56 protein-coding genes and 3 pseudogenes (1 of these 59 running past the window's edge) are annotated in these 57497 nt (G+C 54.0%); 30 read left to right on the top strand and 29 right to left on the bottom strand.

Features of this window, described 5'->3' with window-relative positions:
• Positions 1–78: 78 nt before the first annotated feature.
• Positions 79–612: pseudogene (locus FU672_RS08635) on the bottom strand (oxidoreductase); the annotation flags it as partial.
• Between the two features lie 99 nt (positions 613–711).
• On the opposite strand from FU672_RS08635, the gene FU672_RS08640 reads away from it, so the two are divergent.
• The 3 genes from FU672_RS08640 (at position 712) to FU672_RS08650 (ending at position 2697) form a co-directional block, all read left to right on the top strand.
• Entirely contained in the window at positions 712–1623 is a 912-nt protein-coding gene (locus FU672_RS08640) for a LysR family transcriptional regulator (protein ID WP_148242934.1), read from the top strand.
• A 57-nt stretch (positions 1624–1680) separates the two neighbouring features.
• Positions 1681–2280, top strand: a complete 600-nt coding sequence (locus tag FU672_RS08645) for an HAD-IB family phosphatase (RefSeq protein WP_148242935.1) — start codon at positions 1681–1683, stop codon at positions 2278–2280.
• A 102-nt stretch (positions 2281–2382) separates the two neighbouring features.
• Positions 2383–2697, top strand: coding sequence for a PTS sugar transporter subunit IIB (locus FU672_RS08650; protein WP_148242936.1), 315 nt, complete (start codon positions 2383–2385; stop codon positions 2695–2697).
• Between the two features lie 44 nt (positions 2698–2741).
• On the opposite strand, the gene FU672_RS08655 is transcribed toward FU672_RS08650, so the two are convergent.
• Positions 2742–3110 carry a MerR family transcriptional regulator gene (locus FU672_RS08655; RefSeq protein WP_148242937.1) on the bottom strand — a complete coding sequence of 123 codons (369 nt, stop codon included), beginning with the start codon at positions 3108–3110 and terminating at the stop codon, positions 2742–2744.
• Positions 3111–3206: 96 nt separating this feature from the next.
• Here FU672_RS08655 and FU672_RS08660 point away from each other — a divergent pair, with 96 nt between their 5' ends.
• From FU672_RS08660 to FU672_RS08690, 7 genes are all read left to right on the top strand, one after another.
• Positions 3207–4001, top strand: a complete 795-nt coding sequence (locus FU672_RS08660) for an SDR family NAD(P)-dependent oxidoreductase (RefSeq protein WP_148242938.1) — start codon at positions 3207–3209, stop codon at positions 3999–4001.
• Positions 4002–4208: 207 nt separating this feature from the next.
• Positions 4209–4823 (top strand): TetR/AcrR family transcriptional regulator, encoded by a 615-nt coding sequence (locus FU672_RS08665; RefSeq protein WP_148242939.1) that lies wholly within the window; start codon positions 4209–4211, stop codon positions 4821–4823.
• A 74-nt stretch (positions 4824–4897) separates the two neighbouring features.
• Positions 4898–6007 carry an efflux RND transporter periplasmic adaptor subunit gene (locus FU672_RS08670; RefSeq protein WP_148242940.1) on the top strand — a complete coding sequence of 370 codons (1110 nt, stop codon included), beginning with the start codon at positions 4898–4900 and terminating at the stop codon, positions 6005–6007.
• Positions 6004–9093 (top strand): efflux RND transporter permease subunit, encoded by a 3090-nt coding sequence (locus tag FU672_RS08675; protein ID WP_148242941.1) that lies wholly within the window; start codon positions 6004–6006, stop codon positions 9091–9093. The genes FU672_RS08670 and FU672_RS08675 overlap by 4 nt, the downstream gene beginning before the upstream one ends.
• Before the next feature lie 34 nt (positions 9094–9127).
• Positions 9128–9721: a TetR/AcrR family transcriptional regulator gene (locus FU672_RS08680; RefSeq protein WP_148242942.1), complete on the top strand. Its 594-nt coding sequence runs from the start codon at positions 9128–9130 to the stop codon at positions 9719–9721.
• Positions 9722–9794: 73 nt separating this feature from the next.
• The gene (locus FU672_RS08685; protein ID WP_148242943.1) at positions 9795–10394 is read left to right on the top strand and encodes an NAD(P)H-dependent oxidoreductase; all 600 of its coding nucleotides are present in this window, start codon (positions 9795–9797) and stop codon (positions 10392–10394) included.
• Positions 10395–10697: 303 nt separating this feature from the next.
• On the top strand, positions 10698–11240 hold the full coding sequence (locus tag FU672_RS08690) for a cysteine hydrolase family protein (protein ID WP_148242944.1): 543 nt from the start codon (positions 10698–10700) through the stop codon (positions 11238–11240).
• A gap of 65 nt (positions 11241–11305) precedes the next feature.
• Here the strand turns inward: FU672_RS08690 and FU672_RS08695 are convergent, their stop codons facing one another.
• Positions 11306–11782, bottom strand: coding sequence for a WbuC family cupin fold metalloprotein (locus tag FU672_RS08695; RefSeq protein ID WP_148242945.1), 477 nt, complete (start codon positions 11780–11782; stop codon positions 11306–11308).
• A gap of 267 nt (positions 11783–12049) precedes the next feature.
• On the opposite strand from FU672_RS08695, the gene FU672_RS08700 reads away from it, so the two are divergent.
• The gene (locus FU672_RS08700) at positions 12050–12520 is read left to right on the top strand and encodes a hypothetical protein (RefSeq protein ID WP_148242946.1); all 471 of its coding nucleotides are present in this window, start codon (positions 12050–12052) and stop codon (positions 12518–12520) included.
• Positions 12521–12572: 52 nt separating this feature from the next.
• Here FU672_RS08700 and FU672_RS08705 read toward each other — a convergent pair whose 3' ends face one another.
• Both FU672_RS08705 and FU672_RS08710 read right to left on the bottom strand, forming a co-directional pair.
• On the bottom strand, positions 12573–13496 hold the full coding sequence (locus FU672_RS08705; protein ID WP_148242947.1) for a LysR substrate-binding domain-containing protein: 924 nt from the start codon (positions 13494–13496) through the stop codon (positions 12573–12575).
• Positions 13497–13520: 24 nt separating this feature from the next.
• Positions 13521–14057, bottom strand: coding sequence for a MarR family winged helix-turn-helix transcriptional regulator (locus tag FU672_RS08710; protein ID WP_148242948.1), 537 nt, complete (start codon positions 14055–14057; stop codon positions 13521–13523).
• A gap of 133 nt (positions 14058–14190) precedes the next feature.
• Here FU672_RS08710 and FU672_RS08715 point away from each other — a divergent pair, with 133 nt between their 5' ends.
• From FU672_RS08715 to FU672_RS08750, 8 genes are all read left to right on the top strand, one after another.
• Entirely contained in the window at positions 14191–15348 is a 1158-nt protein-coding gene (locus FU672_RS08715; RefSeq protein WP_148242949.1) for an MFS transporter, read from the top strand.
• Positions 15349–15430: 82 nt separating this feature from the next.
• Positions 15431–15868, top strand: a complete 438-nt coding sequence (locus FU672_RS08720; protein WP_148242950.1) for a VOC family protein — start codon at positions 15431–15433, stop codon at positions 15866–15868.
• 654 nt (positions 15869–16522) lie between these two features.
• On the top strand, positions 16523–17539 hold the full coding sequence (locus FU672_RS08725) for a 3-oxoacyl-[acyl-carrier-protein] synthase III C-terminal domain-containing protein (protein WP_148242951.1): 1017 nt from the start codon (positions 16523–16525) through the stop codon (positions 17537–17539).
• Between the two features lies 1 nt (position 17540).
• The gene (locus tag FU672_RS08730; protein WP_148242952.1) at positions 17541–19268 is read left to right on the top strand and encodes an HAD-IIIC family phosphatase; all 1728 of its coding nucleotides are present in this window, start codon (positions 17541–17543) and stop codon (positions 19266–19268) included.
• Between the two features lies 1 nt (position 19269).
• The gene (locus FU672_RS08735) at positions 19270–19506 is read left to right on the top strand and encodes an acyl carrier protein (RefSeq protein ID WP_148242953.1); all 237 of its coding nucleotides are present in this window, start codon (positions 19270–19272) and stop codon (positions 19504–19506) included.
• Positions 19487–20224, top strand: a complete 738-nt coding sequence (locus FU672_RS08740) for a hypothetical protein (RefSeq protein ID WP_148242954.1) — start codon at positions 19487–19489, stop codon at positions 20222–20224. The genes FU672_RS08735 and FU672_RS08740 overlap by 20 nt, the downstream gene beginning before the upstream one ends.
• Complete coding sequence (locus tag FU672_RS08745) at positions 20208–21353, top strand: alpha/beta hydrolase family protein (protein WP_148242955.1); 1146 nt, start codon at positions 20208–20210, stop codon at positions 21351–21353. Before FU672_RS08740 ends, FU672_RS08745 begins: the two co-directional genes overlap by 17 nt.
• Before the next feature lie 246 nt (positions 21354–21599).
• A complete protein-coding gene (locus tag FU672_RS08750; protein WP_148242956.1) occupies positions 21600–22832 on the top strand; it encodes a serine hydrolase domain-containing protein in 1233 nt (410 codons plus the stop codon).
• A 438-nt stretch (positions 22833–23270) separates the two neighbouring features.
• Here FU672_RS08750 and FU672_RS08760 read toward each other — a convergent pair whose 3' ends face one another.
• The gene (locus FU672_RS08760; protein ID WP_148242957.1) at positions 23271–23963 is read right to left on the bottom strand and encodes a DAPG hydrolase family protein; all 693 of its coding nucleotides are present in this window, start codon (positions 23961–23963) and stop codon (positions 23271–23273) included.
• 105 nt (positions 23964–24068) lie between these two features.
• Between FU672_RS08760 and FU672_RS08765 the strand changes: the two genes are divergently transcribed.
• The 3 genes and pseudogenes from FU672_RS08765 to FU672_RS25100 form a co-directional block, all read left to right on the top strand.
• On the top strand, positions 24069–24731 hold the full coding sequence (locus FU672_RS08765) for a TetR/AcrR family transcriptional regulator (RefSeq protein WP_148242958.1): 663 nt from the start codon (positions 24069–24071) through the stop codon (positions 24729–24731).
• A pseudogene (locus tag FU672_RS25095) lies at positions 24703–24786 on the top strand (hypothetical protein); the annotation flags it as partial. The gene FU672_RS08765 and the pseudogene FU672_RS25095, both read left to right, overlap by 29 nt.
• A 26-nt stretch (positions 24787–24812) precedes the next feature.
• Positions 24813–24905: pseudogene (locus FU672_RS25100) on the top strand (phosphotyrosine protein phosphatase); the annotation flags it as partial.
• 39 nt (positions 24906–24944) lie between these two features.
• On the opposite strand, the gene FU672_RS08775 reads toward FU672_RS25100, so the two are convergent.
• From FU672_RS08775 to paaA, 14 genes are all read right to left on the bottom strand, one after another.
• Positions 24945–25463, bottom strand: a complete 519-nt coding sequence (locus FU672_RS08775) for a glutathione peroxidase (protein WP_148242959.1) — start codon at positions 25461–25463, stop codon at positions 24945–24947.
• A 37-nt stretch (positions 25464–25500) separates the two neighbouring features.
• Positions 25501–26097 carry a phenylacetic acid degradation protein PaaY gene (paaY, locus tag FU672_RS08780; protein WP_148242960.1) on the bottom strand — a complete coding sequence of 199 codons (597 nt, stop codon included), beginning with the start codon at positions 26095–26097 and terminating at the stop codon, positions 25501–25503.
• 9 nt (positions 26098–26106) lie between these two features.
• Positions 26107–27042, bottom strand: coding sequence for a phenylacetic acid degradation operon negative regulatory protein PaaX (gene paaX, locus FU672_RS08785; protein ID WP_148242961.1), 936 nt, complete (start codon positions 27040–27042; stop codon positions 26107–26109).
• A gap of 133 nt (positions 27043–27175) precedes the next feature.
• A complete protein-coding gene (gene paaK / locus FU672_RS08790) occupies positions 27176–28492 on the bottom strand; it encodes a phenylacetate--CoA ligase PaaK (RefSeq protein WP_148242962.1) in 1317 nt (438 codons plus the stop codon).
• A gap of 26 nt (positions 28493–28518) precedes the next feature.
• Entirely contained in the window at positions 28519–29724 is a 1206-nt protein-coding gene (gene pcaF / locus FU672_RS08795; protein WP_148242963.1) for a 3-oxoadipyl-CoA thiolase, read from the bottom strand.
• Positions 29724–30146: a hydroxyphenylacetyl-CoA thioesterase PaaI gene (paaI, locus tag FU672_RS08800; RefSeq protein WP_148242964.1), complete on the bottom strand. Its 423-nt coding sequence runs from the start codon at positions 30144–30146 to the stop codon at positions 29724–29726. Before paaI ends, pcaF begins: the two co-directional genes overlap by 1 nt.
• Complete coding sequence (gene paaH, locus FU672_RS08805) at positions 30136–31560, bottom strand: 3-hydroxyacyl-CoA dehydrogenase PaaH (protein WP_148242965.1); 1425 nt, start codon at positions 31558–31560, stop codon at positions 30136–30138. The genes paaI and paaH overlap by 11 nt, the downstream gene beginning before the upstream one ends.
• A 1-nt stretch (position 31561) precedes the next feature.
• Complete coding sequence (paaG, locus tag FU672_RS08810) at positions 31562–32350, bottom strand: 2-(1,2-epoxy-1,2-dihydrophenyl)acetyl-CoA isomerase PaaG (RefSeq protein ID WP_148242966.1); 789 nt, start codon at positions 32348–32350, stop codon at positions 31562–31564.
• On the bottom strand, positions 32350–33117 hold the full coding sequence (gene paaF, locus FU672_RS08815) for a 2,3-dehydroadipyl-CoA hydratase PaaF (protein ID WP_148242967.1): 768 nt from the start codon (positions 33115–33117) through the stop codon (positions 32350–32352). Before paaF ends, paaG begins: the two co-directional genes overlap by 1 nt.
• Complete coding sequence (paaE, locus tag FU672_RS08820; RefSeq protein WP_148242968.1) at positions 33114–34184, bottom strand: 1,2-phenylacetyl-CoA epoxidase subunit PaaE; 1071 nt, start codon at positions 34182–34184, stop codon at positions 33114–33116. The genes paaF and paaE overlap by 4 nt, the downstream gene beginning before the upstream one ends.
• Before the next feature lie 7 nt (positions 34185–34191).
• Positions 34192–34689 (bottom strand): 1,2-phenylacetyl-CoA epoxidase subunit PaaD, encoded by a 498-nt coding sequence (gene paaD, locus FU672_RS08825; protein WP_116340157.1) that lies wholly within the window; start codon positions 34687–34689, stop codon positions 34192–34194.
• 11 nt (positions 34690–34700) lie between these two features.
• Positions 34701–35447, bottom strand: a complete 747-nt coding sequence (gene paaC, locus FU672_RS08830) for a 1,2-phenylacetyl-CoA epoxidase subunit PaaC (protein WP_148242969.1) — start codon at positions 35445–35447, stop codon at positions 34701–34703.
• A gap of 8 nt (positions 35448–35455) precedes the next feature.
• A complete protein-coding gene (paaB, locus tag FU672_RS08835; protein ID WP_008502380.1) occupies positions 35456–35743 on the bottom strand; it encodes a 1,2-phenylacetyl-CoA epoxidase subunit PaaB in 288 nt (95 codons plus the stop codon).
• An 11-nt stretch (positions 35744–35754) separates the two neighbouring features.
• Positions 35755–36684, bottom strand: coding sequence for a 1,2-phenylacetyl-CoA epoxidase subunit PaaA (gene paaA / locus FU672_RS08840; RefSeq protein WP_262349005.1), 930 nt, complete (start codon positions 36682–36684; stop codon positions 35755–35757).
• A 284-nt stretch (positions 36685–36968) separates the two neighbouring features.
• Here paaA and paaZ point away from each other — a divergent pair, with 284 nt between their 5' ends.
• The 4 genes from paaZ (at position 36969) to FU672_RS08860 (ending at position 44929) form a co-directional block, all read left to right on the top strand.
• Positions 36969–39011 carry a phenylacetic acid degradation bifunctional protein PaaZ gene (paaZ, locus tag FU672_RS08845; RefSeq protein WP_148242970.1) on the top strand — a complete coding sequence of 681 codons (2043 nt, stop codon included), beginning with the start codon at positions 36969–36971 and terminating at the stop codon, positions 39009–39011.
• A 318-nt stretch (positions 39012–39329) separates the two neighbouring features.
• Complete coding sequence (gene tynA / locus FU672_RS08850; protein ID WP_148242971.1) at positions 39330–41606, top strand: primary-amine oxidase; 2277 nt, start codon at positions 39330–39332, stop codon at positions 41604–41606.
• Between the two features lie 168 nt (positions 41607–41774).
• Positions 41775–43748 carry an alkyl/aryl-sulfatase gene (locus FU672_RS08855; RefSeq protein ID WP_148242972.1) on the top strand — a complete coding sequence of 658 codons (1974 nt, stop codon included), beginning with the start codon at positions 41775–41777 and terminating at the stop codon, positions 43746–43748.
• Positions 43749–43822: 74 nt separating this feature from the next.
• A complete protein-coding gene (locus FU672_RS08860) occupies positions 43823–44929 on the top strand; it encodes a GGDEF domain-containing protein (protein WP_148242973.1) in 1107 nt (368 codons plus the stop codon).
• A gap of 9 nt (positions 44930–44938) precedes the next feature.
• Here FU672_RS08860 and FU672_RS08865 read toward each other — a convergent pair whose 3' ends face one another.
• Positions 44939–45925 (bottom strand): GlxA family transcriptional regulator, encoded by a 987-nt coding sequence (locus FU672_RS08865; RefSeq protein WP_148242974.1) that lies wholly within the window; start codon positions 45923–45925, stop codon positions 44939–44941.
• Between the two features lie 121 nt (positions 45926–46046).
• Here FU672_RS08865 and FU672_RS08870 point away from each other — a divergent pair, with 121 nt between their 5' ends.
• The gene (locus FU672_RS08870) at positions 46047–46811 is read left to right on the top strand and encodes an alpha/beta fold hydrolase (RefSeq protein WP_148242975.1); all 765 of its coding nucleotides are present in this window, start codon (positions 46047–46049) and stop codon (positions 46809–46811) included.
• On the top strand, positions 46808–47422 hold the full coding sequence (locus FU672_RS08875) for an FMN-dependent NADH-azoreductase (RefSeq protein WP_148242976.1): 615 nt from the start codon (positions 46808–46810) through the stop codon (positions 47420–47422). Before FU672_RS08870 ends, FU672_RS08875 begins: the two co-directional genes overlap by 4 nt.
• 50 nt (positions 47423–47472) lie before the next feature.
• On the opposite strand, the gene FU672_RS08880 is transcribed toward FU672_RS08875, so the two are convergent.
• The gene (locus FU672_RS08880) at positions 47473–48972 is read right to left on the bottom strand and encodes an aldehyde dehydrogenase family protein (RefSeq protein WP_148242977.1); all 1500 of its coding nucleotides are present in this window, start codon (positions 48970–48972) and stop codon (positions 47473–47475) included.
• A 241-nt stretch (positions 48973–49213) separates the two neighbouring features.
• On the opposite strand from FU672_RS08880, the gene feaR reads away from it, so the two are divergent.
• Positions 49214–50122, top strand: coding sequence for a transcriptional regulator FeaR (feaR, locus tag FU672_RS08885; protein ID WP_148242978.1), 909 nt, complete (start codon positions 49214–49216; stop codon positions 50120–50122).
• Here the strand turns inward: feaR and FU672_RS08890 are convergent, their stop codons facing one another.
• The 5 genes from FU672_RS08890 to FU672_RS08910 all read right to left on the bottom strand — a co-directional run bounded on the left by FU672_RS08890 (position 50123) and on the right by FU672_RS08910 (position 54565).
• A complete protein-coding gene (locus FU672_RS08890) occupies positions 50123–50440 on the bottom strand; it encodes a YdbL family probable chaperone protein (RefSeq protein WP_148242979.1) in 318 nt (105 codons plus the stop codon).
• Between the two features lie 7 nt (positions 50441–50447).
• Positions 50448–50633 (bottom strand): YnbE family lipoprotein, encoded by a 186-nt coding sequence (locus tag FU672_RS08895; protein WP_148242980.1) that lies wholly within the window; start codon positions 50631–50633, stop codon positions 50448–50450.
• Positions 50630–53269, bottom strand: coding sequence for a YdbH family protein (locus FU672_RS08900; protein ID WP_148242981.1), 2640 nt, complete (start codon positions 53267–53269; stop codon positions 50630–50632). The genes FU672_RS08895 and FU672_RS08900 overlap by 4 nt, the downstream gene beginning before the upstream one ends.
• 214 nt (positions 53270–53483) lie before the next feature.
• Positions 53484–53807 (bottom strand): hypothetical protein, encoded by a 324-nt coding sequence (locus FU672_RS08905; protein WP_148242982.1) that lies wholly within the window; start codon positions 53805–53807, stop codon positions 53484–53486.
• Positions 53808–53809: 2 nt separating this feature from the next.
• A complete protein-coding gene (locus tag FU672_RS08910; RefSeq protein WP_032657465.1) occupies positions 53810–54565 on the bottom strand; it encodes a DUF4225 domain-containing protein in 756 nt (251 codons plus the stop codon).
• 362 nt (positions 54566–54927) lie between these two features.
• On the opposite strand from FU672_RS08910, the gene FU672_RS08915 reads away from it, so the two are divergent.
• Positions 54928–55917, top strand: coding sequence for a 2-hydroxyacid dehydrogenase (locus tag FU672_RS08915; RefSeq protein ID WP_148242983.1), 990 nt, complete (start codon positions 54928–54930; stop codon positions 55915–55917).
• Between the two features lie 19 nt (positions 55918–55936).
• Here the strand turns inward: FU672_RS08915 and FU672_RS08920 are convergent, their stop codons facing one another.
• Together FU672_RS08920 and FU672_RS08925 are read right to left on the bottom strand one after the other, a co-directional pair.
• A complete protein-coding gene (locus tag FU672_RS08920) occupies positions 55937–57145 on the bottom strand; it encodes an MFS transporter (protein WP_148242984.1) in 1209 nt (402 codons plus the stop codon).
• 84 nt (positions 57146–57229) lie between these two features.
• Positions 57230–57497: the 3' portion of a MarR family winged helix-turn-helix transcriptional regulator gene (locus FU672_RS08925; protein WP_262349006.1), read on the bottom strand. Its footprint extends 188 nt past the window's final position; 268 of the gene's 456 nt are visible here — the last part of the coding sequence; its start codon lies off the right edge, out of view — the gene reads right to left on this strand; the stop codon is at positions 57230–57232.

The following is a 57497-nucleotide window of genomic DNA, read 5'->3' on the forward strand; positions in this document are numbered from 1 at the left end:
CAGCAGTCAGCTAAGAAATAACTCAAAGGCGGCCAGAGTAGTTGACGCGTATCGGCCAAGGTAGTTGACGTCTAATACTACGCCATCAAAACCGGCCTGGACGGCATTCAGTGCCGCCTGACGATAGTCCGCGATGATGCTGTGAATGTCCTTGCGCGAGAGCGTTCTCGGCCGCGGGCAGTCAACCATTTGGCCTTCTCCCTGTTCATTCACCACCCACACCTTCGCATCCGGTGCCAGTGGTGACGGCGCAACGGGCTGACCATCCTGATGAAAGCGGGCGTGCGACATTCGCCCCACGTGCCAGAGCTGAGAAAAAATCACCCCGCCCGCCTGATGCACGGCGCCCGTCGTGAGTTGCCATCCTGAAACCTGCTCAGGCGAATGGATGCCAGGTGTCCATGAGTATCCCTGACCCTGAGGCGAGATCTGCGTGGCTTCCGTGATGATTAATCCGGCGCTGGCCCGCTGCCGGTAATACTCAGCCATCAGCGCGGAGGGAATATTTCCCGGCTGAAGGGAGCGTGCGCGGGTCATTGGCGCCATGACGATACGATTTTTCAGGTCTTGCTGACCCAGCCTGTAGCGTTCAAAAAGTGAGATACGTTGCATGTTTTCATCCCTTATGGTTTGGATGAAATCACTTTACAGGCGACATCTGATTTTGATAATCACACCAAAAGTAGATGCACTTTTCGGAAAATATGAATAATGGGTAAACTCGAAGACATGGCATTACTGGTGGAAGTTGCTGAGGCCGGAGGTCTTTCTACCGCCGGACGACGCCTGTCACTTTCCCCCGCCACCATGACGGCCAGGCTGAAAGCGATTGAGGAGCGTTACCAGACGCGCCTGTTTCACCGGTCAACGCGTTCCATCACGCTGACCCGCGCCGGGGAAGAGTTTTACCATGCCGCGCTGCGCGTGCTGGAAGAGATGCATCACGCCGAGTCGTTACTAACGCAAAAAGAAGGCGTGCTCAGCGGCAACATTCGCCTTTCTGCGCCCTCGGACTTTGGCAGACAGTATCTTAGCCCCGCCGTCGTGGAATTCTCCCGACGCCATCCTGACGTTAAATTTTTCATCTCGTTAAGAGAACACGTTGAGGACCTGGTCGCTAACCGGCTGGATATGAGCGTGCGTTTCGGCAACCTGCCGGACAGCAGCCTTGTCGTCAGAAACATCCGCCCGAACCATCGGGTGCTGGTCGCCTCCGGGGAGTATCTTAACGACCGTGGCATCCCCGAAACGTTTGCAGATTTAGCTCAGCACCGGTGCCTGGCGCTTGAGTCTCAGGGTGTGGTGATGAACGAATGGCGCTTTGAAACGAATGGCGAGGAAAGCGTTGTTCGCGTAGAGCCTGCCATGGTGTGCGACGACGGAGCATTGCTTCGACAGTGGGCTCTGAGCGGGGCTGGCATCGCGGGGAAATCGTGGTGGGATGTCAAAGACGATGTTGAAACCGGAAGGCTCACGGTGCTGTTTGCCGACAGCTTCACCGGCTTTAGCCGATTCGATCGCAAAGATGTCGGGCTGCAGTTTGTTTACCCACAGCGCAAACTGCAGCCGCTTCAGGTCACGGCTTTTAGCCAGTTTTTTCTCGACTGGCTAAAAAAACATTAACGCAATAAACAGTGATACACTCGCCCGATACAACTCATTATCCCGTCAGAACGGCTTATGACTACAAATATTGCTTTTTTCGATTTCGATGGAACGATAACGTTTTCCGACACTTTCACCCCGTTTATTTATCGTTCTGTTGATGAAAAAACGCTACGCCGTGGAAAGTTGCGCCTTCTTCCCTACATCCTCGCCTATAAAATGGGCGCGTTATCGGGATCGGTTTTACGAAAAAAAGTGGTAAGAATAGCGTTAGCAGGCAAATCTGAAACTGAATTAAAAAAGGCCGGGCTTTTCTACAGTAAAACAGAAATTCCTGCCCTGTTGCGAGAGGATGCCATGAAGAAAATCAGCTGGCATAAATCTCAAGGGGATACGGTGGTTGTGGTCTCAGCCTCGCTTGATTTATACCTTAAACCCTGGTGCGAGCAGAATGGGCTGGAACTCTTATGCAGTGAAGTGGCATTTTCAGGTGGAAAAGCTACCGGAAAATACAAAAAGGGTGACTGCAGCGCTCACTTAAAAAAAACGAAGATCATTGATAATTATGATTTATCTTCATACAACGTCATCTATGCCTATGGCGATACGAAGGAAGATTTAGACATGCTCTCTCTTGCTTCGAAAAAATTTTATCAATGGAAAGAAATAGCCTGATCCCGCCATGACATATCAGAAAAACATCTAAATAAGAGATAGCGCGCATTTCGCTGACAACCTCAGGACTACTCTGGGAGCGGTTTTCAGGAGGTACAAAACATGAAAAAGCTTCTGATATGTTGTTTGTTCGGTAATACCGCAAACTCTCTCGCCAAAAAGATGCAGTCTCTGGCAGAACGCGAAGGCTATCCACTGATGATTAGCGCTGTTGGGCTGGATAACTTCGCCAGTGTCGCTCCCGCTTTCGATGGTTTCCTCATTGCGCCGCACATTCAGTACAAGCTCGATGAGATAAAAGAAACGGTGGGTCATACGCGCTCAATCGCTATTATTGAGAGTCTACCCTATGCCTCTCTGGACGCGAGTAAAGTGTTGAATTTCGTGAAGGAAAAGATGCCTGAACTGGCTGCCTGATATACAAGGCCGCATCGGTTTTGCGGCCTCCTCTCACCCGCCGATCAAAACGTGTCTACACAAGGCTGGCCGACCTTATTAATGGCGTTTTTTAACCTGGTTCTGAGTTCAATTAACGCCGCTTCTTTCTCTTCAAGCTGCTGCAACTTGCGGCGCAGGGAAGCTTGTTTTTGCTCAGCGGTAAATTTGTCGTCAACCCAGACAGCTAAAACCTCTGAAATTTCGGCTAAGGTAAAGCCCAGCATTTTGGCATGCTTGATCATGTTTAAACGCTGTAAATCAACGGCAGAATAGACTTTGTAGTTATTGCTGCGATTGGGTTGCGGGATATTCTCTAACAGCCCTTGCCGCTCATAGTAACGGACCGTCTCTTTCGACATTCCCGTTTTCGCACACAGTTCGCCAATTCGCATCGCGTCGCCCTCACCTTGTAAAAATCACGCTTGACCGTGTACCTAAGTGCACGGTTTATCCTGTGCTGCATACATTAGGATAACGGGATTATAGATATGAATTCTTTTGATTATACAGGAAAAACAGCACTGATTACCGGAGCGTCTTCGGGCATAGGTCGTGATTTCGCCAGGCAACTCGCGGCCCGCGGCGTGGCATTGATCCTGATCGCCCGCTCCGAGCCAAAGCTGCAGGCGCTTGCCGCAGAGTTAGTCAGAAAGCATGGCGCATCCATCACGATTATTGTGCAGGATTTAGTGACACCGCAAGCCATTCCCCACATTGTGGAACGGCTTGAAACCTTAAGACGTTTCCCCGACATTCTGATCAATTGCGCCGGGTTCGCCACCTATGGACCATTCGAAAAGCTGTCGTTCGACAGGCAGCGTGATGAAATAAACCTGAACTGCCTGGCCCCCGTGGAACTGACTCATGCCATGCTCCCGGGAATGCTGCAGCAAGGCTCCGGGGTGATTATTAATGTTTCCTCAACGGCCGCGATGCAACCAGATCCCTATATGGCGATTTATGGCGCAACCAAAGCATTCCTGCTCTCGTTTTCGAATGCGCTGTGGGGAGAATATCGCGCAAAGGGCATCCGCGTCCTGGCGCTTTGCCCCGGCGCAACGGATACGGCCTTTTTTGATGTGGTGAATGCAGAGGAAGCCTCGGTAGGTAAAAGAATGCCCGCTGACAAGGTGGTCACCCTGGCGTTGAAGGCCGTGGAGAATAACCGTAACTACCTGATTACCGGATGCGGTAACTGGCTTCTGGGGCAACTACACCGGTTCGTGACGCGCAAGCGTCTGGTGCTCATCGTTGAAAAAATATTGCGTCCACGCTCGGCTTAAGCGAAAACGGCTCTGTTCAGTGCAAGGGAGTTGCGCTGAAATCCTCGCTTATCGCAGACAGATAGATGCCATAGTGCACGAAAAACAGTGATACACTTACCCACCTGGTTGATCGTCCCGTCTGAAGGGCTCATGATGAATGGCGGTAACCAAAGTACGAAATGGTCACTCGTTGTTAATCGTAGCCTGTCACGCTAAGCTTAAATAATGACTAAAAATATGAACCCCCCATCAGCACGTGGTCCACTTGACCACGCTGTCAGAGAGCAAATCGTCGAAGCGGCTTTTGAGCACTTCGGTCACTACGGCTATGAAAAAACCACCGTCGCCGAACTGGCTAAATCCATCGGTTTTTCAAAGTCCTACATTTATAAGTTTTTCGATTCCAAACAGGCTATCGGCGAGGTGATCTGCGCTAACCGCCTGGAGTTGATCATGACGGCAGTGCTTTCCGCCATCAAGGATGCGCCGTCAGCAAGCGAAAAATTACGCCGCCTTTTCAGGGCGCTCACCGAAGCGGGGAGCGAGCTGTTTTTCCATGACCGTAAGCTTTACGACATTGCCGCCGTCGCCGCACGCGAGCAGTGGCCGTCGACAGAACGGTATGCAGAAAGCCTGATGAAGCTGATTGAGAGCATCATTATCGAAGGCAGGCAGGCCGGCGAGTTCGAAAGAAAAACGCCGCTGGATGAGGTCACACAGGCTATCCACATGGTGATGTGTCCTTTTATCAACCCCATCCAGCTGCAGTACAACCTCGAAATGGCCCCCACCGCGGCGGTGCTCCTCTCTTCACTGATTTTAAGAAGCCTGGCCCCCTAATTTGTGACCATTGACATTTTTGGTCACTAGTCAGAGAATGCGGATACCGTCCTGTTACGTCAAAAAGGTTTCCCATGCTCAGGCTCACTTCAGCCCGCGTTGCCGTTTGTCTCCTGCCGTTTGCCCTTGTGGCGTGCGGCGATATTTCCGCGAGTGACGATCCGCGGACAAAGCCACCGCTCGTCAGATCCGCATCCGTCGAGCTTGCGAATAATACCGCCCGCGCCTTTACGGGCGTGGTGGTCGCAAGAACGCAAAGCGATTTGGGTTTCAGGGTTCAGGGAAAAATCCTTGAGCGACTGGTCGATACGGGGCAGACCGTCAAACAGGGTCAGCCCTTACTGCGCCTGGATCCGGTTGACCTGAAATTACAAGCTCAGGCGCAGCAGCGTGCGGTGGATGCTGCCCAGGCGCGCGCACGAAAAGCCTCCAGCGATGAGGCGCGGTATCGCGGTCTTGTGGCGTCCGGTGCCGTGTCTGCCTCTGAGTATGACCAGATCAAAGCGGCGGCCGATACGGCCAGAGCCGATCTCAGCGCCGCCCGGGCGCAGGCCAGCGTGGCGCAAAACGCCACAGGCTATGCCGTACTGCTGGCGGATTCAGACGGCGTGGTCATGGAGACGCTCGCCGAGCCGGGTCAGGTCGTCAGTGCCGGACAGGTGGTGATCAGGCTCGCCAGAGCGGGACAGCGTGAAGCGCTCGTGCAGCTTCCGGAAACACTGCGCCCTGCCGTCGGCAGCGAAGCGCAGGCCACGCTTTATGGCAATGAAGAACACCCGGTCACCGCAACGCTGCGCCTGCTGTCTGACTCAGCCGATGCCACGACCCGCACTTATGAAGCCCGCTACGTGCTGGATGGCCTGCTGGCGAACGCGCCGCTGGGAGCGACCGTCACGCTGAACATTCAGGACAATAAAGCGGAAGGTCAGGTGATGCAGGTTCCGCTGGCTTCACTCTATGATGCGGGAAAAGGTCCTGGCGTCTGGCGCATTTCCGCCCAGCCGGCAAAGGTCGCATGGACGCCCGTCAAGGTGCTGAGCGTGGGTGAAGATGCGGTGCAGGTCACGGGCGGCGTGAAGCCCGGTGAAAAGATTGTTGCGTTAGGCGCACATCTTCTGCACGAAGGTGAGGTCGTCAGGCTTGCTAAACAACGCAATGCCGCCCTGGCGGAGAGCACACCATGAGCGGAAGCCGCTTCAACCTGTCAGCGCTGGCCGTCCGCGAACGTTCCGTCACGCTGTTTCTGATCGTTCTCGTTACGATTGCCGGAATTTACGCCTTCTTTGGGCTCGGGCGCGCGGAGGATCCGCCCTTCACGGTAAAGCAAATGACGGTGATAACCGTCTGGCCGGGCGCGACCGCGCAGGAGATCCAGGATCAGGTCGCCGAACCGCTGGAGAAGCGCCTGCAGGAACTCAAATGGTATGATCGTACCGAAACCTATACCCGTCCCGGTATGGCGTTTATCACATTGTCATTGCAGGACAAGACCCCGCCTGCCGAAGTGCAGGAGGAGTTCTATCAGGCGCGTAAGAAGCTTGGAGATGAATCTCAACGTCTTCCGGCGGGCGTCATCGGCCCGATGATCAATGACGAATTCTCGGATGTCACCTTTGCCCTCTTTGCCCTGAAAGCGAAAGGCGAACCGCAGCGGCAACTGGTACGTGATGCCGAAGGCCTGCGCCAGCAGCTTCTGCACGTTCCCGGCGTGAAGAAAGTGAACATTATCGGCGAACAGGCCGAGCGGATTTATATCTCCTTCTCCCATGACCGTCTGGCGACGATAGGGCTTTCACCCCAGGATATTTTCAATGCCCTCAACAGCCAGAACGCGTTAACTGCAGCGGGTTCCATTGAGACCCGAGGCGCGCAAATTTTTATCCGCCTGGACGGCGCGTTCGATGAACTGCAGAAAATCCGCGATACGCCTTTTGTTGCTCAGGGCAAAACGCTCAAGCTGTCCGATGTGGCGACGGTTGAACGGGGCTATGAAGACCCCCCGACGATGCTGATACGTAATCAGCATGAACCCGCCCTTCTGCTGGGCATCGTGATGCGCGAAGGCTGGAACGGTCTGGCGCTGGGTAAAGCGCTGGATGCGGAAACGGCAAAAATAAATGATAGCCTGCCGCTTGGCATGTCTCTGACCAAAGTCACCGACCAGTCCGTGAATATTCGCTCGTCGGTCGATGAGTTTATGATCAAATTCTTCGTCGCCCTGCTTGTGGTCATGGTGGTGTGTTTTGTCAGTATGGGCTGGCGCGTGGGGGTGGTCGTTGCAGCAGCGGTGCCGCTGACGCTGGCGGTCGTCTTCGTGGTGATGGAAGCCGCGGGAATAAACTTTGACCGAGTGACGCTGGGCTCCCTGATCCTCGCCCTCGGCCTGCTGGTTGATGATGCCATTATCGCCATCGAAATGATGGTGGTTAAAATGGAGGAAGGTTACGACAGAATCAAAGCCTCGGCCTTCGCCTGGAGCCATACCGCCGCGCCCATGCTGGCCGGTACCCTGGTGACGGCCATTGGCTTTATGCCGAATGGTTTTGCCCAATCGACCGCCGGGGAATACACCAGCAATATGTTCTGGATTGTCGGCCTCGCCCTGATTGCATCGTGGTTTGTCGCGGTGGTATTCACGCCGTATCTTGGGGTGAAGATCCTGCCGGCGATCCCTAAAGTAGAAGGGGGTCATGCCGCCATCTATAACACGCCTCGCTATAACCGTTTTCGCCAGCTGCTTGGCCGCGTTATCGCCAGAAAATGGCGAGTAGCCGGGTCGGTGGTCGCCATTTTCATCCTGGCCGTACTCGGCATGGGGCTGGTAAAAAAACAATTCTTCCCGACCTCCGATCGCCCGGAAGTACTGGTTGAGGTGCAGATGCCCTACGGCACCTCGATTGAGCAAACCAGCGCCGCAACCGCAAAAATAGAAGCGTGGCTGGGCCAGCAGCCTGAAGCCAAAATTGTCACTGCTTATATTGGTCAGGGTTCGCCCCGCTTTTATCTGGCGATGGCGCCTGAACTGCCCGACCCGTCTTTTGCGAAAATCGTGATCCTGACGGACAGCGAGACGTCACGCGAGGCGCTCAAGCTCCGGCTGAGAGAAGCTGTCGCCAACGGCCTTGCGCCCGAAGCGCGCGTGCGGGTGACGCAGCTGGTGTTTGGCCCTTACTCGCCCTTCCCGGTTGCGTGGCGCGTGACGGGTCCGGATGTCGGACAGGTGCATGACATCGCTGATAAGGTGAAAGCCGTGCTCCAGGCAAGTCCGATGATGAGAACCGTCAACACCGACTGGGGGTCACGCGTTCCCGTATTGCATTTCACTCTCGATCAAAACCGCCTGCAGGCGACCGGTTTAACCTCCAGTGCCGTTGCCGATCAGCTTCAGTTCCTGCTCTCAGGCGTGCCTGTTACCTCCGTGCGGGAAGATATTCGCTCGGTAGAGGTGATTGGCCGCGCGGCGGGAGATATCCGTCTTGACCCGGCAAAAATCGAGGGTTTCACCCTTGTTGGCAATGCGGGACAGCGCGTTCCGCTGTCTCAAATCGGCAAGATTGAGATCGGTATGGAAGATCCGATCCTGCGCCGTCGCGATCGCACCCCGACGATTACCGTGCGGGGCGATATCGCTAACAATCTTCAGCCGCCGGATGTGTCGGTCGCCATCATGAAGCAACTCCAGCCGATTGTGGATGCGCTGCCGGCCGGGTACCGAATCGACATGGCGGGTTCGATTGAGGAATCGGGTAAAGCCACGCAGGCAATGCTTCCGCTGTTCCCGATCATGATTGCCCTGACGCTGCTGATCATCATTTTGCAGGTGCGCTCAATCTCGGCGATGGTGATGGTGTTCCTAACCGCGCCGCTGGGGCTAATTGGCGTGGTGCCCGTGCTGTTGATTTTCAATCAGCCGTTTGGCATCAACGCGCTGGTCGGTTTGATCGCCCTTTCCGGCATTCTTATGCGCAATACGCTGATCCTGATCGGTCAAATCGATCATAACCAGAAGGACGGTCTCGAGCCGTTCCAGGCGGTGGTTGAAGCGACGGTCCAGCGCGCACGCCCGGTCTTACTGACCGCCATGGCCGCCGTGCTGGCGTTCATTCCCCTGACGCATTCAGTGTTCTGGGGCACGCTTGCCTGGACGCTGATCGGCGGAACGCTGGGCGGGACGATCATCACCCTCGTCTTTCTTCCCGCGATGTATGCGATCTGGTTCCGGATCCGCCCTGCGGAACAACGCGTGCAGCACCCCGCAGAAAACATGTAAACTACCATGAGTAGATAACAGTTCTGAGGAAAGCATGGTTGTTAAGCGCTTAAGAAAAGAGGACCGCCGCGTGCAGCTGCTGGAGGTTGCGCGCGGAATCGTTCGGCAGCAAGGCACGGAGGCGCTGACACTTGGCTATCTGGCCGAGCGGGCCAACGTGACCAAGCCTATCCCCTACGACCACTTTGGCGATCGTGGAGGGTTGTTGATGGCGCTGTACCAGGATTATAGCGATCGGCAGCTGGCGAAATTCCGTGAGACGCTGGCGGTCGACAGCAAAACGCTTGAAAAGACGATCCGCTTTTTCAGCGCCGCCTATATCGACTGCGCCATTACTGCAGGGCCTGAAACTGGGCCAATCGCTGCCGCGCTCTCCGGATCCCACGCGTTGCAGACGTTTCGTGAGGCGTGCGTGGCCGAATGCGCCGACTGTCTGCGGACCGCGCTTTCCCCTTTTGTCACCCTGAAAGGCGTTCAGGGGGAAGCCGCGCTGACGGCCATCATTGGCGCGGCGGACGCGCTCAGCACCGCCGCAGGTAACGGCGTGCTCGCCCGGAATGTGGCGGAAGATACGCTCAGCGGCGCCATGACCGGCGTGCTGGAGACCTACGTGAATAGCACAAAATGATCGCCGGGGGCGGATTGACACCTAAGTTACCAATAGTAATATAGACGTCAATTCTCACCCATCAGAGGTCGCTATGTCTGCACCAAATGCCATTAATAACGCACTGATCGTGACGGCTCATCCTGTCGACAATTCGTTATCCCATTCACTGGCAGCCCATATTGCCGGGAAATTACGCGAGCAAGGTACGCAGGTTGAGATTGCCGATCTGCATGCTGAAGGGTTTAATCCGGCGATGACCCGCGCCGATCTCGATTTGTATCACGGCGATCCGAGCGCCCTTCCCGACGATATTCTGCGCGAGCAGCAGCGCGTCGAGCGAGCGGATATGCTGGTGTTTGTCTTCCCCGTGTACTGGTGGTCGGTCCCCGCCCTGTTGAAAGGCTGGTTCGATCGCGTATTAACCCTGAACTGGGCGTATAAGGTGGCCGACGACGGCCGGATTGTGGGCAACTTACGTGATGTTCCCGTCCGCCTGATTGCCACCGGCGGCAGCGATCTCAGCGGATTCGACAAACACGGCTATTCGACGGCGATTCAGACGCAGATAATCGAAGGTGTATTTGGCTTCTGCGGGTTGAAGAACGTTAAGCTCGATATCCTTTACGAGGCAGACACGGCTACACCTGCCCAGGTTGAGGATTTCCTGCAAAATCTCGGCAATATTAAATAATATCAGCCAGTGAACTTCATATCATCCAGGCGCAACGCTAACGTTGCACCTACTGATGTTGGTGTATTGAAGAGAATCTCTCACCAGCGCTATAACTGGACGCGATAGTTACGCTAACAGCGAAGTAAACAAAGGTCATTACATGGTGAAGTCAGTTCAGCCAACAACCACCCTCACCACCACCGGAACCTTCGGCGGCGTGGGTGTATCTGTAGCGAACGACTGACAAACAGAACCTCACTCCCCGCCAAACTGGACGGGGAAATACCTCTCCGTTCACCACCCTCTGAATGGAGAAAGAAAATGGTTTCATCTGACAATGCTCTCTTAATTATCGACATGCAGCAGGGCCTCTTCCGGGGCCCGGTCTCCCCCTGTTCCGCCGATGCCGTTCTGGCAAATATCCGTTTGTTAATAGCCAACGCGCGGCTGGCGCAGGTGCCCGTCTTTTTTGCCCGCCATATCGGACCAGACGACTCGCCCTTTTCAGCGCAGGGGCCGTTAACGCAGCTGATACCCGAGCTGGACGTGAAGGAGCAGGATGTTGTTTTCACAAAGCGCTATCCCAGCTGTTTTCGGGATACCGAATTGCAGCGTGAGCTTAATCAGAGAGGCATCAAAAGGCTGGTCATTGCCGGGATGAAAACAGAATTTTGTGTCGACACCACCTGCCGGGCCGCGCCGGAGCTGGGTTTCAGGACGGTATTGATTTCAGATGCGCATACCACAATGGATAATGCACATTTATCCGCCAGTGACATCATTGCGCATCACAACAGCACGCTGGCCGGTCCGTTCGTGACGCTGTCGACTGCCAGCGACTGGCATATTAATACGGTCAGTTGAGTTGAAGGGATCGTTTCTCTCTTTCCCGGCACGCCTTTCCGCGCGCCGGGGAAATGAGTGCGCAATTACAGGGTAAAACCACCGTCACCCACCTGTGCCTGGGCGTACCATTTCATCAGCTCCGCGCAACCGGGCGCGTTCTCAGCCGGTGACCATGGGGCGGTATCGTGCTCCGGAACAGGCTGGTAGCCGCCGTGTTTTACCTCAAAAATGACGCCGCCTTTATCCAGCGACAGCACGGCATGCCAGGTACCGGCATCCATCTCCAGCACTTTGCAGTCTTCACCTAATACCACGCGCTGGGTCACGTTACCGCTGTCATCAAAATTCAGCACCAGAAAGCGACCGCTCAAAGCAGTTAGCAGTTCAAACGTGTGCGGATGGCGATGGGGGCGAACATAGGTGCCGGGCTCCATCGCGATGGCCAGGCGCTGCACCGGGTCGCTCAGCTCAGGATGTAAATTACGATGCGCACGTAAGCGAGGAGAATGGGCAGCCTGCTCGCTTTGTTGCTGCAGGTCACTGAAAGTAATTTGTTTCATATACACCTTTGTGAATGGGGTCATCTGACGGCAACCCGATTGCCGCAAGACGTTATACCATCCTGAACGGTCGATGAGCCACGGCATTTGTGAAACAAATCGCTGCAACGTGAGGATGTGCGTGATTGCACTCCAAAGCGCAACATTGAGTAAAACTCACATTGATTCCCACTATTTATCGTTTTTCAAAAGTGACTGCCCTGAAATACCATCCACTCATCCTTGGGATAGAAAAAATAAATAATACTAAGCCTGTATGGAGCACCTATGACTCTCGATGTTTTATTCCATGTAATGAATATTATCTCGCCTCATAAATATAGCCCCGATGCAAATGTGCATGAGTTGATAACGTTACTTTCAACAGAAAAGGAAAGCTCAGAAGCGCTTTCACCTTTCATCCATCGGCTGCATCTCCTCTCTTTCGCCCAAAGCAATCCGGGTAACGCCGAAGAGTTGCTCTCAGCGCATTTACCAAAAGACGATGGGCTCCTTCCGCTGCTTGACTTTGCGGACTGGCCAAAGGTGCGTTACGCCACGTCAGGCGAAGTTCAGACGCGTGAATCGGAGGATTATTTCCGTGAAATGACGTCGGCTGCCAATCTGTTACGCACTGCGCTGATCGATGCTGAACGCGCAAAAGGGACGCCTGCGCTTTATATTCTCGATAAATTACTTAACCTGAACAGCGCCCTGCCGGAAAGATATAAAAAAATGGCGAACATTCCCTACGCATAAAATTATTCATCAGGCAGGATATTCTGTACGGAATATCCTGCCTTTAGATTGATTAAAAACGTTTCTCATCATAATCCAGACAAAGAATATCCAGTGAGGGAAAAACCGGCGTATGGAGATTAAGCCAGGCCATCAGGCGTTCGATACTCTCTCTTCTGAGCGAACTCTTCGGCCAGACAAGATAGTAGCCTTCACCGGTTGCGATGGCTTCCCTGAAAGGGAGTACGAGAAGTCCACTCTCAAGCGCTTCAAGCGTAAGACGAAGATCGGCCATCGCAACACCATGTCCGTTCATGGCGGCACGGCCTCCCTGTTCCAGGGTGTCGAATACTATCCCTCGACTTACGTCGAGCCCGGGGAATAACCCCGTTCTTTTCAGCCAGCGCCTCCAGTCCCGCCTGTCCGGCGAGGGATGAATAAGATCGCACTGTGGAAGCTGATGCCGGGCAGAATCAAGCAAAGCCGGGGTACAAACAGGAATGAGCCATTCACTGAAAAGCAACCGACTCTCTGTTGACTCGCCGAAATAGCCATTACCGAGCAGGATTGCACAATCGTAGGGCTCACGACTGAAGTCAACGGAATCAATGTCCATCCAGACGCTGGCTATCTCAACTTTAGGTTTTGCATGGTTATCACGAAAGATTTTCAGAACATCAAGAAGCCACCGCATCGTCAGGGAGCTGGGCGCTTTGAGGCGCAGAAGGTGATTTTCACTTTTGAACGCGCGACAGGCCCACTCGATGCTGGTGAAACTTTCGCTCAAATGTCCGGCCAGAACGCGCCCGGCATCACTGACCTCCACTCTCGGCCCTTGACGTTTAAAGAGCTCACAGTCGAACAACATTTCAAGCGTCCGGACATGCCTGCTGACCGCGCCCGGCGTGATATTCAGTGCTTCAGCAGCTTTGCTGAAGGAGTTCAGCCGCGCGGCAACTTCAAAAGCGCGCAGCGCATACAGTGGCGGTAAAGACATACATTCCCTTTCTGTGAGGTTTAACTATGCAGTTTTTGTACTATCGGTACTCAGTGACTTGTCACCCAGGTCCTCGGGCGGAAACGTCAGCAGCAGCTCCCTGAGCAGGGATTCAAGCTGCGCGCGCTGCGCGTCAGACAAATTGCTCAGCAGCGCATTTTGAGTTTGTGTATGCACAATCAGCGCCTGTTCGATACGCTCCTGCCCGTGCGTTGTCAGGCTTACGAGGCTGCTGCGCTTGTCATCTGGATCGGCAATGCGCCTGATAAGCCCTTGCTGTTCGAGATGGTTGAGCCGGTTCGTCATCGCCCCTGATGTAATCAACAGCGATTTATACAGCTGCGTGGGCGAAAGGCAGTAAGGCTCACCGGCACGGCGCAGCGTGGCGAGCACGTCAAACTCGCCCTCGCGAAAACCAAACTGCGCCATGGTCTGCGCCCATTCTTTTCCCAGATGCTTCATCAGCCGGAGCATTCGGCCAAAAATTTTCATCGACGAGGCGTCCAGCTCCGGCATGGCACGGCTCCACTGGCCGACAACGAAGTCTACATGGTCTTTCATTTCCCCCCCTGATGACGTGGGTATTTATCGTGTTGTGCGGTGTATCTTACGCAAAAATACATTTTATCTTAACGTTAAGATAAATGCTCGTGGCAATTTTCCCGGGCCATTCACAACCGAAAAGGATCCCCTGTTGAAACGCACGTCGCCTTTACTTTTCGCCTTTATCGCTTTTATCGTCGGGCTGAACCTGCGCCCTATTCTGGCTTCTGTCGGACCGTTGTTTTCCGTGCTGCAGCGCGAAGCGGGGCTGACCGCTACGCAATTCAGCCTGCTGACCACCCTACCGGTCGCGATGATGGGACTGGCCGCCTTATGTGGACCCTGGCTATTAGCCAGAGTCGGTGCCGTACGGGGAATTATGCTCGGGCTCTTTATCCTGCTTGCGGCCTGTTTATTACGCGGTTTTAGCGCCTCACTGCAGAGTCTTATGGGCACCGCGTTACTGGGCGGGGCCAGCATAGGTATGATCCAGGCGTTAATGCCTGCTCTGATAAAAAAGGAATATACACAAACGGCCAGCACGGTAATGTCGCTGTTCAGCACGGGCATTATGGCCGGTGCGGCAGTCGCCGCCGCCAGCGCCGAGCCGTTGTTTTCATGGCTCACGCTGAAGCCCGCGCTGGCAATGGCCGGGGGTCTAGCGCTGCTTGCGCTGATACTGTGGTTAACCCTGGTGAAGCATCCTCAAGGGGAAAAAACGGCACACGAAGACGTGACACTCTCATCCTCCCGGACAGGGTTACTGCTGCTCTTTTTCGGCGTGGGAACGGGAGCGTATACGCTGGTACTGGCCTGGCTGCCCCCGCTCTATATTCAGGCGGGATGGTCCGCGCGAAGCAGTGGCTACATGCTGGCCTGGCTAACGTTAACCGAGGTTGCCGCTGGGTTTGCCGTCTCAGCGCTGATCGGTAAATTCCCCGACCGTCGTGTGCCACTGATCGCCGTATTGTTGCTGCTGCTGGCGGGATTACTGTGTCTGGTCTTTTCGCCGGGGACGACGCCTGTATTATCCACGTTGCTGCTTGGGACCGGGATCGGCGCCCTCTTCCCGCTGTCGCTCATCGTCACGTTCGATCATGCGCGAACGCCCGCGCAGGCCGGGAAGTTACTGTCTAAAGTTCAGGGAGGTGGATACATGATCGCTGCGCTTATGCCGTTAATTGCGGGGATCGTTCGCGACAGTTCGGTCTCGCTGACCAGTGCATGGCTGATCATGAGTGCAGGAGTCGTGCTGCTGATCGTCATCGCGTTGAATTTTAAGCCCATCGTGGACGTGCAGGTCCGGTGAATGCGATATCAGAATTGAGGGTCGTATTTCAGCCGGTCGTAAGATAAATTCAGGGTTAATTTCATGTAATTAAGGAGTGGATATGTCGCAGACGCTACCGGGAATTGATGTCTTGTTTGTCGCCGGGTTCGGGCCCATTTCACGGGATACAGAGTCCAGTACCGCGTTTTATATCCAGACACTCGGTCTTCCGCTGAAGCCGATGGAGGGGAATACCGATTATCTGCTCACTGAAGAGGGGCAACTGGAAGGCGTGAAGCATTTCGCCGTCTGGCCGCTCGCACAGGCGGCTACGTCCTGTTTTGGAGAAGAAAAGTGGCCAGTTGAGCACCCGATACCGCAGGGATGGATTGAGTACGAGGTTCAGGATCTGGACTCGGCTACCCGTATTCTGAGTGAAAAAGGCTATCGGTTGCTGGTGGCTAACCGCAAAGAACCGTGGGGGCAAACCGTCACTCGCCTGCTCAGCCCGGAAGGCTTGCTTACCGGGCTGACCATTACGCCGTGGCTGCGGGGGTAATGGTTTTTCTCTTAGCACAAAGCAGTCTTGCATAAGGGTAATGTCTGCTTTGTGCGAGCGTAGACTATGCAATGGACGGCTAAATACAATGGTATTTTCTTAAGATGGAATAGGCTCTCACCTATTATTGATCCATCGGGATTATCTATAAAAATATAGGAATTCACTCTTATTGTTCAACCAGAGCGAGGATCGTTCGGGTTGAATATTGTGTCGCTGATGTTAAATTAATAGTAACTACATTTGGTAGTTATAACGCTAACTCCCCCTCTGATTAAAAAAGCTTGCAACTCGTAATGGCTAAAACTTGTTAAAAAGTTAACATCTATGGTTGCAACCATTTCCGACAAATAATCTTTATAATTCATTCAACTGTCAGGTTTAAGCATTCTTTCAGTAACTTGTTAAAGCTAAATGCTACACAGTTAGATGTGGAATGAATTACATTACTACCTAACTATTTAATAGTGGAAGATTTTATTCATTTAGCACACCGGGAAACCTGACAGCCCGGAAATTAACAATTTTTTTTCATTCCATTATATAGGTTTCAGCATGGAATATTTAGCCCGCTATATATAAAATTTTTTTAATGCTTTACATTTTTTTAATCAAGAGCATTACTTTTTAACGCCATATATAGATGAGGAATGGATGATGCATATATCGTATATTGATACGTACTTACCAGGATGTAATATAAACAATGAAGAGCTTGGGAGTAGGTTAAACTTCAAACCTCAGTTAATAGAAAAATTATTCGGAAACTTTGGGCGTCACTTCTCAACCAATCTAAAAACGGGTGAGAACACAGCATCGTGCACTGATTTAATACACTTAATGATGCAAAAACTTATTTCGTTAAATGATAATGGAATGAGGGATATTGATTTTGTCCTGGTATCAACAGCTACTCCCGATTTGCTTTTACCCACCAGCATCAATGAAGCGTGTAGCATGATAGGGTTCAAAAACATCGAGACCTATCAAATCATTGGAGGTTGCTCTGGTGCAGTACAAGCATTAAAGATGGCTGATTATATGCTCAAAAGTGGTTTGCATCGAAAAGGATTAGTAATTGGGGTCGAATGTTCAAACAAGTTCCTAAATCTATTTGATGAAAACAAGGCTAAAGTTGAACCGAAAGAAATGGTTAACTACTGTCTTTTTGGTGATGGCGTTGGTGGTTGTATTGTTAGCTCTGAAAGAACTTCGGGTTCTGTCTATGTGAAAGGTATTGATTACAAATACAATGGACTGCAGGAAAAAATTGGTCAACTGGCTAACTGGAGTGGCTCAAGGAAAGATTTTGATGATGGGCAACCCATGCTTAAAGAGGAATATAAATTAATTGAACGTTTAGTGCCTGAATTAACAAGTGAGACATATGCAGAGCTAAAAAGCAAATACTCATCAAAACGAGACATCAGATGGTTTATGCCTCCTCAGTTGTCCGGACGTATGGTTAATAATATTTGTAATGGCATGGACATCCATGAGAGTAAAATCCTTTCGCTTGTTCATGAGATCGGCAATTGTGCAAATGCGGCCTTATATTTTCAACTGAAAGAATTTTTTGATCTATCAGATGAAGGTGATGAAGGGATTGCCATATCAATCGAATCATCACGTTGGTTATCTTCTGGTTTATATTTAAAAAAGGAATATTAAAATGAACCTCGACTTATTGAAAAAAATAAGAGAAGAGAAAACAAAAAACTATAATGGAATGAAAAAAATAAATAGCCTTTTTCTATGTAATCTCAGCCACAAAGCTGGGCTTTCTCTCATGAAACATGGCGCTTCAGAGCTTGGTGTGTTTCTGGATTTTATAGACATTGAATATAGTGATTTCTTTACTCTTCTAAATTTCAAAAAGGAAGAGCTAAAGAATTACAACCTTCAGAAAATATATATTCTTCTGGATGAAAACTACTATCTTGATGAGTTCGGTCATTGCGAGGACATTACATTAGTCAGGCAGAACATTTCAAAATTAAAGGATGAGATCAACGCCTCCCTGAATATAATAGATGGCCTGGCTTGTAATAAAATAGACATTGTGATTTCAACGCTTTATCTAAACAGTGAATGCGTAAATGAATATATAAGTTTGGATGAAAGGAACGCATTGTCTGATTTGGTTTTTGACTTCAATATGTTTCTTGCCACCAAGAGGAATGAAAGCAAGCATAGCGTACACCTCGTAAGCATGGCAGGATTTAAAGGTAAAAGCATTGAGAACATTTATTCTGAACACAACACAGTGGCCAGTTTAGATTACCTCAATTTTTTTAGCGAAAAATCAATAAGTTACCTTCGTTTAAGTGAAGGCAAATCATTAAAGTGCATAATAACAGACCTGGATAACACTGTTTGGGGGGGTGTAGCTGCTGAGGGAGAGTATGAGAATAATGACTTGTATAACCAGGGAGCTTACAGGAAATATCAAAAGTGGTTGAAATGCATGCATAGACAGGGTGTTATTCTCTCAATATCCAGTAAAAATGACTTTCATGTAATACAAGATTTTTTCTCAGAAAAACAACACGACCTGGAAATTCAGTGGTCTGATTTTTCGTTTCCTGAGATAAACTGGGATAATAAAAGTGATAATATTTTAAAAATATGCAAAAGTCTCAACCTAAGCCCTGAACATATTCTCTTTGTAGATGATAGTGATTTTGAGTTAGAGGAGGTAACCAACGCTATCCCTAATATTAATACATTTCGTTTTTCTAAAAACATAGATGAAAACATATTCAAATTAGTTAATAGTGATCTTTTTATTAAAGGTACAATCACTTTAGAAGACCGCCTCAGGAATGAAAGCTTTGCCAATAACATTAAAAGAAATGAGTTTTATAAGAGCAATAGTTCTAAAGATGATTTTTTAAAAAACATATCTATGGAATTATCTGTCAGTAATTGCACCCCAGAGAATCAACCCAGAGCCTCTGATCTAACCATGCGAACTAATCAGTTTAACCTGACAACGATACGCATGGATACCACAGACGTTCAAAATTACATTTCGGAAAATTCAGGGCAAATACTGCTTTTCAAGTTCAGCGATAGATTTGGTAGTTATGGGATCATTGGTGCCTCATTTCTAAAAATTGAAGCAGACGCATGTTTGATCGAAAATATTGTATTGAGTTGCAGAGCATTTGAACGAGGGGTGGAGTTTGCAATCATAAAATCCATAGGTTCTCTTGCTTCAGCAGCTGGTTGCTCTAAATTAATTGGTGGTTTCATCGAAACGATAAAAAATAAAAAATTCAAGAATTTTTATACTGAATGTGGATTTGGAAAAATCAGTAACAATATCTATAGCATAGACATTGAAAAACTTGATGTTTCTGAGAAATGTAAAAATATCACCATACTAAGGAGTTAACATGGATTCCAATGAATTTATTGATTTTCTTAATCAAAAAACTGGCATGAATTTGAAGTATGACCAGGTTGACACCGATTTGACTCAAATAGCAGAGTGGGATTCATTGACCTTTGTATATACCATAATGGAACTGGAATTCAGAAATAACATCACTATAAATGTTGAAAAAATATTAAAGTGTAATACCTTGCGTAGGATATTAAAGGTTGTGAACGATGAAGTACAAAAAAATTGATAGCAACAGAAAACAAACTCTCATTTTCCTGGAACTGGCTAAAGCTATCAGAGGTGTTACATTAATCGATGAAATAAAATCCCCTCGACAATACACAAAATATGCTACGTCACTCCTTATTAAGGCGATTAGCGATGCGCTTGATGAGGAACGACACCTAAATTGCATGATTAAATATGGTAGCGACAATAAACTAATCGAATTACAAGACATATCTGCGAGATTGACTATTTCATATGAAAATGATGGTCTATCGTCTGGAGTCTACTCATCAGTTATAACTAATACAAACAATATGTCGACGTTAGAAGTATACAGAGCCATATCTGATTTAAAAAGCAAAGGAATAAGCAGTTTTGATGATTCCAGACGAATCATGATGTTACAGAGGTTGCCGTATTTTATTGCAAAATGGTTTTCGAAGTTTATTTTTTACTTTCGCCCTACCCTTCAACGTGATTTTTTCAGGAGTTTTACTGTCACCTCCTTAGGGAAAAAAAGTTTAAAATTGTGCATCCCGATTTCAGGCTCAACGTTTACATTTCAATTGGGGTCCCCCAAAATTTTAGATGCTGATGAGTGCTTGTTTAATATTGTTATGATCTATGACCATCGAATCCTTGATGGTATTCAAGCTTCAAACTTGTTAAATAAGATAAAAACATTTTATTCTAAACACTTAAAAGATCTAGGGCAAGCAGATGTATTCTTTGAATGAATGTAAGAAATTTGTCTCTTTGCATGCTAAGACATTAAACCTCGGGAAGGATTTTACTCATTCGCTATCCCTAATTACTACGTTATCCGACGACTCCCCTGACGGTTGGGCAAGAGTGTTTTCAGAAGAGGCTGAAAGACAATTAAAGAAAAATAAAATTGATAAGGCATTAGGCTACTTAAATATCGCACGATTCCCGTATGCAAATACTCCAATCCAAAAAGAAGCATACCAATGCTATCTTTCACTTTTCCGCAAAGAATATGTAGAAACGGGCTTTCTGGAGGCTAAGAAGGCAGGTAATGGAAAATCAAGTTTCTATTACAAAAAGGGAAAGTCAAAAGTAACAGTTATCATTTGCGGAGGAATAATTTCCCTGAAGGAACAATGGATACGGGCATTGAAAACCTTCAATAAGTTGGGGTGTTCAGTAGTGCTGTATGAAATGCCCGGCGTGGGTGAAAATGGCGAGGCCTACGATAATAAATCACTTAATTTATTCTCGCACGTCATCGATTCGATAGATTTTGATGATGATGGTATATGTCATGTTGTAGGGATAAGCTTTAGTGGGTATTTTGCATTAAAAGATGCCTGCACTGATGCAAGAATTAAATCAATAACTATGACAGGAACACCGCTTGTGGATTTTTTCCACGATCGCCACTCTTTTGATAGATCACCGGAAATTACTAAAGATATACTTTCATATTTGATTTCCAAAAATCATTACTTAAAAGATTCGCATACCTCTCTTTATAACTTTCTTGACGAGTATTTCCCAAGAATTAACGTCGTTAGAAATGACATAGCCATTTATTACTCACAAAGTAAATTTGATGAGGTCATTTCTGCCAATGAAGCATTGGAGTTAACCAGGAGTTTTAATGATGTTTATTTATTATTATTGCCTGATGAACATGGCTCACCAAATTTTTATAAAGTTGTCTTTATGTTCGTTTTATGGAGTTTATCGAAAACCATCAATGCCAATTGGTTTGTACCTCGAATGCTAAGAACGGGGATACATTTACTATATGTTATCTTTTTAATAAAAAATATTTTCCCTTTCAAACATAAAGAGTCTCCGGGCGCAGAGATACCGTCAGTCCAGAGAGAAAATATATAGAATTTTGCAACGATCATGAAAGGGAGTAGGCATTGGCAATCCTTACTCCCTGCCCTTAAAAGATTCCGCCAGTGAGTGACACCTTCCCCCTGTTCAGCCGACTGCCCTCCTCCCGTTTTTTTTCATTAATTCAGCTAATTCAAGTGACCTCCGACATGGCGGCCAGCGCGTAGAAATTTTACGTTTAAGCCGGTTAAATGTGATACATTCCTGGCGCGCCAATGACCACCACACTCGCTATCAGGTATGCAGAACATAACAAAAAAAATTCGCTGGCTTCTGCTTACGCTCCCACTGCTCAGTGGTTGTGGCACGCTCTCACAAATGTCCTCTCCGGAAGGTACTCAGAGACTCCTCACCCATAATTCGCTGGATGGCGACGTTGACAGCGTGGTGCGTCACTATATGGCGCAAAAATCCGTTCCCGGGATGACGGTTGCGGTGATCCATAATCACGGCTCACCGCAGTTTTACACCTGGGGCGTAACCGATGCGGTCAATCGTTATCCGGTCAGGCCCGACACCCTGTTTGCGCTCGGCTCGCTCAGCAAAGGGATCACGGCGGAAGTGGTGGCTTGTCTGGTGAATGAAGGGCAACTGAGCTGGAGCGATAACCTGGCGACATTGCTACCGCCGGGGACGCCGCTTAGCGCGGATGCACAAAAAATTACCCTGCTTGAACTGGTAACCCACACCTCCGGCCTGCCGCGTCAGAATATGGATGTTCCGATGCTTGGAAAATTCATCAGCTACTTAAGTACAGGCGATAATTTCTACGGTGAGCTTGATAGCGATAACGTGCTGCGTTACCTCGCCAACTGGCGCTCGCCAAAGAATAAAACGCCGCAATACTCCAATACCGGCTACGCCCTGATCGGCTATATCCTGAAACACAAAACCGGCGAAGATATCCAGAGTTTAGCCTCGCGCTATATTTTCCATCCGCTGCAAATGGCTAACAGCAGCTTTACGCCCCGGCAGCTAAAAGGGTACCCCCAGCGTGCGCTTGGCCACGCGGGCGATCAGCCGAAATTCATTCCGCGCGGGCAGCTCACCCCGGACTGGCATTTTTCCAATAACATGGTGGCGGCAGCGAGCTTATACAGTAACGCCGAAGATCTGGCGACCTATGCCCGCTATCACGTATCGACGACCCACAATCCCTTGTTGGACAGCGTCTTTGCCGAAGTGAGAAATACCGATATTCAACGTCCCGACGGAATACAGGGTATTGCCTGGACCACCGACTTTATCGGTCTGGAAAAAATCACCTACCAGGTCGGCTATATTGGCGGCTACTCCAGCTTTATCGGCTATGACAAAGAAAAAGGTAATGCGGTGGTGGTGCTGCAAAATACCTTTAACTGGAGCAACTATATTGGCATCGCGCTATTGATGGATATGGCGAAAAAAGACAGCCTTATCTCTGGCAACCGTTTTGCGAATAATGGGATGTCTGAACGCGTTTATCAGCAATAGCGGTGAACACCCGCCGTCAGATTCAGGCCTGATGCGCCAGATCTTCACGAGTCGGCCCCTGAAGATAATTGTATTGCTTGTGATCCTACTCAGTGGCTGTGTCCGTCAATCAGCGCCGTTCTGTTCCACTCAAGCATGCCAGTTGGCATTTCGGTAGGCGTGGCAACCAGACATCGGTTCGCCTGACCTACTGGCGACAGATAGCGAAGATCGTTTGATGTGCACCGGCAAATCCCATGCCGCTAGTACCGCCAGTAATAAGTATGCGTTTTCCTTGAAATCTGCCCATGATTACCCCTTCTTTGTCTTTAGAATCATTACTTACCCTTACCCTATGAAGATAACCATTAGTCGTCTGTTTCATAACGCAACGGTGATTTCCTGTTTTATGGATTAACCGCCATCGACCTTTTTACATCGGTCGGTTACCCCTGCGTGTTACCAGGGAAGCGCAATTTTCTCCTCATTAGCATTCTCTCCGTAATATAGAGAAGGCAAGAAACGAGACAGGAACGTGAACTCTGTATAACAGTGCCGCATAAGCGCTAATCCAACGTCATCTGCAGGTTCAGCGTGGTCGTTATTACTCATACCCAGAATAAATCGGCTACGCAGCACACACCCGAAAGGCGTATCCCGGACTACATGTAGCATTTGCCCGTCGAGGGGATCGCCCTCACTGTCCAGTTCAGTTTCTTCACCGAAACCTATTCTTGCGGCAATGATTGCCGAGATACACCCCTCAGCCATCGCCTTCCCTACAGCCATTTCTCCAAATACCGATGCAGGGTGATGAAATTTAAGACGCGCAGGGATGGGGGGAATTTCAGCTAACGATTCAACTGCATGAATACTTGCACCGTAAAAACTTTCTCCACGCTTCCAGTTGGCGTCCCAACCACGGTGCTCAACATGGTCAACTGGATGCCACCATTTTATATGCTGCGTCGTTTCAAAAAAGGTAAACCACCAATTAATCATACGTCCTTTGCAACCATGTAAGTCGGTGCGAACAGCCACCAGCAGACTTCCATCATCAAGACGTTTAATACCCGTCTCCAGCGGCATTGGAGAAGGATCAAGCAACGCCGAATGATCAAGCCATGGTCTGGCAATATTTTGTTCTCGCATTTTTTTCTCCAGTAAAATCGGTAAACTCACATCATTTAGGAAACTACGTGCGTTTCCTAAACATAGCCGATAGAATGGGTATATGACAAGAAAAAAGGGATCTCTATGACAACTTCACCTACCAAACCACGCGGACGCCCCTCAGTCCCTCAGGAAGAAGTGAAGAAGAAAATAATGAGTAGCGCGATGTCCTTGTTATTTGATAAAGGCTATGACGCAACAACAATTGAAGCGGTTGCATCACATGCTGGCGTAGCCAAAAAGACCGTATATCGCTTTGCAAAAAACAGGGAAGAAATGCTTGGCCTTTCGGTTCGGAGCTGGACCGATAACTATGCCCCACTCCTTCAAATCGATCCTATGGATAAGAATGACGTTTTACCGGCCTTAAAAAAATTGCTGGCTGCAATTTGTGAGCAAGCGCTATCAGAAACGGCCGTGAAAATGTTTCGTCTTCTCAATACTGAATTTCCCGGTAAGGATGAACTACTGAAAAAATATAATGAAAATGGTATAGTGCGCGGCCAACAATTACTCACTAGCTGGATTACACGACAGCAAAAAAACGGCGGATTGCCGATGTTACCTGCCGATGTCACTGCCAAAGTAATACTCGCTATGTGTGTCGCCGAGCCTCTGCGGCAGGCAGCAATTGGCTTAATGCATCCCGTTGAGAACAAAGATATTGAGGAACATTTGAATTCTTGCATGCCGTTCATTTTACGCATATTTAAGCAAGTTGAAGGATCAGATCACGCATCATCCTGACAACGCAGGTAGTTCCGTGGCAAAGCAAAAGTTCAATATCACCAGGCCCACCTATACATTAATATCGCTTACGTTCAATAATGCAGTCGTAATCAATGGCGAAGCCCCACGGCGGAACAGGTGTTCCGCCGTCATCCATCCCTTGCCGTACTTTCCGCTGGGACTAGCCGATCAAGAAACTAAGAGCCAATAAACGTTTTATCTTCCCGCTATTTATTTCCGCACATCCTGCCTCGTTAACGTCTGCTCCTGGTTTCCCAAAGCCGCAACAATTGCCCCCTCCATTTTCTCTGGCGTGGTCATCGGTGCAAAACGCTTGAGTGGTTTACCGTCGCGTCCGATTAGAAACTTAGTAAAGTTCCACTTAATCCGCTCGCCCAGCACGCCGGGTAATTCGTTTTTAAGATAACGAAATACAGGATGGGCCGCGCTGCCGTTAACCTCGACTTTCTCAAACATCGGGAAGCTCACGCCGTAGTTGATGTAACAGGTTTTCGAGATTTCGTCGGCGCCGCCGGGTTCCTGTTTACCGAACTGGTTGCAGGGGAAGCCCAGCACCACTAATCCTTGATCATCGTATTTCTTGTATAGCGCTTCAAGGCCACCGTACTGTGGCGTGAAGCCGCACTGGCTGGCGGTATTAACGACCAAAACCACCTTTCCTGCATAGTCGGCCATAGAGATAAGCTGCCCATCCAGACGGGTGGCGGTAAGTTGATAAAAGCGAGTCATACTAAAATCCTCAAAGCAGGCCGAAAAGTCACGGTGATCATCCCGCCGACTTCGGCCTTAAATTCTCATCAAACGCCAGCCGTTTCCGGTCAGGCTCAGCCTCGCGCAGTGGCTCCACCTGGTGCATCGTCAGCTTGCAGCGCTCCACCAGCACCTGATACTCCCGCGTGCCCTGCTGCTTCCATGCCAGCTCCTGCTCGCTCAGCGCGCGAATCGCTTTGGCCGGGCTGCCGATAATCAAATGGTTGGCGGGCATCTCCGCTTTCGCCTTCACGAACGCCGCCGCGCCGACGATGCTGTTTTCACCGATGACCGCCCCGTCCATCACCACAGCGTTCATGCCCACCAGCGCATTGCGGCGGATCACGCAGCCGTGGAGAATGGCGCTGTGGCCGATATGCCCGTCCTCTTCCACCACTGTGTCCTGCTCCGGGAAGCCGTGCATCACACAGTTATCCTGAATATTGGCACCGTCTTTCACCACGATACGGCCAAAATCACCGCGCAGGCTGGCGTTAGGACCAACATAAACGCCTTTGCCCAGAATCACGTCGCCAATCAGCACCGCCGTCGGGTGAACATAGCTCTCATCAGGCACGACCGGCGTCAGACCGTCAATTTGATAAACTGGCATCTTCTCTCCTTATGCGCTTGTAAGACCACCAAAGCGTTGATAGTAGAGCGTGCCGGGCACGGGCAGTTCGCCCACGGAGGTTTCGCCCTTCTCGCTGACAAACGCCAGCGCCCCCGGCGCGACACGCTGATAGATATTAATGCAGAGCTGTCGGGCGCTTTGCCCCACCCAGTGCGCGGGCAGCAACTCTTCCGGCAACAGCGGGTCTTTCAGCACCACACGACGATAAAAATGAATCAGCAGCAGTTGGATCTGGAAACAGCGTTCCGGCGTCAGCTCCTCCGGCGCGGCCTCTTTCAACAGCGGCAGCAGCGGGCGGAACGAGTTGATAAACGACTCGTACATCGCGTTTTGCTCGGTTAACTGCCAGCACTCTTCCACCCGCGAACGCAGTGCGGCGCGGGAGAGCGCCAGCGGCGAGTGGGCTTCAAAGAAAATCACGTTTTCCGCCACGCCAGCATCATGAAGCAGAGACTGCACATCCGCCAGATGCTGCGACGGTGAGGCCATCAGGCTCGGTGCCAGCGTGCCAAACCCCTGCCAGACCAGCTGTTTTTTGACGTCGGCAAGGGTGGTTTTATCCAGCCCTTCGGAGAGCAGCAATAACCATTTGCCGTCCCAGGCGGGCAGTTCCGCACGGTAGATCTTATTCTCCGCGCGACGCGTCAGGCGCAGCCCTTTATCGCTCAGGCGGTAAAAGCTGCGACGCCCGATGCGGGAAACGTCCAGCCAGCCCTCTTTGTTGAGGCGAAACAGCGCGGTGCGCACGAAGCGCTCGCCAAACCCCATGCCTTCCAGCAGAGCGGCCAGGCTGCCGAGCCAAATCTCACCGCCGCGATGGGAAAGCGCGTCACCGTATAACGAGGAGATAAGCGAGGTTCCGCTGACGGGAACGGAGCTGACCGCGTGCTGGATAAAGGCGTCGAGTTTATTCATGTGATTCATTCTGTTGTTATTTTTGTCCTGGATGAATCATAGCATAGGAATCTGGGGTGTACCCTCACCCTAACCCTCTCCCACAGGGAGAGGGAACTTTTTACACCCTCTCCCTTTGGGAGAGGGCCGGGGTGAGGGAAATTCAACCGTTGGCCGCGACTTTACGCAAGTCAAACACCCGGCAGGCTTTCCCCTCTGAGCGCGGGATGCTGCCGCAGTTCACGATCGTCACGTCGGTGGAAATCCCCACCATCGACTTAATGCGGTGGCGCAGCTGGTGGCACACCTGGCAACGCTGCTCGTGCGTCAGCGTGAGACTGCTCTCTTTCAGCTCCACCTTCACGGAAAGTGAATCAAGATGCCCGCGACGATTCACCTCCAGCTGGTAGTGCGGAGAAAGGTGCTCAAACTTCACGATCTCCTCTTCCAGCTGCGACGGGAAGACGTTGACGCCGCGGATGATCAGCATATCGTCACTGCGGCCGCTGATCCGGTCCATACGACGCATGCTGCGCGCGGTTGCCGGGAGCAGACGCGTCAGGTCGCGGGTGCGGTAGCGGATCACCGGCAGCGCCTCTTTGGTCAACGTGGTGAACAGCAGTTCGCCCTGCTGACCGTCATCCAGCGGCGTGCCGTCGTTCGGGTTGACGATCTCCGGGTAGAAGTGATCTTCCCAGATGGTTGGGCCGTCGACGGTTTCGATGCACTCCATCGCCACGCCCGGCCCCATCACCTCGGAGAGGCCATAAATGTCCAGCGCCGTAATGCCTAAGCGTTTTTCAATTTCGCGCCGCATGGCCTGCGTCCACGGCTCGGCGCCGAAGACGCCCACGCGCAGGGAACAGGTGCTGGCATCGCCGCCCATCTGGCGCTCCAGCTCCTCAATCAGGTTGAGGCAGTAGGATGGCGTCACCATGATCATGTCCGGCTGGAAATCACGGATCAGCTGCGCCTGTTTCTCCGTCTGGCCGCCGGACATCGGGATCACCGTCGCGCCTAAACGCTCAGCGCCGTAGTGCGCGCCCAGCCCGCCGGTAAACAGGCCATAGCCATACGCCACGTGAATTTTGTCCTTCGCGCTGCCGCCCGCGGCACGCAGGGAGCGGGCCACCAGATTGGCCCAGTTGTCGATGTCATTTTGCGTGTAGCCAACGACGGTCGGTTTGCCGGTGGTGCCGGATGACGCGTGAATACGCACCACCTGCTCCATCGGTACGGCAAAGGTATCGAACGGATAGTTATCCCGCAGGTCCTGCTTGGTGGTGCACGGGAATTTACGGATATCCGCCAGCGTTTTGAAATCGTCAGGATGAACGCCCGCAGCGTCAAACTTGCGTTTGTACATCGGCACGTTGTTGTAGGCGTGATGCAGCGTCCATTTCAGACGCTCGGTCTGCAGCGCCTGTAACTCGTCAAGGGAGGCCGTTTCAATCGGATCAAGCTTTGTTGTATTTGTCATTGTAGGGTACTCACATTGTTTTACGCTCAAACACGCTCAAGGATCATGGCAATGCCCTGACCCACACCGATGCACATCGTACACAGCGCATAGCGCCCGCCGCGTCGGTGCAATTCATGGCTCGCGGCCAGCGCCAGTCTGGCACCGCTCATTCCCAGCGGGTGGCCCAGCGCAATCGCGCCACCGTTCGGGTTGACGTGCGCGGCATCATCCGGCAGGCCTAACTGACGCAGCACGCCCAGAGCCTGCGAGGCGAAAGCTTCGTTAAGCTCGATCACGTCCATATCGTTAATACTGAGTCCGGCGCGCTCCAGCACCTTGCGGGTGGCTGGGACCGGGCCGAGCCCCATCAGACGAGGCTCCACGCCTGCCGTCGCCATCGCCACGATCCGCGTGCGCGGGACTAACCCCTGTGCCAGCGCCATCTTCTCGCTGGCGACGATCAGCGCCGCCGCGCCGTCGTTGACGCCGGAGGCATTTCCCGCCGTGACCACCCCGTTCTTACGGAACGGCGTTTTCAGCCCAGCGAGCTGTTCGAGCGTGGTGTCCGCTCGCGGGTGCTCATCCACGCTAAATTCCGTGACCGCCCCTTTTTTGCCCGGCACCCGCACCGGCACAATCTCCTGCGCCAGAATGCCGTTCTGCTGCGCCTGAGCGGTACGCTGCTGGCTTCGCAGCGCGAACGCGTCCTGATCGGCACGGCTGATATTTAACAATTCAGCTACATTCTCTGCCGTTTCCGGCATGCTGTCAGTTCCGAATTGCTGATGCATGAGCGGATTCACAAATCGCCAGCCGATGGTGGTATCAAAGATCTCCGCCTGACGCTGAAACGCGGCGGTGGCTTTACCCATCACAAACGGCGCGCGGGACATCGACTCCACGCCGCCCGCGATCAGCAGGTCGCCATCGCCCGCCTTAATGGCGCGGGCCGCAAAACCAATCGCATCCAGCCCAGACCCGCACAGGCGGTTAATGGTGGTTCCGGACACCGTCTGCGGCAGCCCGGCCAGCAGGGACGACATGCGCGCCACGTTGCGGTTATCTTCCCCCGCCTGGTTGGCGCAGCCGAAGATCACATCATCGATCCGCTCAAGGTCGAGCTGGGGATAGCGGGCCAGCAGCGCGCGCAGCGGCACGGCACCGAGGTCGTCGGTTCGAACAGCGGAAAGCGCGCCGCCGTAGCGCCCAACCGGGGTTCGAACGCCATCACAAATAAATGCGTCACGCATCAGGCCTCTCCTGTCACACTGCCGCCGATGCGGTGAGATTTCCCGCGAAAAAGGGCGACGGTTTTCTGTTGTTGATTCTGGATCTCAATGTCGTACACGCCGGTTAGCTTGCCCTGATGCATCACCCGCGCGGTGGCGGTAAGCGTGTCTCCGGCAAAGCCCGGACGCAGAAAATCAATCGAGCAACCTGAGGCTACCGCCGCCAGCCCCTGGCTGTTGCAGGCGTAGGCAAAGGCGGTGTCTGCCAGCGAAAAAAGCTGTCCGCCGTGGCAGGTTTTGTGGCCGTTAAGCATCTGCGGGGTGATGGTCATGGTCACCACCGCGTAGCCTTCATCTATGTCGACAATGTCCATCCCCATCGCCTGCGCGCAGGCATCCCGTTCATACATGGCGCGGGCGTTATGCCAGGCGTTATGACTCATAGCTACTCTCCAGAAGCGCACGCTGGCGCAGCAGTGAACAGGGGCGATAGCGCTCTTCGCCGTAATGACGTTGCAGGTTCTCCAGCAGCGTCAGCAGGCGCTGCCAGCCCAGACGCTCGCCCCAGGCGATCGGCCCGCTTGGGTAGTTCACGCCCAGGCGCATGGCGGTATCGATGTCCTTCTCGCTGGCAACCCCTTTTTGCAGGGCATCCAGCGCTTCGTTGGCAATCATCGCCAGCGTGCGCCAGACCAGCAGGCCGGGATAATCGGCAATTTGCACCACCCGGTTACCCTGCTGTTGCAGGTAGCGGATGGCTTTTTGCGTCGCGGTATGCGGGTTGCTGGCAGCCGCTGCAATCACCGCCACATCGCGCTCAATGCGGTCCACCACCACCACCGCGCCGTTGAGCCGCAGCGCCAGCGCCTGAGCGGTTTCCCCCTGCGTTTCAATCAGATACACATCATCAATTTCGGTGACACCGTCACGTCGCTTTTCCACGCGCATCGGGCTATAGCTGTCGTTCACGGCCTGTACCCACTGCACCTCGGGTTTGTTACCCTGCCAGTCGTAGACGCCCTTCCCGCTCTTTTTGCCCAGCCTTCCTGCCAGCACCAGTTCCTGCTGCACCAGCGAAGGCAGAAAACGACGCTCCTGCCAGAAGGCGTTAAATACCGAGCAGGTCACCGCAAAGTTCACGTCCTGACCAATCATGTCGGTCAGCTCCAGCGGCCCCATAGGGAAACCACCGCCTTCGCGCAGGGCGGCATCAATCACCTCCGGCGGGGCGACCTGCTCTTCCAGCGCGCGCCAGGCTTCGGAATAAAATGGACGGGCGACGCGGTTGACGATGAACCCCGGCGTTGACTGGCAGCGAACGGGCTGTTTGCCCCAGTTCAGCGCCAGCTCGCACAGCGCATCGGCCACTTCCGGGGAGGTCGCCAGCCCGCTGACCACCTCCACCAGCTTCATCACCGGCGCCGGGTTAAAGAAATGCAGCCCTGCGACACGCTCCGGGTGATGGATGTCCGCCGCAATCGCCGTAACGGAGATGGAAGAGGTATTGCTGGTCAGCACCGTCTGCGGCGGGCAGATCTCAGCCAGCTGTGCAAACAGCGCCTTTTTCACCTCCAGCCGCTCTGAGGCCGCTTCAATCACCAGATCGGCCGCGGAGAGCGCCTCGATATCCGTGACCGGCAGCAGCCGGGCAAGGATCTGGCTCCCGGCATCCGCGGAGAGTTTTCCGCGCGTCACGCGGGAGGCCAGACGCTGGCGGATCCCGTCGATGGCGCGCGATATCGCATCGCTGGAGATGTCGTAGATCAGAACATGATGACCATGGCTGGCGGCGACTTCGGCAATCCCTGCCCCCATCGTGCCGCTGCCAATCACGGCGACAGTACGTATGTTCAGCATCTTATTTCCCCGTAAAGTTCGGCGCACGCTTCGCCAGGAAGGCGCTGACGCCCTCGCGGTAGTCATCGCTGCGCCCGGCCAGGCGCTGGTAGTCGCGCTCCAGATCAAGCTGGGCGTCCAGGGTATTGGTTTCCGCGGCATTGATCGCCTGCTTGATCAGCCCCAGCCCGAAGGTCGGTTGAGACGCGAAATGCAGCGCCATCTGCTGCGCCGTGGTGGAGAGCTGTTCGTCATCCACTACCTGCCAGATCATCCCCCACGCCTGCGCCTGTTCGGCGCTGAGTTTGTCCCCGAGCAGCGCCAGCCCCATGGCGCGGGCGCGTCCGGCCACGCGCGGCAGCAGCCAGGTGCCGCCGCAGTCCGGTACCAGGCCAAGCTTACTGAAGGCCATCACGAAGTTGGCAGAACGCGCCGCAATCACCATGTCGCAGCCCAGCGCCAGCGTGGCCCCCGCGCCAGCCGCCACGCCGTTAACGGCACAAATGACCGGTTTCGGCAGTTTTGCCAGGCGGCGCACCAGCGGGTTATAGAAGGTTTCAACAGACATCCCCAGATCCGGCGCCGGACCGTTGGGGTCGACGTTGCGGTCGTTCAGATCCTGACCGGCACAGAAACCACGTCCAGCCCCGGTGATCAGCAGGCAGCGGATGGTGTCATCCCGCTCTGCCTGTTTCAGGCACCCGGCAAGCTGCTGGTGCATCACGTCATTAAAGCTGTTCAGACGCTCCGGACGGTTCAGCGTAATGGTCATTACGCCCTGCTCAACATGACTGAGAATAAATTCCACAATTAGCGTCCTTTAAAGTCGGGGGTACGTTTTTGTAAGAAGGCGTCGATGCCTTCCCGACGGTCTTCGGTGGCAGAAAGCAGCGTAAACAGCTGACGCTCCTGGGCCAGACCGGCCTGGAGCGGCACCTCCTGAGACTGGCGCAGCGCCTGTTTCGCCGCCTGCAGCGCCAGCGGAGAGTGGCGCGCCATCCTTGCCGCCTGCTTCAGGGCATACTCCAGCGTCAGCGCTGCCGGGAAAACATCGCTCACCAGCCCCGCGCTCAGCGCCTGCTGCGCGGAGATACTCTCTCCGGTGAGCACCATTTTGCTGGCGAGCGATTTACCGACGCTGCGGATAAGACGCTGAGTGCCGCCCGCGCCGGGCATAATACCCAGCGTGATTTCCGGCAGGCCAAAGCGGGCGTTATCGCCAGCAATGACCATGTCGCACAGCAGCGCCAGCTCGCAGCCAGCTCCCAGCGCGAAGCCGTTCACGGCGGCAATCAGCGGTTTGTTGAACGCGTTAATGCGCGCCCACAGCAGCGGGCGGATATCGTTCAGGGTGGCAGGCAGGTCTTTCTCCGCCATTTCGTTGAGATCGGCCCCGGCGGCAAAGCAGCGCTCGCTGCCGTAAATCACGCAGACGGCGATGTCGGCATCCACGGCGGCGGCCTCAAGCTGCTCAGCAAGCTGGGTTAACAGCGCATTGTTGAGGGCGTTGCGTGCCGCCGGACGGTTGAGCGTCAGCTGCAGCACGCGGCCATGACGGGTAACAATCAGTTCGCTCATGCCATCCCCTTCGCGTCGAAGTCGACAATCACGTCGGCGGTTAACGGCAGCGACTGACAGCTCAGCACATACCCGGCGGCCAGTTCGTCCGGCTCCAGGCTGTAGTTGGTCGCCATGTCCACTTTCCCGCGCAGCACTTTGCATTTACAGGTGGCGCACACGCCGCCCTTGCAGGCATACGGCAGATCCGCCCCCTGACGCAGGGCGGCATCCAGGATGCTTTCGTCGTCCGCCGTCAGGGTGATTTCACGGTCGCGCCCGTCCTGGCGCACGGTCACTTTCTGTCCTTCCGCCTGTATGTGCACCGCGCGTTTAACGGTGTTCCCCGGGGTGTTAAAGCGCTCAAGGTGAATGGATTTTTCCGGCATCCCCAGCGCTTTCAGCGCGGCTTCGGCGTCGTCCATCATCGCCGACGGGCCGCAGATAAACGCCTCGTCGTACTGGCGGAAGTTGATCAGGGTTTTCGCCAGCGCCTGCAGCTTTTCCCCGTCGATGCGGCCGTAGAGCAGGTCGCTGTCCAGCCGCTCCTGGCTGAAGATGGAGACCAACTGCAGCCGCTGAGGGTATTTGTCTTTCAGGTCCGCCAGCGCCTGACGGAACATCATGCTCTGGCTGCTGCGGTTGCCGTAGATCAGGGTGAAATGGCTATTGGGTTCGGTCGCAAGCGTAGCGGAGATAATCGCCAGCATTGGGGTGATCCCGGAGCCTGCCGCAATCGCCAGATAGTGGCCTTCACGTTCAGCCTGCGGCTGGTAGCCAAACTGCCCCTGAGGAACCATCACCTCCAGGGCCATGCCCGCTTTGATCTCATCCCGGGCATAGCGGGAAAAGCGCCCGCCGTCGATGGCTTTGACCGCCACGCTGATCTCGCCCGGGGCGGTACTCCGGCAGATGGAGTAACAGCGGCGCAGCTCGTCCCCCCCCAGCGTCGTTTTCAGGGTCAGGTGCTGGCCGGGGCGGAAGCGGTAGGCTTCCTGCAACGCCTGCGGCACCGCGAAGGTGATAGTCACCGCGTCGCGGGTTTCGGGTTCCACTTTTGCCACTGTTAATGAATGAAACGTTGTCATGGCAGCCTCAAATGCATTTGAAATAGTCGAAAGGCTCACGGCAGGTATTGCAGCGGTAGAGCGCTTTGCAGGCCGTCGAACCAAATTCACTGATAAGCGAGGTGTCGGTGCTGGCGCAACGCGGGCAGCTCACCTCCAAAGGCGCGTGCGCGTGACAGCTATGCCCCACGGGCGGACTGATGCCATACGCCCGCAGGCGCTCGCGGGCATCGGCGGTCATCCAGTCGGTGGTCCATGCGGGTTCAAGCTGGAGCACAATGTGCACCGGGGTAAAGCCGTGTGCGGTCATCGCATCGCGGATCGCCCCCAGCAGGTGTTCCGTTGCCGGACAGCCCGAGTAGGTTGGCGTGAAGCCAATGACCCAGCCTTCCCCCTGCGCCTTCACGCTGCGCACCATGCCTAAATCGGTGATGGTTAACACCGGCACTTCCGGATCGGGGATCTGGCTTAACAGCGCCCAGATCTGCGGAATTTGCGCAGGCGCGATGTCGACGAGGCGTTGCATAGCGTTCTCCTTTACCACTGCTGACCGGGATACGCGCGCTGGAGATACTGCATCTCCGCCAGCATCGGGCCCAGATGTTCGGTATGCAGCCCCTTCTTGCCCCCGGTGCGGTACGCCACCTCATCGGGCACTGTCAGATTGGCGTCCTTGAGACCGGCAAACACTTCGCTTTCCCACGGCTGGCGCAGGACGCGCGGGTCAACCGCCACGCCGGAGTCAATCAACTCCAGCTCAACGTCATCCGCCTCAAATAGCTCCGCCGTAAAACGCCACAGATTGTCGATGGCCTGCTGCATTTTTTGCGCGGACGTTTCGGTCCCGTCACCCAGACGCACCAGCCAGCCGCGGCTGAAGCGCAGGTGATAGCGTGCCTCTTTAATCGCTTTGGCGGCGATGGCGGCAAGCTGGCTGTCGCTGCTCCGGGTCAGGCGTTCGTACAGCGCCACGTTCCAGGCATCCATCAGGTACTGGCGGGCAATCGTGTCGGCGAAGCTGCCGTTCGGTTGCTCCACCAGCAGGACATTGCGGAACTGGCGCTCGTCGCGGCCAAACGCCAGCGTGTCTTCATCGCCCTGGCCTTCCCGTTCCGCAGCATAAGTCAGGAAATTGCGCGCCTGCCCCAGCAGATCAAGACCGATATTGGCGAGTGCGAGGTCGATTTCCAGCTCCGGCGCGTGGCCGCACCAGGCGCCGAGACGCTGGGAAAGCACCAAACCGTTGTCGCCCAGACGCAGGGCATAGGCAGTCACTGAATTCATTCTTTGCCTCACATATGCTCGATGCCATCGGGGATGGTGTAGAACGTCGGGTGGCGGTAAACCTTGCTTTCCGCCGGGTCGAAGAACTCGCCGCGCTCTTCCGGCTGGGAGGCGACGATCTCGCTCGCCTTCACCACCCAGATAGAACACCCTTCGCTGCGGCGGGTGTAGGCATCGCGCGCATTTTCCAGCGCCATGCGATCGTCGGCGGCATGCAGACTGCCCACGTGACGGTGGGATAACCCTTGTTTGCTGCGTACGAACACTTCGTACAGCGGCCAGTAGACATTGCTCATCGTGATTCCTCTTAAGCCACTTTGCGGGCGTGTTGTTTTTCCGCGTGCGCCAGTGCGGCTTCCCGCACCCACGCCCCCTCTTCCCAGGCTTTACGCTTGGCGGCCAGGCGTTCGTGGTTGCAGATGCCGCGCCCGTTAATGACCTCTTCAAACTCCTGCCAGTCGATCTCGCCGAAGCGATAATGACCGCTCTCTTCATCCAAACGCAGGTCGGGATCCGGCACCGTCATGCCCAGCATCTCCACCTGCGGCACCGTGTTGTCGACAAAGCGCTGGCGAAGTTCGTCATTGCCGAAACGTTTGATTTTCCAGGCCAGGCTGCGGGCGCTGTTCGGCGAGTTGTCATCATTCGGCCCGAACATCATCAGCGCTGGCCACCAGAAGCGGTTTATCGCGTCCTGCAGCATCTGGCGCTGGTCTTCACTGCCCTGCGCCAGCGCCATGCAGGCCTCAAAACCCTGGCGCTGGTGGAAGCTCTCTTCTTTACAGATTTTCACCATCGCGCGGGCATACGGACCGTAGGATGTACGGCACAGCGCCACCTGATTGACGATAGCGGCGCCGTCCACCAGCCAGCCAATCACGCCAATATCGGCCCAGCTCAGGGTCGGATAGTTAAAGATGGAGGAGTATTTCATCCTGCCGTCGAGCATCTTCTGGTAGATGTCTTCCCGCGCGCAGCCCAGCGTTTCCGCCGCGCTGTAGAGGTAAAGCCCGTGCCCGGCTTCGTCCTGCACTTTCGCCAGCAGGATTGCTTTTCGGCGCAGCGTCGGCGCGCGGGTGATCCAGTTCCCTTCCGGGAGCATGCCGACAATTTCGGAGTGCGCATGCTGACCAATCTGACGGATCAACGTCTTACGGTAGGCGTCAGGCATCCAGTCCTGAGGCTCAATCGCCGTCTCCTGCGCTATGCGCTGCTCAAACCGTTGTTCTTGCGTCACGTCATCACCTTTATGATTCGTTAGTTTGCAAATTAAAGCGTAATGTTGAATCACTTTGTTTTTTAAAAGTTACACAAAGGTTAAATATAACCCCAAGAATTGTTTCCTTGTTTTGTGATGTTGCTCGCAAGGCTTTTACTGAACACCCTCTGAACAGTCGCATTGCGCGCTGCAATTCATCAGACCGGATCACAATGTTAACAATTCATTAAAACTCAGCTTGATTTTTATGATTCATGATTAAACTATTAATGAGTAAATTACGTAACATTTGGAGATAAGCGATGCAGCAGTTAGCCAGCTTCGTGTCCGGTACCTGGCAGTCTGGCCGGGGCCGCGAACGCACTATTTATCACGCCATCAGTGGCGAAGCGCTGTGGAGCGTGACCAGCGAAGGGCTGGACATGGCGGCCGCCCGTCGCTATGCGATTGAGCGCGGCGGTGAAGCACTTCACGAGATGACCTTTATCGAACGTGCGGCCATGCTGAAGGCGGTGGCAAAGCACCTGCTTAGCGAGAAAGAGACGTTTTATGCCCTGTCAGCCCAGACGGGCGCGACGAAGGCGGACAGCTGGGTGGATATTGAAGGCGGCATCGGCACCCTCTTCACTTACGCAAGCCTGGGCAGCCGCGAGCTGCCGGATGACACGCTGTGGCCGGAAGATGAGTTAATCCCGCTGTCGAAAGAAGGCGGCTTTGCGGCGCGTCACATCCTCACCTCGAAATCTGGCGTGGCGGTACATATCAACGCCTTTAACTTCCCCTGCTGGGGGATGCTGGAAAAACTGGCACCGACCTGGCTTGCCGGCATGCCCGCCATCATCAAACCCGCTACCGCTACCGCGCAGGTGACGCAGGCGATGGTGAAATCCATCGTGGACAGCGGACTGGTGCCGGACGGTGCCATCAGCCTGATCTGCGGCGGTGCGGGCGATCTGCTGAACCAGCTCGACAGCCAGGACGTGGTGACCTTTACCGGCTCCGCCAGTACAGGACAAAGCCTGCGCGTGCACCCGAATATTGTGGCGAATTCGATTCCGTTCACCATGGAAGCCGACTCCCTGAACTGCTGCGTGCTGGGGGAAGACGTCACACCGGAACAGCCGGAGTTTGCCCTGTTCATTCGTGAAGTGGTCCGCGAGATGACCGCCAAAGCCGGGCAAAAATGTACCGCTATCCGCCGCATTATCGTCCCACAAAATCAAATTGACGCGGTTAGCCAGGCGCTGATTGCGCGGCTGGAAAAGGTCGTGGTTGGCGACCCGGCGCAGGCAGGGGTGAAGATGGGTCCGCTGGTCAACGCCGAACAGCGCGCAGACGTGCAGGAGAAAGTGGATCAACTGATCGCCGCAGGCTGCCAGATCCGTCTGGGTGGCAAAGCGGATTTGCAGTCCGCTGGCGCGTTCTTCCCACCGACCCTGCTGTTCTGCCCGCAGCCGGATGAAACCCCGGCCGTCCACGCGACGGAGGCTTTCGGCCCGGTTGCGACGCTGATGCCGTATCGCAATGCACGCCACGCGATGCAGCTTGCCCGCGCGGGCGGCGGCAGCCTGGCGGGTACGCTGGTCACCGCAGACCTGGGCATTGCCCGCCAGTTTATTGCCGGTGCGGCGCGCGCCCACGGGCGTATTCAGATCCTTAACGAGGAATCATCAAAAGAGTCTACCGGCCACGGCTCCCCACTGCCACAGCTGGTGCACGGTGGCCCGGGCCGCGCGGGCGGCGGCGAAGAGCTCGGCGGCTTGCGCGCGGTGAAGCACTACCTGCAGCGCACCGCGATTCAGGGCAGTCCGACGATGCTGGCCGCCATTGGCAAACAGTGGGTGCGTGGCGCATCGGTGCAGGAGGACCGCGTGCATCCGTTCCGCAAATACTTTGAGGAACTACAGCCGGGCGACAGCCTGCTGACGCCGCGCCGCACCCTCACGGAAGCGGACATTGTGAACTTTGCCTGTCTGAGCGGGGACCATTTCTACGCCCATATGGACAAAATCGGTGCGGCAGAGTCGATCTTTGGCGAGCGCGTGGTGCACGGCTACTTCCTGATCTCCGCCGCGGCCGGACTGTTTGTTGATGCGGGCGTCGGGCCGGTTATTGCCAACTACGGCATGGAAAACCTGCGCTTTATCGAGCCGGTCAAACCGGGCGATACCATTCAGGTGCGCCTGACCTGTAAACGCAAAACGCTGAAGAAACAGCGTACCGTGGAGGAAAAACCGACCGGCGTGGTGGAATGGGCAGTTGAGATCTTCAACCAGCACCAGCAGGCCGTGGCGCTCTATTCCATTCTGACGCTGGTGGCGCGCCAGCAGGGTGATTTCAGCTAACGTCCCCTCACCCTGACCCTCTCCCCAATGGGGAGAGGGGATTGCTCTGCACGACTATGTGATTTATCCCCGCTCTTTTTTTAACCTGGCAAGACTGACAAATAACCTGGCAGATGCAGGCAAACGCTTTTCTCATGGGCCTGTCAGGATAAGGCTGTCACAACACAATATACCCTAAATAATTCGAGTTGCAGGAAGGCGGCAAGGGAACGAATCCCCGGGAGCGTACATAAGTACGTGACTGGGGTGAGTGAGTGCAGCCAACGCACCTGCAACTTGAAGTATGACGGGTATAAACACAACAAGATGAGGTCTACGATGGGAAGCAATTCTTCTTTTTCTGCCCGTAGAACGGCGCTGGCCATGGCCGTTGCGCTGTGTTGCGCCTGGCAATCCCCCGTTTTCGCCCACGGCAGTGAGGCGCATATGGTCCCGATGGACAAAACGCTGCAGGACTTTGGCGCGGACGTTCAGTGGGATGATTACGCACAGATGTTCACCATTGCGAAAGACGGTGCCTTTGTGAAGGTCAAACCGGGCGCAAAAACCGCCATCGTCAACGGTAAAACCCTCAAGCTTGAGGTGCCGGTAGTGATGAAAGGCAAGAAAGCCTTTATTTCCGATACCTTTATCAACGATGTTTTCCAGTCAGGCCTCGATCAGACCTTCCAGGTTGAAAAACGCCCTCACCCGTTAAACGCGCTAACGGCGGACGAAATTAAGCAAACCGTTGAGATTGTCAAAGCCTCTGCGGATTTTAAACCGAATACCCGCTTTACCCAGATCGCCCTTGCAGAGCCTGAGAAAGCCAAAGTGTGGGACTTTGTGCTTAACGGTACGGCAGTGGATTCCCCCCGCCTGGCGAAGATCGTCATGCTCGATGGAAAGCATGTTATCGAAAGCGTGGTGGACCTGAAGGATAAAAAAATCCTGCGCTGGGAACCGGTGAAAGACGCGCACGGCATGGTGTTGCTGGATGATTTCACCGCAGTACAGCAGATCATCAACGACAGCACCGAGTTCGCTGAGGTGCTTAAAAAACACGGCATCACCGACCCGAAAAAAGTGATTACCACGCCGCTGACCGTCGGCTATTTCGACGGTAAAGACGGTCTGAAGCAGGAAGACCGCCTGCTGAAGGTGGTAAGCTATCTGGATGTCGGCGACGGCAACTACTGGGCGCACCCGATTGAGAACCTGGTCGCGGTTGTCGATCTTGAGCAGAAGAAAATTCAAAAGATTGAAGAAGGCGCGGTCATCCCGGTTCCGCTCACCCCGCGCCCGTATGACGGCCGCGACCGGGTACAAACGATGAAAAAACCCCTGGAGATCGTCGAGCCGGAAGGCAAGAACTACACCATCACCGGCGATATGGTGCACTGGCAGAACTGGGATTTCCATCTGAGTCTGGACTCCCGCGTGGGCCCGATGATTTCAACCGTCACGTATAACGACAACGGCAAAAAACGCCAGATTATGTATCAGGGCTCCTTAGGCGGCATGATCGTCCCTTACGGCGATCCGGACGTGGGCTGGTACTTTAAAGCCTATCTCGATTCCGGCGACTACGGTATGGGCACCCTGACCTCACCGCTGGTGCGTGGGAAAGACGTGCCGTCCAACGCCGTGATGCTCAATGAAACCATCCCGGATTACACCGGCGCGCCGATGGAGATCCCGCGCGCGATCGCCATTTTCGAACGCTACGCGGGGCCGGAATACAAACATCAGGAGATGGGCCAGCCAAACGTCAGCACCGAACGTCGCGAACTGGTGGTGCGCTGGGTGAGTACCGTGGGCAACTACGATTACATCTTCGACTGGGTGTTCCATGAAAATGGCACCATCGGTATTGATGCCGGCGCAACGGGTATCGAAGCGGTGAAAGGCGTTCAGGCGAAAACCATGCACGATGCCACCGCCAAAGATGACACTCGTTACGGCACGCTGATCGACCATAACATCGTGGGCACCACGCACCAGCACATCTACAACTTCCGTCTTGATATGGACGTGGACGGCATCAACAACAAGCTGGTGGCCATGGATCCGGAAGTGAAGCCGAATACCGCCGGTGGTCCACGTACCAGCACCATGCAGATCAATCAGTACGATATTGATACCGAGCAGCAGGCGGCGCAGAAATTCGACCCGGGCACCATTCGACTGCTGAGCAATACCGGTAAAGAGAACCGCATGGGCAACCCGGTCTCATACCAGATTATCCCTTACGCGGGCGGTACGCACCCGGTGGCGACCGGCGCGAAATTTGCCCCGGATGAGTGGATCTACCATCGCCTGAGCTTTATGGACAAACAGCTGTGGGTGACCCGTTACCATCCGGATGAGCTCTACCCGGAAGGAAAATTCCCGAACCGCTCCGTACACGACACGGGCCTGGGGCAGTACAGCAAGGATAACGAGTCGCTCAACGATCAGGATGACGTGGTCTGGATGACCACCGGCACCACCCACGTCGCCCGTGCGGAAGAGTGGCCGATCATGCCGACGGAATGGGTGCATACCCTGCTTAAACCGTGGAACTTCTTCGACGAGACGCCAACGCTCGGGAAGAAGAAAGACGAACAAAAATAAATAACGCACCGGGCGCAATGCCCGGTTTTTCATCTATTTACTTGCTGAATACCTCTCCCCGATTATAGTTATTTCTACCTCGTTTATTCCCATTGCATTTCTTGAACCACTTTCAGCCAGGACGCGAATTTTCCACAAGCGACGTAATACATCACTGAGAGGTTTAGGATGAAATTCAATTTGATCGTCAGGAGTCTTGCTCTGGCTGGACTTGTTATTTCCGTCAGTTCCGCGTATGCCGCAGAAGCCCCGAAGGATGCCACGGCCGCAACGCAACAAGCCAATAACGCCCTGTTTAATCAGCTTCCCTTCTCCGACAACACCGATTTTACGGACGCCCATAAAGGCTTTATTGCCCCTGTTCCTCAGGAAATTATCAAAGGGGAACAAGGCAATGTCATCTGGAACCCACAACAATATTCGTTTATTAAAGAAGGCGATAAAGCTCCGGATTCCGTTAATCCCAGTTTATGGCGTCAATCTCAGCTGATTAATATTAGCGGCCTGTTTGAAGTGACCGATGGCGTATATCAGATACGAAATCTTGACCTGTCAAATATGACCATTATTGAAGGAAAAGAAGGTATTACCGTGGTTGACCCGCTGGTGTCGGCAGAAACGGCGAAGGTCGGGATGGATCTCTATTTCAAAAATCGCGGCAAGAAACCCGTCGTCGCCATTATTTATACCCACAGCCACGTTGACCACTATGGCGGCGTGCGCGGCGTGGTGGATGAAGCCGACGTGAAATCCGGCAAAGTGAAGGTCTACGCCCCTGCCGGGTTTATGGAAGCGGCCGTTGCCGAGAACATCATGGCGGGCAACGTGATGAGCCGCCGCGCCAGCTATATGTATGGCAACCTGCTGAAGCCAGATGCCAAAGGTCAGGTGGGTGCCGGTCTTGGGACAACGACCTCCGCCGGGACGGTCACGCTGATTGCCCCGACCAATATCATTGAGAAAGATGGGCAAAAAGAGGTTATCGACGGCCTGACCTATGATTTTATGCTCGCACCGGGATCCGAAGCGCCATCCGAAATGCTCTGGTATATCGAAGAGAAAAAACTGATTGAATCCGCTGAGGACGTTACCCACACCCTGCACAACACCTACTCGCTGCGCGGGGCCAAAATCCGCGAGCCGCTGCCGTGGTCGAAATACATCAACCAGGCGATTGTGCGCTGGGGCGATAAGGCCGAAATCATCATGGCACAGCACCACTGGCCGACCTGGGGCAATGAAAATGTGGTCAAACTACTGAAAAGCCAGCGTGACCTCTATCGTTACATCAACGACCAGACGCTGCGTATGGCGAACGAAGGGCTGACGCGCGACGAAATCGCCGCTAACTTCAAGCTCCCGGATTCACTGGCGCATACCTGGGCTAACCGCGGCTATTACGGTTCGGTGAGCCATGACGTGAAAGCCACCTATGTGCTGTATCTGGGCTGGTTTGACGGTAACCCGGCGACGCTGGATGAACTGCCGCCAGAAGAAGGCGCGAAGAAATTCGTTGAGTATATGGGCGGCGCGGATGCCATCCTGAACAAGGCGAAAACCGACTTCGACCAGGGGAACTACCGCTGGGTAGCGCAGGTGGTGAGCAAAGTGGTCTTTGCCGATCCTAACAACCAGGCGGCACGTAACCTGGAAGCGGATGCGCTGGAACAGCTTGGCTATCAGGCTGAATCTGGCCCGTGGCGTAACTTCTACCTGACCGGTGCGCAAGAGTTGCGTAACGGCGTGGTGAAAGGTCCAACGCCGAATACCGCCAGCCCGGATACGGTGCGCGCGATGACCCCGGAGATGTTCTTTGATTATCTGGCTGTCCATATCAATGGTCAGAAAGCCGGTGAGGCTAAATCGGTGTTTAACATTGATTTGGGCAGCGATGGCGGGAAGTACAAACTCGAGCTGGAAAACGGCGTGCTGAACCACACGGCGAACGCTGAAGCAAAAGAGGCGGACGCGACGCTGACGCTGAACCGTGACACCCTGAATAAAATCATTCTCAAGGAGATTACGCTGAAACAGGCTCAGGACAGCGGAAATATTAAAATTACTGGTGACAGCGCGAAACTTGATGCCATGCTTAGCTATATGGACAAGTTTGATTTCTGGTTTAACATTGTGACGCCGTAACGCACAACGTGTATCAGGGGCGGAATATCCGCCCTTTCTTATATTTGTGTCCCACGTAATGGAAAATGGCTTCAATGGAAAAAAGACACAGCACAACGCCAGAGCTGGCTACCTGGCCCTCACGCAAATCAATGGTGCTCCACGGGCTGGAAACGAATCTGTCGTGGCTGGCGTTTGTTAATTTTAGCTTTGCGCTGATGGTCCTGCTGCGCAATGTCCTTTTCGACAACATTGATAACCTTTTACGCGTCGAACCGCATCTCCGGTTTATGGTTGACGCCTCGATGCTGGGCGTGATCATTCTGTCAGCGGCGCTAACGCTGATGGCCTGGCGTCATATAGCGGGTATCAGCGTGGTTCTTTTTATCTGCAGTGTGCTCTGGTCGCTCTGTTGTTACTGGTTTATCCACGACGTACACCTTCCTCACCCCTGGCCGATTTTTGTCACCCTGCTGATGGCCGGGATGACGGCGCTTTATTTTCATCCTGTAGGTCTGGTGTCCTTTGTTCTACCACTCTGGCTAACCATGCCCGTTGCCAGCATGGTGCAGAATGCGGGGACCAACATTCGCTTTGTTGGATTGTGGGTCGTTTTTACTCTCATTCTCGTTTTCGGGCGTTTTATCCTGCTGAGCTGGTTTGAAGAGGCCTGGCGTCGCAACCAGCAGAACCAGCTTTTGATTTCGCGTCTGGATGCGCTGGCGCATCAGGATCCCCTGACAAAAACGGCCAACCGCCGGGCGATGGAGCTGGTGCTGGAAAATGCGGTTGAGCAGGGAAAAACCTTTACCCTGATTATGCTGGATGTCGATTACTTCAAACGCTACAACGATACCTACGGCCATCAGGCCGGTGATGAGTGCCTGACTCGCGTGGCTGAGGTGCTTAAAAAATCGGTGCGAACCCCTGACGATGTCGTATCACGCTACGGCGGTGAAGAGTTTGTGGTAATTCTTTTCAATTGCCCGGAGAACATAGCGGAAAAAGTTGCTGCGCGTATTCAGGACGGGCTGCGCGCGGAGTCGATACCGCACAGCGCGTCAACCGTTAGCGACCATGTCACCGTGAGTATGGGGATTGCGAGCATGGCGGAAGGGTTAGCGGGCACCGAGATCATCGCCCGCGCCGATGCGGCGCTGTATCGGGCGAAGGAGGCCGGGCGGGATCGAGTATGCCGCTGAGAACGGCGGCTATTCCGCATGACGCCCAGCGATCCACTTGCGATACTGGCCGGGCGACATTCCCGTCACGCCAGTGAAAGCGCGCCTGAATGCCGTGTCGTCAGCGTAACCGCAAGCGCCTGCAATCTGCGCTATGACGTAACCCGGCTGCTCCAGGAGACGCATCGCCTTTTCAATGCGCATGCGCGTCAAAAAGTTTTTAGGGCTTTCATTCATTTCCTCCGCCATTTTTCGGTGAAGGGTTCGAGTGGTCATATTCAGCGCCCGGGCAAGCTGCTCTACGGTAATCGCCGGATTTTCATACCGGACGATATGTTCCGCCTTCATTATCATCGGATGTACCGAATTTAAAAAACCTGCTGGCGCGTAAACCTGCTGAGACAACGGCTGGCTGTCAGCCACGGCCATATCGGCCGTCAGACGCGCCAGCTTCTGCCCCGCGTGCAGACGAATGATATGCAGCGCCAGGTCAACCCACGAAAGCGGGCCGCCGGAGGTGATAACCCGCGCGTCCTGCACCAGCGCTTTACCCCAGACGGGTTTGCTGAGCGGGTAACGCTGGCGGAAAGTATGGTAAAGCCACCAGGTCGTCGTGCATGCCCGCCCATTGAGTACCCCCGCCTCGGCGAGAACCAACCCACCGGCACAGGCTCCCGCAAGCATCGCGCCTTTATCATACTGGCCGCGCAGCCATGCGCCAGCCTCGTGGACCGCCGCCAGCGAGACCGGGCGTTTCTGCTCGTCAAGCTTCATCCCGCAGGCAATCACGAGGTCGAAAGTTCCCCCTGCGACAAAGCTCCCATCGGTCTCGATCGACCGACCCTGCGCGTCCGGGACCGGCTTTCCTTCCGCCGTGATGATGACTGCCTCAAATGGCGATATGCCCTCGCCGTCCGGCTGCTGGGCAATCACCTCGTTAGCCAGCCAGAACATGTCGCAGAGCCCAGCCACGGCGGATTTCATACTTCCGGGTAACGCTAAAATGCCAATTCTCATGATTCAGGCCTGAATAAAATGTCTGATTTCGTATGTTAACCGTCATTTCAGACACTACAAGCTTCTTTGCGCCTCTCGTTACACTGTGTTTCAACGTCTCTCTGGAAATTACGTCACGCCTATGAAACCGACACGCTTGCCCGTTCTTCTTTCTTTGCTTTGCATGGCAGCATCGCTGCCTGTTCAGGCACGGATTAATAACATCATCCTCGTGCACGGTGCCTTTACCGATGGTTCCGTCTGGCAGGAAGTGATACACCGTTTGCAGACCCGGGGCTACCACGTCACGGCAGTGCAGAACCCTCTAACCTCGCTGAAGGATGACGTCGCCGCCACTGAGCGTGTGATTGACCGTCAGCAAGGGGAAGTGGTCCTTGTCGGCCACTCCTGGGCTGGCACGGTCATCGCTCAGGCAGGCAATAACCCGAAGGTGAAAAAACTGGTTTTTCTCTCCGCCCTTGCCCCCGACAGCGGTGAATCGGTCACCTCTCTTCTTACCCGCCTTAACGCCCCGATGGCCGACATGAGCCCGGATAAAAAAGGGCTGATCTGGCTGGACGATCCCGATGCCTATCAGCGCACGATGGCCAATGACCTGCCTCTCAAACGCGTAAAGCTGCTGACGGCAACGCAGCAGCCCATCGCGGCAATCGCCTTTAGCGAGAAGGTAGAACATGCCACCTGGCGCGAAAAACCCTCATGGTATCTGATAACCGAAGACGATTTCGCCCTTTCTCCCGGCGTCCAGCAGCAGCTTGCCGGCGCCATGAACGCCACCGTCCTGCGTATTAAGAGCAGCCATATGTCGATGATTTCCCACCCGGACGCCGTCAGCCAGTTTATCGAACAAGCAACCCAGACCGACGCAAAGGAAACAAAAAAATGAATATCCTGCATATAGATTCAAGCATTAACGGCGAGTTCTCACTTTCACGTCAGCTGACGGCAGAGGTGGTTCGCCAGCTCGCGTCAGATCGGGTGGTCTATCGCGACGTCGTTAAAACCCCCATCGCCCATCTCACCGGCACCGTTGCTGCAGGCTTCCGGCCGCTGCGGATAGCCGCGGACGCTACGGCTGAAGACGTCCGCGAACACGAGTTGTCCGAGGAACTTGTGAACGAATTTCTCAATAGCGACCTCATCGTGATAGGTGCGCCTATGTATAACTTCTCCGTCTCAACGCAGCTTAAAGCCTGGTTAGATCGACTGGCCCAGCCGGGAAAAACCTTTAGCTATACCCCGACGGGCCCGGTGGGGCATGCGACCGGCAAAAGGATTGTCGTCGTTTCAACCCGCGGCGGGATATATCACGGTACGCCAATCGAAGACATGGATTTTCAGGAGCGATACCTGCAGAAATTTTTTGGCTTTCTGGGCATCGGCAGAGTGGAATTCGTTCGTGCCGAAGGGGCGACGCGCAGTGAGGAGATCCGGACTAAAGGCGTTGCGCAGGCATTTGACGCTATTCCATCGGTCATCGCCGCAGCATTAAAATAGCCGCCGGGTTAAAGCCTGCCGGGTAACCGCAGCGTTACCCGGCAGTGTTTTTAATACCGCACGCACACCGACTTGGTTTCACACCAGCCGTCCAGCCAGTCCGGGCCAAAGTCACGCCCGGTGCCGGACTGCTTCATGCCGCCGAACGGCAGGTTGGCGTCGATCAGCGTATGGCTGTTCACCCAGACGGTGCCCGCCTGCAGCCTGTCGGTATATTCCAGCGCCTTGCTGATATTCTGCGTCCAGACGCTGGCCGTCAGTCCATATTCGCTGTCGTTTGCCAGCTGGAGCGCCTCTTCCCCGTCGGCTACGCGCACCACGTTGACCACCGGACCAAACACCTCTTCGCGGGTCAAACGCAGTGAGGCATCCGGGTTCACCACCAGCGTAGGCGAAACGTAATAGCCTTTGCCTTCCGGCCCCCGGTTACCGACGATCAGCTCCGCGTGGCGCGACTTCGCTTCATCAAGGAAGGTCTGCACCTTATCGCAGTGCGCGCGCGACACCAGCGGGTTGATAAACGCCTGCGGCGACATGCCCGGCCCGACGCTCAGGGATTTCAACGCCTGCTCAAACCCGCTGACCAGCGTGTCAAACAGCGGCGCTTCAATATAAATGCGCGAGCTCGCCGCGCACACCTGCCCCTGGTTCAGGAAGCTGCCGGTCATCAGGCCTTCGATCACCCACGCCGGGTCCGCGTCTTTCAGTACGATAGCCGGGTTTTTCCCACCCAGTTCCAGAGTCACCCCGGTTAGCGTGTCCGCCGCCGCGCGGGCGATTTGCTTACCCGTCGCCGTTGAACCGGTAAAGCTCACCTTCGCAATATGCGGATGTGAGGTCAGCGCGGCGCCACACACCGCGCCGCTCCCGGTCACCACGTTGAACACCCCGTCCGGAATGCCCGCTTCGCTTGCCAGTTCCGCCACGCGCAGCATGGTCAGCGGCGTGGTTTCTGACGGCTTGATGACAATAGAGCAGCCTGCGGCCAGCGCCGGCATCACTTTCCACATCCCGATCATCAGCGGGAAGTTCCAGGGCACAATCCCGGCCACCACGCCAACCGGCTCCTTACGCGTCCACGCCTGATAGCGGGCGCCCTGCGGCAACGGGATGGAAAGGTCGAGGGTCTTACCCGAAATTTTGGTGGTCAGCCCGGCGGTATAGCGCATCCAGTTCAGGGTGCAGCTGACTTCAAACATGCGGGAAATGTTAATGGATTTGCCCTGCTCCAGCGTTTCAAGCTGGGCCAGCTCCTCGCTGTGCTGTTCGACCAGATCGGCGAAATGGAGCAGGATCCGCTCGCGCTCCGCCGGTAGTTTCCCGGCCCAGATGCGGGCAACAAACGCGCGCCAGCCGGACATGACGGCACGGTCAACGTCATCGACGCTGGCATCGGCAGTCGAGGCAATGACCTCGCCCGTGGCCGGGTTGAAGACGTTCAGCCGTTTTTCACTGTCCGACGCGGCCTGACGCCCTTCAATCCACAGGCCATGCTGTCGGTCTAAAAATTGTTGTACGGCAGGCTGAATGGCCACCTGTGATTCAGACATAGGATACTCCTTCGTTATTCTTCGCAGGGTGTTCATCCAGTCTAAGTGGCGTTTTGCATTCTCGCTTTTGTCTCTGTGACATTCGCTTTGCCACCTGTGACAGGCTCCGCAAATCGCGATAATTGCCGCTTATATCGCTGTTACCGGTGAGTGTTCTTTCCTATAGTCAGCCTCATAGCCCTGACAAAATGCAACACAAATGCAACAATGCGAAAACGTTGACGGTGCAGTGAGAGAAACGATGGCATGTGCAAGCGAGCAGGAACAGTATCAGCAGTGGCTGGCGCAAATTAACCAGGTTTGCGGGCGTTTTAACGCGCAGCCCACCGAGGGGAAATTCTTCGGCGAGCTGGAGACCAGCTATGCACGCAGCCTGAAGCTCAGTACCGTGACCGCAGGCGGCGTTAGCCTGTTCCGCTCCCGTCAGGAGATCGCTCAGAGTAACGATGCCTGGTTCTATACCGTGTTCCAGCTTGAAGGCAGCGCGGAAATTGAACAGGATGACCGTCGCGCGGTACTCAGAACCGGTGATATCACGCTGATTGATGCGTCGCGTCCCTGTTCGATCAACTGGCGGGAAAAATCCCGTCAGATTTCCCTTCTGGTTCCCCGTCAGATTATTGAGCAGCAGTGTCGTTTCCAGGAGATAAGCTGCGCGACCGCCCTTTCCCGCACCTTGCCCACGGTACAGCTGAGCCATCGCCTGTTGATGGAGAGTATGAGCAATGCCGACCTGAGTGACCGGGAGAGTGAAGCGGCGCTCGAAGCGATGATCTGCCTGCTGCGCCCCGCTTTCCAGCAGCGTGAAATCATTCAGCCGCGCAAGGAACGTCAGTTCCTGCATGTCGTGGCGCTGATTGACGACCATATTCAGTCTGAATCGCTGCGCCCGGAATGGATTGCCGCCGAGAGCGGAATGTCCGTGCGCAGCCTCTACCGCATGTTTGCCGAGAAGGGGCTGGTAGTGGCGCAGTACATCAAAAACCGTCGTCTGGATCTGTGCGCGCAGGTACTGCGCGCTGCCGGTGATGATGAAAAGCTGGCGGGCATTGGCTACAGCTGGGGGTTTACCGACCATAGCCATTTTTCAACGGCGTTTAAGCAGCGTTTTGGCGTCTCGCCGGGTGAATACCGCAAGCGCTACCGCTAACTACTTTTTGAGCCATTTTCCGTTAATGCCCTTTACGTATTCGCCCGGTTGCGCGCGGGCAACCAGTTTTTGACCTGCCATTTTGGCCACTTCATCGACCGGCAAATTATTGCTGTCCGCCAGCTTTTGGTAGTTTTCCGTGCGTGCCGCATTAATACGATTGACCAGCGCCAGCGTTTCCGCATCCTGTTGAATCGGGGCAAGATAACCGCTGAGGGTTTCCCCCACGCGCCCCTGCGCCCGGGCATCGTTTAAGGTCAGCGCAGCCGCCTGCACGTTCATCCCCAGCGCCAGAAAAATCAGAGCTAATCGTTTCATGGCATCCTCAGAACAGATCGCTGCGCGATTTCAGCAGGGTTTCAACGTCTTTATCGACCTTAATATGGATCTCATGTTCGATTTTGACATTCATATTGATGGTAATCGGCTCCTTTGGCGCAGCGACTTCAATGCGCGGCGTACAGCCGGTCAGTAGCGCGGCAACGGTGAGCACACCAGCCATCTTTTTCATTGTTGTTCCTCACTTTCCTTGCCAGTCAAACTGCGGGGAGCAGGTATCGCCGCATGTTGCTCAAACCAGGTTTGCAGGTTGTCCCCAAAACGCAGGCTGCGCCAGAGGGTAAAGACATTCTCGTCATGGGTATAGTTCAGGTTGACGGAGCTACTTTTGCCATCCACCCGGCTGGTACCCTTGATGGTCGCCTGCATGGTTAATTCACCCAGGTTATCTAAATTGATTTTCGTCCACGAACGCGAAATTTCCATATAGCGGAGCCAGTTAATCGCAGCGCCCGCAACCATATTATCTTTCACGATGGCGTCTGCCGTATCTTTGTCGATGCGTAGCGTCATTGGCCCCGGGTTGGTCAGCCAGCCATCTTTAATGATCCATTTTTCATTGTCCAGCCAGAACGGCAGTGCCCCGCTAACCGGCCCTGACATGGCAAACTGTTTCGGATTGACGGCGCTAATCAGCTCGCTTGAGGAGATATTGTCCACGCGCAGCAGGGCCGGATCGTGCTGTGGCATCCGCAACTGCTGCATGGTGATCTTCCCGCCGAGGGTTTCCACCTTCACGTTGGTGAGGAGCAACGGGTTGTCCTCCGTCCAGGGATAATCCCCCTGTAGATCGGCGGTAATGTTGCGCGCGGTCACCAGGTTTACCACTTCGCCTATGCGCAACGTGACCGGACCGCGCGTGCCGAGAGACCAGGTTCCCTCGCTGAAGCGGAACGGCAGCACAAAATCGACGCCGTTAATCTGGTTATCAGGCATCCAGGCGCTGCCGGATTTCAGCACGCCGTGCCCACCCGCTTCAAAGCCCTGATCGGCCGCCGCCGAGAAGGCGACCTGCGCATAAAGTTCCCCGTCGCGGAGCGTCATTTTCCAGTCCGGCGGGATCAGAGGCTGGAATACGGTGAGCGACTGTTTCGGCCACCAGGCCTGCCCGCGAAGACGCTCACCATCCCAACGACCATTAACCTGCACCGGGCCGATTTTGTCCGCATGGAGGTCGCCCTTAAACTGAAAAATGGTCGGGTCGGTGCCGTCGACGCTAAAGGTCAGGACCGAGGGCGGCAAAACGCTGCCGCCAGAGAAACGGGTTAGCCCGGCGTTGAGCGACAGCGCGCCGCTGAAGGCCGGTTTATCGGGGTCACGGAACCAGCGTACCGGTTGATCCAGCACCAGACGCGGCTTGCTGACTTCCATCGTGCCGTACTGGAGCTTGTCAAAACCGGTGGAGAGCGCCGTCAGCTCAATGAGGTTATCGCGCCACTCGCCTTTCCCGGCGACATCCCAGCGGGCATGCATCGGCGTAAAACCGCCTTTCCCCCAGTAGCGCCACTGCCACAGGCCGTTATCAGGTAAAAAGTCGTTGGCCTGGCCGTCCAGGTGGAGTTCAAAATCACCCATCTCGTTTTCATGGGCGCGCAGAATAGCCTGTAAACGGCCGTCCACGCCCTTCTGCGTCAGCTTCACGCCCGCCAGCGGCCAGCGAATTTCATCGATATCGAGTGAGTCAATGATGCGCCCGCGCGAGCGGAGCAGCGCGCCCGGCTCAAAGGCCAGTTGCGGTTCATACAGGCTGCCGGTCAGTGTTGCGGGCAATTTGGCGTAAAGGATGAGATCGTTTTGCTTCGCCTCGCCGCTGAGATGCAGGGGCATGTCGCTGTTTTCCATGCTGAGCCTGCCGGGCCCAATATTCAGTACCGCGTTGCCTTTCCCTGCATCACCGTGGGTAAGCACATTCAAACGGCCGGTCAGCGTGGTTTTATCCAGCCCCTGCTGCCAGTTGTCGGCGCGGAGGGATACCCGCCCGCTCAGCGGCATACCCGAGAGATCCCAGTTCCAGCGCCCGTCGCTGATGCTCAGCTGCTCCGCCGTGATCTGCCATGGCAGATCGAGCAGCGGATCGGGGTTGTCCCGCGCCATCACGACCAGCTGTCCCTGGTTATCTTCCCAGTCCAGATCGGCATCGACCAGAGACGTTAACTGTGGCACGTTAAAGGTCGCAACCGCGTGGCCTTTCACCGGCACGCCATCCGGTACCAGCGGCAAGGTAAACTCGCCCACCAGCTTAACAGGCTGCGGCTGGTCCGGGAGCTGTACATCGAACTGGCTGATCGAGAGCGTCTGACCGCGAAGCGTGCCTTTAATGCTGACCTGCTCGCCTTTATAGGCGATCTCCTGACTGGACGGCGTCAGCGATGCCTGAAGTTCGCCCTGCCACTGCTGCCAGGGCGACAGCGTCAGACGGTGAACCGTGAGCCAGGTATTCGGTAATACTGCCTGCCACTGTGCCAGCGTTTTGGGGGCGACCGTTGAGGGTGCAGACTGGGGAATTTTGCTCAGACAGACGGTGTTAAGATCCAGCGCGTCGATATCCAGTTTCCAGCGGCTTGGATGTGACAGCGTCACGTTATCGATGCGGGCAATTTCGCAGTCTTCAACCAGATAGCGAAGATCGGGGATCACCAGCGCGTGGCGGGTAAGTTTCGGACTCTTTTCGAAAGCGATGCGCGTCCCGACAGGCAGCCAGATCCCGGCGAGCGTCGGTACCCACTGGGCGAGCGTCATCAGCAGCGTCAGCGGCAACAATATAAACAGCAGTAAAAGCGCAAGAGCGGCTTTGTATTTACCCTTCATGGGCAGTTAATATCCTGATTTAGCGAAAGAATTAAGCCGGCAGTGCCGATCATTGTCGCATGTTTAGCGATTGAGTTGAAGTTAACGCTAAGTTAAGAATAGATGCTGCAATAGTAAGCGGTGATTTTTTTGCCATGCGTAACCTAAAGAAAATATTTTAGGTTCAATTGGTTACGCATAAATTCAAGAATAATCGCAGAGCAGAGTTGCGAAATTAATACCTGTTCCGTGGCATTGCCAGCAGGTAAAGCATGGCGAATATCAATGACCCCCAATACACCGAGTCGTACCGCCAGGGATCAAAATCAATATGTAAAAAACCGCTAACAAACTCATAGCCGTTGGCAAAAACGTTAATTTGAATGGCTGCAATAGCTATCACAAACAGCGTATAGGCGATGAACAGAGGATATTTACGAAGCCTGTTGACCTTGAGTTTACCGAGGTACAACAAGAAAAAAATGGCAATAGATACAATGAAATAGCACACGGCAGGTAGAATCGGTGGGGTTAATGACAACTCGAACTGTTCCGACATAATTAATTCTCTTTAGCTATCTGGTACATCTGCCAACCTGTGACGCTTCCACTGGTTAAATCCAGAGCCATCGCTGTTTTAGAAGCCTCTTGCCATCCTCTGATATAATCAGATTCGATGTTGCGAAACAGACTCCAGGATTTTTCTCTGGGAGCCAGTACTCTCCTGCCCGCGCCATAGGCTGATAAAGAGATATCAACTACACCATAGACAATATCAGCTTCATTATTCCCATAACCGAGCTTCGCTGCTGCGTAACGATAAGCATCTCTTAGCGTGCCAGACCGATCTTCACGATAGAGAAGATAGTATCCATTTTCATACATGTTGTTTAGCCCATGAGTAATCATAGGTGCACCATACGCAGCACAGGCAAGACCCAGCGAACCGACGCATAAACTAGCGCCCCCATACACTTGCGCCCCACCGGCAACGAAACCGATCTGTTTAAGCGCTAAAGTCGTCGTTGTTGTCCGATTTTTTTCAACAACAATGAATAATTTAGCCTTATTGAAGGTAAGTAAGTCATCTTGTTCCTTAAGATGATGTATCTGTTCATCAAGAACTTGAATCCCGCCTGACCAGGTCAGGCAATGCGATTCAATCTCCCTTCTCAAACGAGCAACAAGTTGTTGAGTTTCAAAAAACATGCCGGAGGTACCATAAAGCAAATGCTTTGTGGCAATTCGCTGCGCAAGATTTTCAATCTCTAAGACTTTCTCCTCGAAATGACTTTTTTCCCGATTATGGTTGTACATTCGGTCTCCCTGTCATTTTAAAACGATAACAATAATACTACCTTCGATGTTAAGACATTCAAAGAGCTACGTCATTTCAACAGTTAAAGCTAGTCACATTTTCAGGTATTGTTAAACCACTAACCCAAACATAAGCACTTGTAGTGACTTTAGCTTCCCCCATAGCACCCCTAGAATAAAACAAGCAGACATCTCTCTGGTGTACCCTCCTTAAGAAATCGGTGGATATGAATATCATGGAGTTAGGGTGTACATATGCTCTAGAATAATTGATAGAACTTATTGAATTCAATAATATTTTAGAAATTGTAAGATAATTTTAATCATGCTAACGTGAATGCAAAATCACTGGAGAAAGTCTTATGAAACTCGCGGTATATAGCACAAAGCAGTACGACAAAAAGTATCTGCAACATGTTAACGAGGCTTACGGGTTTGAGCTTGAATTTTTCGACTTTCTGCTGTCCGAAAAAACCGCCAAAACGGCGCACGGCTGTGAAGGCGTCTGTATTTTTGTTAACGACGACGGCAGTCGTCCGGTGCTGGAAGAGTTGAAAAAACAGGGGGTGAAGTATATCGCCCTGCGCTGCGCGGGCTTTAATAACGTGGACCTCGACGCGGCGAAAGAGCTGGGTCTGAGGGTAGTGCGCGTGCCGGCGTACTCTCCGGAAGCGGTGGCGGAACATGCGATTGGCATGATGATGTCACTCAACCGTCGTATTCACCGCGCTTATCAGCGTACCCGTGACGCCAACTTCTCGCTGGAAGGGCTGACCGGCTTTACCATGTACGGCAAAACCGCCGGCGTGATCGGCACCGGTAAAATTGGCGTGGCTGCCCTGCGCATTCTGAAAGGCTTCGGCATGCGTCTGCTGGCGTTCGATCCGTACCCAAGCGCGGCGGCGCTGGATCTGGGCGTAGAATACGTCGACCTGCCAACCCTGTTCTCGCAGTCTGACGTGATCTCCCTGCACTGTCCGCTGACGCCGGAGAACTACCACCTGCTTAACCAGGCGGCGTTTGACCAGATGAAAGATGGCGTGATGATCATCAACACCAGCCGCGGCGGGCTGGTTGACTCTCAGGCCGCTATCGAAGCGCTGAAAACCCAGAAAATTGGCGCGCTGGGGATGGACGTGTATGAGAACGAACGCGATCTGTTCTTTGAAGACAAATCTAATGATGTGATTCAGGACGACGTGTTCCGCCGCCTGTCCGCCTGTCATAACGTGCTGTTTACCGGACACCAGGCGTTTCTGACTGCCGAAGCGCTGATCAGCATTTCGGAAACCACGCTGGGTAACCTGCAGCAGCTGGAAAAGGGCGAAGCGTGCCCTAACGAACTGTCGTAAGCATGACGCCGGGTGGCGGCTATGCCCCACCCGGCGTACTGTCTGTTTCCCAGGTCCGGTGCGCAAAGCACCACCACAGCAGGACGGCCACCAGCGCAATCGCGCTGAGGACACTGAATGCCGTCGCAAAGGAGTAATGACCCGCAATCGTGCCGGTTAACGCCGGGCTCATGGATGCCCCAACCCCCTGCATCAGCATCACCACGCTCTGCCCGGCATTGACGTGTCCGCTTCCGCGCAACAGCATCACAATAAACGACGGAACCACAACCCCCAGGATCCCTGCGGCCAGCCCGTCGAGGATTTGTACCGGGATCATCATTAACGGCGCATCCGTGATTGCTGCCAGCGCCGCGCGCACCGGCATCACCAGCAGTGCCAGCATAATTAAGCGCCAGTAGCCGTAGCGGTCTATTCGGTGGGCGACCCAGATGGCGACAGGGATCATCACGGCCTGAGAGATGATGACGGTGCCCGCAGCATACAAACCGGGGTTGATCGAGGCGGGTGCCGCGGCCACCCTCATGCTCAGCATCGGCAGCAGCGCGGCGTTCGCCAGGTGGAACAGCAGCAGCGTCAGTCCGGTCACAAAAAGCGCACGGTTTTTAATCAGCACGGCAAAACCAGGGACCGGCAGATTAGCCGAAGAGGACAGCCCGCGCGCCGCGTCGTTATCAATATCCCCGTTGCGAATGGCAAGCAGCGCGCACAGCGTTAACAGCGTGGTACAGGTCATCAGCAGGAAAATCCCGCCGACGCCCCAGTACCAAGCAATACCGCCTGCTATCAGAGCGGTCATGAAATTGCCCGCGTGATTGAACGCCTCATTTTTGCCCATCTGCGCGCTGAACCCGCTCTGGCCGGTCAGCCCCAGCGTAATCCCGGCGATCAACGGCCCCACAAATGCCGCGCAGATACCGGTGACGATTTGCGAAACAGCGACAGCGCCGCTCTGCTGGCTAAACCAGAGCAGGAGCGTACTCATGGTGATCATCAGACAGGCCAGCGCGAGCACAGCACGTTTATTCCGGGAGGTGTCGGTGATGAATCCTGCTGGCAGCGTGGCCAGTAATCCCGCCAGCCCCCCGGCCGTCATCAGGATGCCGATATCATCGGGTGTCCAGTGGCTTTCGGTCAGAAAAATACCGAGAAAAGGACCGAGGCCATCGCGGACATCCGCAATGAAAAAACTTGTCAGGCATAATGCCCGCAGCGAACGAAGAGACATACTTCCTGCCTGTGCCTGTTATCGCCTGTAAAAAAGCAACATGTAGTATACCGGGTATTTTTGATAATCAGATGACGACTCAATTCATAAAGAGGTGCTGGTTTTAGCCAGACTTTTCATCATCTCCGTCGTAAGGCTAAGCTGTTCGCTGCCCATAAGACGGGATAATTTCTCCTTAGCTGACTGCCATACCGGGATGACCTGTTCAAGCAGACGCCAGCCTTCACCTGTCAGCGTGAGTCGTTTTCCGGCACGTCCACGGCCTCCAGCCGAGTCAATAATGCCACGGGATTCCAGACTACGAATATTTCGACTCAGTGTGGTGGCATCCACCCCTGCTCTGGCGGCGAGT

Source organism: Enterobacter asburiae, from assembly GCF_008080435.1.
GTDB lineage: Bacteria > Pseudomonadota > Gammaproteobacteria > Enterobacterales > Enterobacteriaceae > Enterobacter > Enterobacter asburiae_C.

Coding starts and splice junctions, on each gene's coding strand:
- FU672_RS08920 (WP_148242984.1), bottom strand. CDS start 57,145: ATGTCTCTTCGTTCGCTGCGGGCATTATGCCTGACAAGTTTTTTCATT.
- FU672_RS08680 (WP_148242942.1), top strand. CDS start 9,128: ATGGTTGTTAAGCGCTTAAGAAAAGAGGACCGCCGCGTGCAGCTGCTG.
- paaF (WP_148242967.1), bottom strand. CDS start 33,117: ATGAGCGAACTGATTGTTACCCGTCATGGCCGCGTGCTGCAGCTGACG.
- FU672_RS08690 (WP_148242944.1), top strand. CDS start 10,698: ATGGTTTCATCTGACAATGCTCTCTTAATTATCGACATGCAGCAGGGC.
- FU672_RS08895 (WP_148242980.1), bottom strand. CDS start 50,633: ATGAAAAAGATGGCTGGTGTGCTCACCGTTGCCGCGCTACTGACCGGC.
- FU672_RS08705 (WP_148242947.1), bottom strand. CDS start 13,496: ATGTCTTTACCGCCACTGTATGCGCTGCGCGCTTTTGAAGTTGCCGCG.
- FU672_RS08710 (WP_148242948.1), bottom strand. CDS start 14,057: ATGAAAGACCATGTAGACTTCGTTGTCGGCCAGTGGAGCCGTGCCATG.
- FU672_RS08640 (WP_148242934.1), top strand. CDS start 712: ATGGGTAAACTCGAAGACATGGCATTACTGGTGGAAGTTGCTGAGGCC.
- FU672_RS08740 (WP_148242954.1), top strand. CDS start 19,487: ATGAAGTACAAAAAAATTGATAGCAACAGAAAACAAACTCTCATTTTC.
- FU672_RS08675 (WP_148242941.1), top strand. CDS start 6,004: ATGAGCGGAAGCCGCTTCAACCTGTCAGCGCTGGCCGTCCGCGAACGT.
- paaC (WP_148242969.1), bottom strand. CDS start 35,447: ATGAATTCAGTGACTGCCTATGCCCTGCGTCTGGGCGACAACGGTTTG.
- paaX (WP_148242961.1), bottom strand. CDS start 27,042: ATGAATCACATGAATAAACTCGACGCCTTTATCCAGCACGCGGTCAGC.
- FU672_RS08860 (WP_148242973.1), top strand. CDS start 43,823: ATGGAAAAAAGACACAGCACAACGCCAGAGCTGGCTACCTGGCCCTCA.
- FU672_RS08750 (WP_148242956.1), top strand. CDS start 21,600: ATGCAGAACATAACAAAAAAAATTCGCTGGCTTCTGCTTACGCTCCCA.
- FU672_RS08915 (WP_148242983.1), top strand. CDS start 54,928: ATGAAACTCGCGGTATATAGCACAAAGCAGTACGACAAAAAGTATCTG.
- FU672_RS08720 (WP_148242950.1), top strand. CDS start 15,431: ATGTCGCAGACGCTACCGGGAATTGATGTCTTGTTTGTCGCCGGGTTC.
- FU672_RS08685 (WP_148242943.1), top strand. CDS start 9,795: ATGTCTGCACCAAATGCCATTAATAACGCACTGATCGTGACGGCTCAT.
- FU672_RS08910 (WP_032657465.1), bottom strand. CDS start 54,565: ATGTACAACCATAATCGGGAAAAAAGTCATTTCGAGGAGAAAGTCTTA.
- paaH (WP_148242965.1), bottom strand. CDS start 31,560: ATGCTGAACATACGTACTGTCGCCGTGATTGGCAGCGGCACGATGGGG.
- paaB (WP_008502380.1), bottom strand. CDS start 35,743: ATGAGCAATGTCTACTGGCCGCTGTACGAAGTGTTCGTACGCAGCAAA.
- feaR (WP_148242978.1), top strand. CDS start 49,214: ATGGCATGTGCAAGCGAGCAGGAACAGTATCAGCAGTGGCTGGCGCAA.
- FU672_RS08735 (WP_148242953.1), top strand. CDS start 19,270: ATGGATTCCAATGAATTTATTGATTTTCTTAATCAAAAAACTGGCATG.
- FU672_RS08880 (WP_148242977.1), bottom strand. CDS start 48,972: ATGTCTGAATCACAGGTGGCCATTCAGCCTGCCGTACAACAATTTTTA.
- FU672_RS08670 (WP_148242940.1), top strand. CDS start 4,898: ATGCTCAGGCTCACTTCAGCCCGCGTTGCCGTTTGTCTCCTGCCGTTT.
- pcaF (WP_148242963.1), bottom strand. CDS start 29,724: ATGCGTGACGCATTTATTTGTGATGGCGTTCGAACCCCGGTTGGGCGC.
- FU672_RS08660 (WP_148242938.1), top strand. CDS start 3,207: ATGAATTCTTTTGATTATACAGGAAAAACAGCACTGATTACCGGAGCG.
- FU672_RS08865 (WP_148242974.1), bottom strand. CDS start 45,925: ATGAGAATTGGCATTTTAGCGTTACCCGGAAGTATGAAATCCGCCGTG.
- tynA (WP_148242971.1), top strand. CDS start 39,330: ATGGGAAGCAATTCTTCTTTTTCTGCCCGTAGAACGGCGCTGGCCATG.
- FU672_RS08665 (WP_148242939.1), top strand. CDS start 4,209: ATGACTAAAAATATGAACCCCCCATCAGCACGTGGTCCACTTGACCAC.
- paaY (WP_148242960.1), bottom strand. CDS start 26,097: ATGCCAGTTTATCAAATTGACGGTCTGACGCCGGTCGTGCCTGATGAG.
- FU672_RS08725 (WP_148242951.1), top strand. CDS start 16,523: ATGATGCATATATCGTATATTGATACGTACTTACCAGGATGTAATATA.
- FU672_RS08900 (WP_148242981.1), bottom strand. CDS start 53,269: ATGAAGGGTAAATACAAAGCCGCTCTTGCGCTTTTACTGCTGTTTATA.
- FU672_RS08700 (WP_148242946.1), top strand. CDS start 12,050: ATGACTCTCGATGTTTTATTCCATGTAATGAATATTATCTCGCCTCAT.
- FU672_RS08745 (WP_148242955.1), top strand. CDS start 20,208: ATGTATTCTTTGAATGAATGTAAGAAATTTGTCTCTTTGCATGCTAAG.
- FU672_RS08655 (WP_148242937.1), bottom strand. CDS start 3,110: ATGCGAATTGGCGAACTGTGTGCGAAAACGGGAATGTCGAAAGAGACG.
- FU672_RS08645 (WP_148242935.1), top strand. CDS start 1,681: ATGACTACAAATATTGCTTTTTTCGATTTCGATGGAACGATAACGTTT.
- FU672_RS08870 (WP_148242975.1), top strand. CDS start 46,047: ATGAAACCGACACGCTTGCCCGTTCTTCTTTCTTTGCTTTGCATGGCA.
- FU672_RS08765 (WP_148242958.1), top strand. CDS start 24,069: ATGACAACTTCACCTACCAAACCACGCGGACGCCCCTCAGTCCCTCAG.
- FU672_RS08905 (WP_148242982.1), bottom strand. CDS start 53,807: ATGTCGGAACAGTTCGAGTTGTCATTAACCCCACCGATTCTACCTGCC.
- FU672_RS08890 (WP_148242979.1), bottom strand. CDS start 50,440: ATGAAACGATTAGCTCTGATTTTTCTGGCGCTGGGGATGAACGTGCAG.
- paaD (WP_116340157.1), bottom strand. CDS start 34,689: ATGCAACGCCTCGTCGACATCGCGCCTGCGCAAATTCCGCAGATCTGG.
- FU672_RS08775 (WP_148242959.1), bottom strand. CDS start 25,463: ATGACTCGCTTTTATCAACTTACCGCCACCCGTCTGGATGGGCAGCTT.
- FU672_RS08760 (WP_148242957.1), bottom strand. CDS start 23,963: ATGCGAGAACAAAATATTGCCAGACCATGGCTTGATCATTCGGCGTTG.
- FU672_RS08730 (WP_148242952.1), top strand. CDS start 17,541: ATGAACCTCGACTTATTGAAAAAAATAAGAGAAGAGAAAACAAAAAAC.
- paaI (WP_148242964.1), bottom strand. CDS start 30,146: ATGAGTCATAACGCCTGGCATAACGCCCGCGCCATGTATGAACGGGAT.
- FU672_RS08875 (WP_148242976.1), top strand. CDS start 46,808: ATGAATATCCTGCATATAGATTCAAGCATTAACGGCGAGTTCTCACTT.
- paaE (WP_148242968.1), bottom strand. CDS start 34,184: ATGACAACGTTTCATTCATTAACAGTGGCAAAAGTGGAACCCGAAACC.
- FU672_RS08650 (WP_148242936.1), top strand. CDS start 2,383: ATGAAAAAGCTTCTGATATGTTGTTTGTTCGGTAATACCGCAAACTCT.
- FU672_RS08695 (WP_148242945.1), bottom strand. CDS start 11,782: ATGAAACAAATTACTTTCAGTGACCTGCAGCAACAAAGCGAGCAGGCT.
- FU672_RS08855 (WP_148242972.1), top strand. CDS start 41,775: ATGAAATTCAATTTGATCGTCAGGAGTCTTGCTCTGGCTGGACTTGTT.
- paaZ (WP_148242970.1), top strand. CDS start 36,969: ATGCAGCAGTTAGCCAGCTTCGTGTCCGGTACCTGGCAGTCTGGCCGG.
- paaK (WP_148242962.1), bottom strand. CDS start 28,492: ATGACAAATACAACAAAGCTTGATCCGATTGAAACGGCCTCCCTTGAC.